The 57,671-nt window shown below is 67.9% G+C and carries 50 protein-coding genes and 2 pseudogenes (2 of these 52 running past the window's edge); 20 read left to right on the top strand and 32 right to left on the bottom strand.

Going from position 1 to position 57,671, the window contains the following annotated elements; translation table 11 throughout:
• The 5 genes in view from IU450_RS25820 to IU450_RS25800 are tightly spaced (at most 32 nt apart) and all read right to left on the bottom strand, a layout consistent with a single transcriptional unit that may run on beyond the window.
• A protein-coding gene (locus tag IU450_RS25820; RefSeq protein WP_195152334.1) for an aldehyde dehydrogenase family protein crosses the window boundary here: on the bottom strand, nt 1-593 show its 5' end (the start). Its footprint begins 883 nt before the window's first position; only the first 593 of its 1,476 coding nucleotides appear in the window; the start codon lies at nt 591-593; its stop codon lies off the left edge, out of view.
• A gap of 32 nt (nt 594-625) precedes the next feature.
• Nucleotides 626-1,642: a zinc-binding dehydrogenase gene (locus tag IU450_RS25815; RefSeq protein ID WP_195152333.1), complete on the bottom strand. Its 1,017-nt coding sequence runs from the start codon at nt 1,640-1,642 to the stop codon at nt 626-628.
• The gene (locus IU450_RS25810) at nt 1,642-3,615 is read right to left on the bottom strand and encodes a hydantoinase B/oxoprolinase family protein (RefSeq protein WP_195152332.1); all 1,974 of its coding nucleotides are present in this window, start codon (nt 3,613-3,615) and stop codon (nt 1,642-1,644) included. Before IU450_RS25810 ends, IU450_RS25815 begins: the two co-directional genes overlap by 1 nt.
• Nucleotide 3,616: 1 nt before the next feature.
• A complete protein-coding gene (locus IU450_RS25805; RefSeq protein ID WP_195152331.1) occupies nt 3,617-5,659 on the bottom strand; it encodes a hydantoinase/oxoprolinase family protein in 2,043 nt (680 codons plus the stop codon).
• Between the two features lie 25 nt (nt 5,660-5,684).
• Complete coding sequence (locus IU450_RS25800) at nt 5,685-5,894, bottom strand: hypothetical protein (RefSeq protein ID WP_195152330.1); 210 nt, start codon at nt 5,892-5,894, stop codon at nt 5,685-5,687.
• Nucleotides 5,895-6,107: 213 nt separating this feature from the next.
• Between IU450_RS25800 and IU450_RS25795 the strand changes: the two genes are divergently transcribed.
• The 8 genes from IU450_RS25795 (at nt 6,108) to IU450_RS25760 (ending at nt 15,804) form a co-directional block, all read left to right on the top strand.
• The gene (locus IU450_RS25795) at nt 6,108-7,073 is read left to right on the top strand and encodes an AraC family transcriptional regulator (protein ID WP_324197824.1); all 966 of its coding nucleotides are present in this window, start codon (nt 6,108-6,110) and stop codon (nt 7,071-7,073) included.
• A 100-nt stretch (nt 7,074-7,173) separates the two neighbouring features.
• Nucleotides 7,174-8,262 carry a helix-turn-helix transcriptional regulator gene (locus IU450_RS25790; protein ID WP_195152329.1) on the top strand — a complete coding sequence of 363 codons (1,089 nt, stop codon included), beginning with the start codon at nt 7,174-7,176 and terminating at the stop codon, nt 8,260-8,262.
• 130 nt (nt 8,263-8,392) lie between these two features.
• Nucleotides 8,393-10,459 (top strand): hydantoinase/oxoprolinase family protein, encoded by a 2,067-nt coding sequence (locus IU450_RS25785; protein ID WP_195152328.1) that lies wholly within the window; start codon nt 8,393-8,395, stop codon nt 10,457-10,459.
• Nucleotides 10,460-10,468: 9 nt separating this feature from the next.
• The gene (locus IU450_RS25780) at nt 10,469-12,385 is read left to right on the top strand and encodes a hydantoinase B/oxoprolinase family protein (protein ID WP_195152327.1); all 1,917 of its coding nucleotides are present in this window, start codon (nt 10,469-10,471) and stop codon (nt 12,383-12,385) included.
• Between the two features lie 17 nt (nt 12,386-12,402).
• Nucleotides 12,403-12,663, top strand: a complete 261-nt coding sequence (locus IU450_RS25775) for a hypothetical protein (RefSeq protein WP_195152326.1) — start codon at nt 12,403-12,405, stop codon at nt 12,661-12,663.
• A gap of 42 nt (nt 12,664-12,705) precedes the next feature.
• Entirely contained in the window at nt 12,706-13,464 is a 759-nt protein-coding gene (locus IU450_RS25770; RefSeq protein WP_195152325.1) for an SDR family NAD(P)-dependent oxidoreductase, read from the top strand.
• A 43-nt stretch (nt 13,465-13,507) separates the two neighbouring features.
• The gene (locus tag IU450_RS25765; RefSeq protein WP_195152324.1) at nt 13,508-14,971 is read left to right on the top strand and encodes an aldehyde dehydrogenase family protein; all 1,464 of its coding nucleotides are present in this window, start codon (nt 13,508-13,510) and stop codon (nt 14,969-14,971) included.
• Nucleotides 14,968-15,804, top strand: coding sequence for an SDR family NAD(P)-dependent oxidoreductase (locus tag IU450_RS25760; RefSeq protein ID WP_324197823.1), 837 nt, complete (start codon nt 14,968-14,970; stop codon nt 15,802-15,804). The genes IU450_RS25765 and IU450_RS25760 overlap by 4 nt, the downstream gene beginning before the upstream one ends.
• A gap of 70 nt (nt 15,805-15,874) precedes the next feature.
• On the opposite strand, the gene IU450_RS25755 is transcribed toward IU450_RS25760, so the two are convergent.
• From IU450_RS25755 to IU450_RS25715, 9 genes are all read right to left on the bottom strand, one after another.
• Nucleotides 15,875-17,260: an MFS transporter gene (locus tag IU450_RS25755; RefSeq protein ID WP_195152323.1), complete on the bottom strand. Its 1,386-nt coding sequence runs from the start codon at nt 17,258-17,260 to the stop codon at nt 15,875-15,877.
• Nucleotides 17,257-17,685, bottom strand: coding sequence for a MarR family winged helix-turn-helix transcriptional regulator (locus IU450_RS25750; protein WP_195152322.1), 429 nt, complete (start codon nt 17,683-17,685; stop codon nt 17,257-17,259). Before IU450_RS25750 ends, IU450_RS25755 begins: the two co-directional genes overlap by 4 nt.
• A 117-nt stretch (nt 17,686-17,802) precedes the next feature.
• Nucleotides 17,803-18,957, bottom strand: coding sequence for a lactonase family protein (locus IU450_RS25745; RefSeq protein WP_195152321.1), 1,155 nt, complete (start codon nt 18,955-18,957; stop codon nt 17,803-17,805).
• A gap of 121 nt (nt 18,958-19,078) precedes the next feature.
• Nucleotides 19,079-19,501 carry an ester cyclase gene (locus tag IU450_RS25740; RefSeq protein ID WP_195152320.1) on the bottom strand — a complete coding sequence of 141 codons (423 nt, stop codon included), beginning with the start codon at nt 19,499-19,501 and terminating at the stop codon, nt 19,079-19,081.
• Between the two features lie 100 nt (nt 19,502-19,601).
• Nucleotides 19,602-20,171, bottom strand: coding sequence for a GTP-binding protein (locus IU450_RS25735; protein ID WP_324197822.1), 570 nt, complete (start codon nt 20,169-20,171; stop codon nt 19,602-19,604).
• 19 nt (nt 20,172-20,190) lie between these two features.
• A complete protein-coding gene (locus tag IU450_RS25730; RefSeq protein ID WP_195152318.1) occupies nt 20,191-20,574 on the bottom strand; it encodes a DUF742 domain-containing protein in 384 nt (127 codons plus the stop codon).
• Entirely contained in the window at nt 20,571-21,002 is a 432-nt protein-coding gene (locus IU450_RS25725; protein ID WP_228835111.1) for a roadblock/LC7 domain-containing protein, read from the bottom strand. The genes IU450_RS25730 and IU450_RS25725 overlap by 4 nt, the downstream gene beginning before the upstream one ends.
• 12 nt (nt 21,003-21,014) lie before the next feature.
• Nucleotides 21,015-23,396, bottom strand: coding sequence for a nitrate- and nitrite sensing domain-containing protein (locus IU450_RS25720; RefSeq protein ID WP_195152317.1), 2,382 nt, complete (start codon nt 23,394-23,396; stop codon nt 21,015-21,017).
• A gap of 65 nt (nt 23,397-23,461) precedes the next feature.
• Nucleotides 23,462-24,595 carry a lactonase family protein gene (locus IU450_RS25715; RefSeq protein ID WP_195152316.1) on the bottom strand — a complete coding sequence of 378 codons (1,134 nt, stop codon included), beginning with the start codon at nt 24,593-24,595 and terminating at the stop codon, nt 23,462-23,464.
• Between the two features lie 301 nt (nt 24,596-24,896).
• Here IU450_RS25715 and IU450_RS25710 point away from each other — a divergent pair, with 301 nt between their 5' ends.
• Nucleotides 24,897-25,985 (top strand): lactonase family protein, encoded by a 1,089-nt coding sequence (locus tag IU450_RS25710; protein ID WP_195152315.1) that lies wholly within the window; start codon nt 24,897-24,899, stop codon nt 25,983-25,985.
• 77 nt (nt 25,986-26,062) lie between these two features.
• Here the strand turns inward: IU450_RS25710 and IU450_RS25705 are convergent, their stop codons facing one another.
• The gene (locus IU450_RS25705) at nt 26,063-26,434 is read right to left on the bottom strand and encodes a hypothetical protein (RefSeq protein ID WP_195152314.1); all 372 of its coding nucleotides are present in this window, start codon (nt 26,432-26,434) and stop codon (nt 26,063-26,065) included.
• Between the two features lie 103 nt (nt 26,435-26,537).
• Entirely contained in the window at nt 26,538-27,257 is a 720-nt protein-coding gene (locus IU450_RS25700; RefSeq protein WP_195152440.1) for a GntR family transcriptional regulator, read from the bottom strand.
• A gap of 241 nt (nt 27,258-27,498) precedes the next feature.
• Here IU450_RS25700 and IU450_RS25695 point away from each other — a divergent pair, with 241 nt between their 5' ends.
• From IU450_RS25695 to IU450_RS40035, 5 genes and pseudogenes are all read left to right on the top strand, one after another.
• Nucleotides 27,499-28,320 (top strand): acyl-CoA thioesterase domain-containing protein, encoded by an 822-nt coding sequence (locus IU450_RS25695; protein WP_195152313.1) that lies wholly within the window; start codon nt 27,499-27,501, stop codon nt 28,318-28,320.
• A 91-nt stretch (nt 28,321-28,411) separates the two neighbouring features.
• Entirely contained in the window at nt 28,412-29,530 is a 1,119-nt protein-coding gene (locus tag IU450_RS25690; protein WP_195152312.1) for an NDMA-dependent alcohol dehydrogenase, read from the top strand.
• Nucleotides 29,531-29,554: 24 nt separating this feature from the next.
• Nucleotides 29,555-29,764: a hypothetical protein gene (locus IU450_RS25685; protein WP_195152311.1), complete on the top strand. Its 210-nt coding sequence runs from the start codon at nt 29,555-29,557 to the stop codon at nt 29,762-29,764.
• Nucleotides 29,761-30,051, top strand: coding sequence for a WhiB family transcriptional regulator (locus tag IU450_RS25680; protein WP_195152310.1), 291 nt, complete (start codon nt 29,761-29,763; stop codon nt 30,049-30,051). The genes IU450_RS25685 and IU450_RS25680 overlap by 4 nt, the downstream gene beginning before the upstream one ends.
• A 91-nt stretch (nt 30,052-30,142) precedes the next feature.
• Nucleotides 30,143-30,371: pseudogene (locus tag IU450_RS40035) on the top strand (hypothetical protein); the annotation flags it as partial.
• Between the two features lie 595 nt (nt 30,372-30,966).
• On the opposite strand, the gene IU450_RS25675 reads toward IU450_RS40035, so the two are convergent.
• The 8 genes from IU450_RS25675 to IU450_RS25640 form a co-directional block, all read right to left on the bottom strand.
• Entirely contained in the window at nt 30,967-32,322 is a 1,356-nt protein-coding gene (locus tag IU450_RS25675; protein WP_195152309.1) for an MFS transporter, read from the bottom strand.
• Between the two features lie 173 nt (nt 32,323-32,495).
• Nucleotides 32,496-33,023 (bottom strand): cupin domain-containing protein, encoded by a 528-nt coding sequence (locus IU450_RS25670; protein ID WP_195152308.1) that lies wholly within the window; start codon nt 33,021-33,023, stop codon nt 32,496-32,498.
• Nucleotides 33,024-33,119: 96 nt separating this feature from the next.
• Nucleotides 33,120-34,076 carry an alpha/beta hydrolase gene (locus IU450_RS25665; RefSeq protein ID WP_228835109.1) on the bottom strand — a complete coding sequence of 319 codons (957 nt, stop codon included), beginning with the start codon at nt 34,074-34,076 and terminating at the stop codon, nt 33,120-33,122.
• A 51-nt stretch (nt 34,077-34,127) separates the two neighbouring features.
• Entirely contained in the window at nt 34,128-35,636 is a 1,509-nt protein-coding gene (locus tag IU450_RS25660; protein ID WP_324197821.1) for a sugar ABC transporter ATP-binding protein, read from the bottom strand.
• A gap of 5 nt (nt 35,637-35,641) precedes the next feature.
• The gene (locus IU450_RS25655; protein ID WP_195152306.1) at nt 35,642-36,724 is read right to left on the bottom strand and encodes a hypothetical protein; all 1,083 of its coding nucleotides are present in this window, start codon (nt 36,722-36,724) and stop codon (nt 35,642-35,644) included.
• Nucleotides 36,721-38,889: an ABC transporter permease gene (locus IU450_RS25650; protein WP_195152305.1), complete on the bottom strand. Its 2,169-nt coding sequence runs from the start codon at nt 38,887-38,889 to the stop codon at nt 36,721-36,723. Before IU450_RS25650 ends, IU450_RS25655 begins: the two co-directional genes overlap by 4 nt.
• Nucleotides 38,890-38,895: 6 nt before the next feature.
• Nucleotides 38,896-39,969 (bottom strand): sugar ABC transporter substrate-binding protein, encoded by a 1,074-nt coding sequence (locus tag IU450_RS25645; RefSeq protein WP_195152304.1) that lies wholly within the window; start codon nt 39,967-39,969, stop codon nt 38,896-38,898.
• 44 nt (nt 39,970-40,013) lie between these two features.
• Nucleotides 40,014-41,033 (bottom strand): ABC transporter permease, encoded by a 1,020-nt coding sequence (locus tag IU450_RS25640; RefSeq protein ID WP_195152303.1) that lies wholly within the window; start codon nt 41,031-41,033, stop codon nt 40,014-40,016.
• Between the two features lie 255 nt (nt 41,034-41,288).
• Here IU450_RS25640 and IU450_RS25635 point away from each other — a divergent pair, with 255 nt between their 5' ends.
• Together IU450_RS25635 and IU450_RS25630 are read left to right on the top strand one after the other, a co-directional pair.
• The gene (locus tag IU450_RS25635) at nt 41,289-42,332 is read left to right on the top strand and encodes a helix-turn-helix transcriptional regulator (protein WP_195152302.1); all 1,044 of its coding nucleotides are present in this window, start codon (nt 41,289-41,291) and stop codon (nt 42,330-42,332) included.
• A gap of 104 nt (nt 42,333-42,436) precedes the next feature.
• On the top strand, nt 42,437-43,870 hold the full coding sequence (locus tag IU450_RS25630; protein WP_195152301.1) for an MmgE/PrpD family protein: 1,434 nt from the start codon (nt 42,437-42,439) through the stop codon (nt 43,868-43,870).
• Nucleotides 43,871-44,027: 157 nt separating this feature from the next.
• On the opposite strand, the gene IU450_RS25625 is transcribed toward IU450_RS25630, so the two are convergent.
• Nucleotides 44,028-45,629 (bottom strand): sigma-54-dependent Fis family transcriptional regulator, encoded by a 1,602-nt coding sequence (locus tag IU450_RS25625; protein ID WP_195152300.1) that lies wholly within the window; start codon nt 45,627-45,629, stop codon nt 44,028-44,030.
• Nucleotides 45,630-45,825: 196 nt separating this feature from the next.
• Between IU450_RS25625 and IU450_RS25620 the strand changes: the two genes are divergently transcribed.
• Together IU450_RS25620 and IU450_RS25615 are read left to right on the top strand one after the other, a co-directional pair.
• Nucleotides 45,826-46,704: a helix-turn-helix transcriptional regulator gene (locus tag IU450_RS25620; protein ID WP_195152299.1), complete on the top strand. Its 879-nt coding sequence runs from the start codon at nt 45,826-45,828 to the stop codon at nt 46,702-46,704.
• Nucleotides 46,705-46,865: 161 nt separating this feature from the next.
• Nucleotides 46,866-48,080, top strand: a complete 1,215-nt coding sequence (locus tag IU450_RS25615; protein ID WP_195152298.1) for a CoA transferase — start codon at nt 46,866-46,868, stop codon at nt 48,078-48,080.
• Between the two features lie 155 nt (nt 48,081-48,235).
• Here the strand turns inward: IU450_RS25615 and IU450_RS40030 are convergent.
• Together IU450_RS40030 and IU450_RS25605 are read right to left on the bottom strand one after the other, a co-directional pair.
• A pseudogene (locus tag IU450_RS40030) lies at nt 48,236-48,493 on the bottom strand (nitroreductase family protein); the annotation flags it as partial.
• Between the two features lie 58 nt (nt 48,494-48,551).
• Nucleotides 48,552-49,724, bottom strand: coding sequence for a CaiB/BaiF CoA transferase family protein (locus tag IU450_RS25605; protein WP_195152297.1), 1,173 nt, complete (start codon nt 49,722-49,724; stop codon nt 48,552-48,554).
• Between the two features lie 276 nt (nt 49,725-50,000).
• Between IU450_RS25605 and IU450_RS25600 the strand changes: the two genes are divergently transcribed.
• Together IU450_RS25600 and IU450_RS25595 are read left to right on the top strand one after the other, a co-directional pair.
• Nucleotides 50,001-51,482 (top strand): aldehyde dehydrogenase, encoded by a 1,482-nt coding sequence (locus IU450_RS25600; RefSeq protein ID WP_195152296.1) that lies wholly within the window; start codon nt 50,001-50,003, stop codon nt 51,480-51,482.
• 23 nt (nt 51,483-51,505) lie between these two features.
• Nucleotides 51,506-52,903 carry an MmgE/PrpD family protein gene (locus IU450_RS25595; RefSeq protein ID WP_195152295.1) on the top strand — a complete coding sequence of 466 codons (1,398 nt, stop codon included), beginning with the start codon at nt 51,506-51,508 and terminating at the stop codon, nt 52,901-52,903.
• A 159-nt stretch (nt 52,904-53,062) separates the two neighbouring features.
• Here the strand turns inward: IU450_RS25595 and IU450_RS25590 are convergent, their stop codons facing one another.
• The 5 genes in view from IU450_RS25590 to IU450_RS25570 are tightly spaced (at most 36 nt apart) and all read right to left on the bottom strand, a layout consistent with a single transcriptional unit that may run on beyond the window.
• Nucleotides 53,063-54,280 (bottom strand): acetyl-CoA C-acetyltransferase, encoded by a 1,218-nt coding sequence (locus IU450_RS25590; RefSeq protein WP_228835108.1) that lies wholly within the window; start codon nt 54,278-54,280, stop codon nt 53,063-53,065.
• A 13-nt stretch (nt 54,281-54,293) separates the two neighbouring features.
• On the bottom strand, nt 54,294-55,442 hold the full coding sequence (locus tag IU450_RS25585) for an acyl-CoA dehydrogenase family protein (RefSeq protein ID WP_195152294.1): 1,149 nt from the start codon (nt 55,440-55,442) through the stop codon (nt 54,294-54,296).
• 36 nt (nt 55,443-55,478) lie between these two features.
• On the bottom strand, nt 55,479-56,135 hold the full coding sequence (locus IU450_RS25580; RefSeq protein ID WP_195152293.1) for a GntR family transcriptional regulator: 657 nt from the start codon (nt 56,133-56,135) through the stop codon (nt 55,479-55,481).
• Entirely contained in the window at nt 56,135-57,310 is a 1,176-nt protein-coding gene (locus IU450_RS25575) for a CaiB/BaiF CoA transferase family protein (protein WP_195152292.1), read from the bottom strand. The genes IU450_RS25580 and IU450_RS25575 overlap by 1 nt, the downstream gene beginning before the upstream one ends.
• Nucleotides 57,307-57,671, bottom strand: partial view of an enoyl-CoA hydratase/isomerase family protein gene (locus tag IU450_RS25570; RefSeq protein WP_195152437.1) — the final stretch only. 427 nt of this gene lie beyond the right edge of the window; the window shows 365 of its 792 coding nt (coding positions 428-792); its start codon lies beyond the right edge, outside the window — the gene reads right to left on this strand; it ends in the stop codon at nt 57,307-57,309. The genes IU450_RS25575 and IU450_RS25570 overlap by 4 nt, the downstream gene beginning before the upstream one ends.

The raw sequence follows: 57,671 nt of genomic DNA, 5'->3' as shown, positions 1-57,671 counted from the left end.
ACCCGCAGCACCGACAGCGACGCGTCCTCGGCGGGCTTGAGCACGGCCGTGCAGCCGGTCGCCAGTGCCGGACCGAAGATCCACCACAGGCCGATGAGCGGGCCGTTCCACGGGATGATCCCGCCGACCACGCCGACAGGCTCGCGATAGCGCAGGGTCAGGAAATCGCCGGGCAGCGAGTTCGGCGGAGTGCTGGCCGTGCCCGCGTCGACCTGCGAGGCGAAGAATTGCAGCACCTGCGAGGTCCACTCCCGCAGGCCTCGGGTCCGGGTCAGCGGGGCGCCCATGTCCAGGGTTTCGATGGTGGCGAGTTCCTCGAAGTTCTCGAGGACCAGGTCGTGGACGCGCAGGATCAGCGAGCGACGCTGGTGCGGGGTCCAGCGACTCCATTCGCCCTCGAAGGCGGCGCGCGCGGCCGCGACGGCGGCGTCCACGTCGGCGGCGCCGCTCGCGGCGATGGCGCCCATGGTGGCACCGGTGGCGGGATTGACTACGTCGATGGTCTCGCCCGAGGCGGCGGGCACCCAGCGCCCGCCGATCAGGTTGTGCTTGGCCGTGCCGACGAACGCCGGCTCTGAATGAGTGGTGGTCATAGTTCTCTCCGAGTCAGCGAAAGGCTTGGCGGTCAGTCGAACAGGAAGACGCCCTTGCCCGCGTCCTGCTTGTCGAACCACCGGTAGGCCTCCTCGGCCTGCTCGATGGTCCAGGTGTGCGAATAGAGGCTGTCGACCGGAAGCTTGTGCGCGACGACGTAATCGGCGCAGCGTGCCTGCTCGATCGTCGACATGGTCCAGGACGTCATCAGCGTCCACTGGTTCTTGTAGACGGCCTGGGTCGTGAACTCGACGTGACCGGGCAGGCCGATGAACACGGCCCGGCCGAAGGTGCCGAGCACGGCGAGGGCGTCGTCACCGGCCCGACCCGACGTTTCCAGCACGACATCGGCCATCCGGCCACCGGTGTGTTCGGCGACCACCTCGGCCACCGACCGCTCGCGGGAATTGACCACGAGATCGGCACCGAAGCGTTCGCTCTCGGCGAGCCTGCGATCGTCGACATCGACGGCGATGACCCGGGCGCCCATCGACGCGGCGAACATCGTCGCCGAAAGTCCCACCGGCCCTTGCCCGAACACGACCGTGGTCGTATCCGCGACGCCACCGACCCGCTTGATCGCGCCCCACGCCGTCCCGGTGCCGCAGCCGATGGCCGCGCCCGCCTGGAACGACAGCCCCTCGGGCATCGGCAGCAGCGCTGCCACCGGCACCAGGGCGAAGGACGTGTGACCGCCGTTGACGTGCACCGCCATGGTCTTGCCCGGCGCGGTCTCACACATCTGCGGCCAGCCCGCACGACAACGACGACAGGTGTTGCAGCCGAAGTAGTGGTGAATCATCACCCGGTCACCGACCGCGAACCGGGCCGGGTCGACGCCCGCGCCGACCGCGTACACCTCACCGCACGGTTCGTGACCCTGGATCACCGCGTGGTCGAAATCGAAAGCGCCGTGGTAGAAGTGCAGGTCCGAACCACACATCCCGGAGGCGCGGATCTTCACCACCACAGCGCCGTGGCCCGGCTCGGGTTCGGGGAAGTCCTTCAGCACCGTCGTCCCGTCTCCCGGGAACACGATCCCCTTCATCAGTTGTCTCCTGTCTTTACGGCAATCAGGCTCAGGGGGCGGGCACGCAGCCGCGCTGTCGCCTCGTGATCGATGCGCAGGCCCTCGGGGTCCCGGCGCGGGTCGCCCTCGACGACGACCCCGTAGTCGCGCGCGGCGCCCGCGATGCTCACGTACTCGTTGCGGACGTCGGCGAGCACCCGTTCGGGATCACGCTGCAACGGATCGCCCCATCCGCCGCCACCATTGGTGAGGCACCGCAGGATCGTGTTCGGTCCCGTCGCCCACACCTGTTCGGCGGCGAAGTAGTGGTAGCGGCCGTCGACCGGGTCCAGTGCCTTGGTGTCGGGGTCGAGCACCCCGGCGACGGGCACGCTGTCGGCGTAGACCTGCGGGTCGGTGCCGAGCAGGTTCGGGGTCGCGCCGGCGTCACTCGGGGGGAACAGCCACATCGCCCCGGTGGGCCCGGCCTGTCCGCCGTTGGCGCCCACGCCCGAGGGCTGTTTGGTGCGGAAGGGCGACAGGTAGTGTGCACCCGCGGTGAGCCACAGCGCGTCCTTGAGATTGGCCGCCCCGCCGCGGAAGGTGCCCGCGCCGCCGGTGTCGATGGCGTGTTCCTTACGCAACAGCACCACCGGCGAATCGCGTTCGATCGTCTCGGTCGCGGGGTCGAGGTTGTTGAGCGTGAACAGGACGGTGTAGCTGTCGCCGTCGCCGACGTGGGTGGCGCCCCAGGGTCCGTGCTCGCCGCCGCACTGGGTGGCCGAGGTCCACGGGGTGCCGTCGGCCCGCAGACCGGACGCGTTGTGGGTATTGGTCGACCCGTAGTCACCACCGACGCCGTGTCGACCGAGGATCGGATTGAGCGCGTCGAAGATCGCCGACGCGACGGCTCCCGAGGCCTCCCAGAACATCATGATGCCGCCGTCGGGCGGCAGCGAGGAGACGATGGTGCCCGGCGGAACCGCGATGTCGACGTTGCGCCAGGTGCCCGAGGTGAACGGCACCTTCGGGTCGAGGAGCATCGTGAGGGCAACGCCCACAGCGGTTTTGGCGTCGAGGACACCGCAGTTGATGCAGGTCCGGGCCTGAGGCGAGGTGCCTGACAGGTCGATCTCCATGTCCTCGCCACGCTTGCGCACGAGCACCCGCACGGTGTAGTCGACGGTGTAGTCGAGACCGTCGGCGTCGATCAGCGCCGAGCCCGCGTAGTCGCCGTCGGGTACCAGCGCGATCGCGTCGCGCATCCGCTCGGCGGAGGTGTCGCACGAGTAGTCCAACGTGCCGAGGTATGCCTCGAGCCCGTAGCGGTCGATGTTCTCCAGCACCAGTCGCTCCCCCAGCTTCAACTGCTGGAAGATGCTCTTGAAGTCGGGCAGCAACATGCCGCCCCAGCGGGTGTTGTCGAAGATCAGGCTGAAGGTGGAGCGCACCGGTTCGTCCTGCGACCACAGCAGCATGGGCGGGATCACCAGCCCGTTCTCGTAGACATTGCTCTTGGTCGCCGAGAAACCGCCGGGCACCGTGCCACCCATGTCGAGCTGATGCGCGCACATGGTGACGAACGAGACGATCTCCCCTTCGACGAACACCGGCCGGGTGAACGCCACGTCGTTCACGTGCCTGCCGCCGCGATACGGGTCGTTGCAGATCAGGACGTCACCGGGACGCAGGTTCTCGGGCCCGTACTCCTCCACGGCGTTGCGGACCGCGTCGCCCATGGTGCCGAGGAAAACCACCAGGCTGTTGCTGACCACGGCCATCGGATAGCCCTTGTTCGCGGGACCGCTGATGGTGCAGGCGAAGTCGTACCAGTCGCGGATGATCGGCGAGAACGCCTCACGCATGAAACCGGTGGACATGTGCTCGACCGCGTAGCGCAGCCGGTTGGTGATCACGGTGGCGCTGAACCGGTCGGCACCGTAGCGGTCGCGGAACTGGGCATCGGTGAGGTCCCGCAGCCGGGGGGCGGTGGGGATGGTCGGACTGGACATGTCACTTCCTCCGGATCACGATTTCGCCGTACTCACCGACGGTGGCCTGCTGGCCCGCGCCGACGTGAGTGGTCGACAGTTCTTCCTCGACCACGGCGGGGCCGTCGAGCACATCGCCGGCTCGCAGGCTCGTGCGGTCGTAGACCTGGGCCTGCTGGGCGCCGACACCGTCCGCGTCGAGGTCACCCAGGTACCGCAGCGTCACGGTGCGGATCGGGGTGAGCGGCCCGTCGGCCGCGGACCGAGCCGGGAGCGCGGCGTATTCGACCTTGGGGGTGTCGAGCACCGCGCGCACCCGGAACGTCACGCCTTCGACGGGCATGATCTCGAAGCGGTTGCCCGAGCGGGCCTCGTAGGTGTCGTGGAAGGCCGACACCATGGTGGCGACGGCGGCCTCGTCGATCGTGCCGCTCGGCACCGGCACGAACGGGGTCTCCCAGCTCTGCCCGGCCAGATGCGCGTCCATGCTGCGCAGCATCCGTACCGACCCGCCGCCCGTGCGCGCCCGCAGCTGTTCCTCCATCTCGGCGAACAAGGCGTCGATCGCGGGGGCGGCCTCGCCGGTGAGCATGAGGTACGCGCTGCGGTCCACCGTGAAAACCTGGTCGGTGGAGAGCAATCCGACCGCGGAGAACAGGCCGGGATTCGGTGGCACGATCACCTGTTTGCACTGCACGGTGTCGAGCACCGCGGGCAGCAGCATCGGGCCCGCGGCACCGAAGGCGACCAGACTGTAGTCGCGGGGATCGACACCGTTCTTGATGGCGACGTTGAACACGCCCTCGGCCATGTTGTTGACCGCCATCTCGTAGGCGTAGCGGACCCGATGCGCCAGGTCCAGCTCGGTGTCGAGGGACTCGAAGGCCCGCAGGGACGCGTCGGCGTCGAGCTGCAGTTCGCCGCCGGCGAAGTCGTCGGCGGCGAGGATCCCGATCAGCAGGCAGGTGTCGGTCGTCGTCGGTTGCGTGCCGCCGCGGCCGTAGCAGGCCGGTCCGGGCTGCGCCCTCGCGCTGTCGGGGCCGACCTGGATCTCGCCCGCGGAACCGATCGACACGATGCTGCCGCCGCCCGCGCCGATGCTGGAGATGTCGTTGGCGAGGGCGTTGACCACGAGGTCGTGCTCGAGTTCGAAGGTAGTGTTGACGAACGGTTCGCCGCCGCTGACCACGCTGATGTCACACGAGGTGCCGCCCACGTCGGCACACAGCAGGTCGTTCTCCTCGATCAGCGCGCCGAAGTGCGCGCAGGCGACAGTTCCGGCGGCAGGACCGGAGAACACGATCCGGAACGGCTGCTCCATCGCCTGAGCCGACGGGACCAGGGTCGCCGCGCAGTCGGCGAAGTTGAGCTGACCGGCGAAACCGAGTTCGCTCAGGCCCTTCTCCAGGCCCGCGGTGTAATCGGAGTAGATGATCTTCATCAGCGTGTCGATCACGGTGGTGGAGGCGCGGGCGTATTCCTTGGCCAGCGGCGACACCTCGCTCGAGATCGAGCACGGCACGTCGCCGAGCACCTCACGCACCAGCTCACGCAGCCGCACTTCGTGCACGGGGTCGACGTAGGCGTTGATCAGGCAGATCGCGACGCCGGCGACCTCGCACCGGCGCAGCGCCTCGAGTTCGGTCCTGGCCTGGTCCTCGTCGAGTGCGAACAACACTCCGCCGTCGGCGGTGATCCGCTCGTGGATGCCGCGCCGCAGGTAGCGCTGCACCAGCGGCCTGGAGGCGTCGCCGAAACTGCGCCGCCAATGCGGGTCGAGGATGGCCTCGGCTGGGCGCCACACGCGGCCCATGTCGAGGATGTCGCGGTGGCCCTCCGTGGTCAGGAAGCCGATCTTCGGCAGCTGGCGGGTGATGACGGCGTTGAGGCCGTGCGTGCTGGCGTGGTTGAACACCGCCGCATCGGCTACACCGAGCACCTCGGCGCCACGCAGTACCGGGCCTGCGACCTCGGCGTAGTCGGTGGAGATCTTGGCGGTGTGGATACGCCCGTCGCGCCAAGCGACGACGTCGGTGAACGTGCCGCCCACATCGACTGCGATCATGATGACTCCTGAAATGATTCGGTGCTCAGACGAGGTCGGCGAGCAGCTGGATGGGACCGAGCCGGTGCCACGGTTCCCGCGACACGGAGTGAAGGCACTGCTGACACTTGACGACCTGCACCCAGCCCTGTTCGGCGACGACGGGGTACGCGCGCAGCTCGGCGGCGCCGCATCGTGGGCAGGTGCCGTCGCGGGGTTCGCGGTTCACCTCGAGTGGTGTCGGTGCGTCAGCCATGGCTGGGTCCTCCTACGGCGATGAAGTGTGCGGCCGGGTGCCGTGAGGACGACGGTAGGATCGGGAGACCTGGGTCACAATCCGCCCGGCGAAGGCACACTGTCCGTCGAGCGAAGCATGATTCGAATTGCGGAAAGTATATTATATTCATTATGTGATACCCATCACGCCTGAAAGGAGGGTCTGCCGTTGTCGTCAGCACCCGTGGCGTGCGTGAGCACCTTTCGCACGGAAGATCCGGCCGCCGCCCACGATCACGTGGCCGCCACCTTCGCCCACCACGAGCTCGTCCTCGACGAGCGTCGCGGGATCGACTTCGCCCTGGAGACAGTGCGGTCGGAAAGTCTGACCGTCGGCCGGATGGCCTACGGCACCGACGCGCGCATCGACGGACCACCGATGCGGACGTGCTATCACGTGAATCTGTCCATCGCAGGGAAGAGCACGGTGGCACAACACGGCACCCGCCGATCCTTCGGCGCGGGTGAGGCCGGAGTGGCGTTCGTGCACGACGCGCCGGTGTTCATCCGCTGGAGCGCCGACGCCGCGCACTATCACATCAATCTGCGCCGCGTCCCGTTCGAACGCCACGCGGCTCGGCTGCTCGGCCGCCGGGACACCGAGCCGGTCCTGTTCGATCTCACCTTCCCCATCGACTCCCCCGCGGGTCGCGCTCTACTGGCCTCGACCCGGTTCGTCTACGACGAGTTGGCCCGCGAAGGTGGGGTGTCGACGATGCCGCTGGCCTGCCGCGAACTCGAGTCGACGCTGATGACACAGATTCTGCTCACCGCACCGAGCCAGCTGACACCGATACTGACCGGTTCCGCGCCGAGCATCGGACACGCGCGAGTGCGCGAGGCCGTCGCCTACATCCACGCTCATCCCGATGCCGACATCTCGACCGCCGAACTCGCCGCCCGCGCCGGGGTCACCGCCAGGGCGCTCCAATTGGCTTTCCGGGACGCGGTAGGCATGTCGCCCAGCGCTTATGTCCGATCCGTGCGACTCGACCGGGTGCGTGACGAATTGTCTTCCGGCCGCGTGGTTTCGGTGAGCCACGCGGCGATGAAGTGGGGCTTTTTCCATCTCGGCCGCTTCGCACAGCAGTACCGCGAAAGGTTCGGTGAACTGCCGTCGGAGACCGCGGGCCGCGGCGGCCTCGACTCCAGTCCCTGACCAGCCGCACCGGGCCACAGCCAGGAGGCGGCACGACCGCAGACCTCCATACCGAGGTCACTATATTTTATTTAATACTGGCGGATTACAGGAGCCGAGTATGCGCAGCGCATCGAATCAGTGCAGTGTCGCTGAGCTGAACGCCACCATTACCGAGATCGCCGAGCACGCGTACACCGTGCTCGACCGCGATCCCGCCGAGAATCGCCGACCCACCGGTGGTTGGAACCTCGGCGAACTCTGGGACGTGGTGACCACCCGCGCACTGCGCGAAACCGACGGCTCCTCTCCCGCGCGGCTGGCCGAATTGATCGGTCTTCTCGACCGGATCAGGGCGGCGGAATCGATGCAGGCACAGATGCGGCTCGCGAACCGGACCCGGCGGCTGAGCGAAGTGCACGCCGCGCTGTCGGAAGTGAGTTCGGCGACCACCGTGGATTCGCTGCTCACCCGTATCCCGGAAGCGACCTGCGGCCTCGGGTTCGACCGCGCGTTGGTCTCCACCGTGGACGGCGCGTGGCGACTGCACACGATGCACGTCGTCCGCGATCCCCAGTGGGCGGCCGATATTGTCGCGGTCGGGCGGGAGAACCCGCCGATCCTCGACCACGGGCTGGTCGAGAACGACACGGTGGTCGACGCCCGCACGGTACTCGTCCACGAGGTGCAAGACAATCCGCGAGTCAACCGCCCGCTGGCGGCGATCACCAAGTCCTCCTCGTACGGGATCGCACCGCTGCTGGTCGACGGTGAGGTGGTCGGCCTCGTGCACGGGGACTGCTATCACCAGCAGCGCGCGCTCGACGATGTCGATCAACTGCTGTTGTCGGCCTTCGCTCAGGGGGTGAGCCAGCAGTTGGCGCGCTTGTCGGTGCTGGAGGGGATGTCGGCGATTCGTGCCCAGCTCGACGGGCTGGGCCGGTGGTCGGCGCCACGGCACGCTATCGCGGAGTCGATCGCGCTGAGCCGTGACGACGACGCCGTGCTGACCCGCCGGGAAGTGCAGATCGTCCGGTTGCTCGCCGAGGGCGACTCCAACGCCCGCATCGCCCGCAAGCTCACCATCTCCGAGGGCACCGTCAAAACCCACATCACCCGCGTGCTGCGCAAGCTGGGTGCCGCCAATCGCGCGGAAGCGGTGTCGATCTGGTTGCGGAACTCGAACTCGTCCGGGTCGCTGCGCGCCTGATGACACCGAACCGGCCGAAGGTCGTACGAATCTCCCACCCGCGCCAGATGTCGTCGTGCCCGCCGAGCGGAAAAGTGACGTGTGACATAGAGCGGCAGCACTGCCGCCGCACACGGCACGGAGGCGCGGGATGACACAGAGCGAACGGGAAGCCGACTGGATCGTCGGCATCGACGTCGGTGGCACGTTCACCGACATCATCGGGCTGAACCAGGCCACCGGCGAGGTCCGCGACGGCAAAGTGCTGTCCACCACGGAACAGGAGGTCGGCGTCCTCGCGGCGCTGGCGGCGATCGACGTCGCCGTGCCCGAGGTCGCCGAGATCGTGCACGGGCACACGGTGGGGATCAACGCGCTGCTGAGCCGCACGGGCGCGCACACCGGCCTGATCGCCACCGGCGGCCACCGCGATCTGCTCGACATCGGGCGCATGCACCGCGAATTCGGTGACCGTTTCTACGATCCCACCTGGCTGCGCCCGCACCAGGAGCGCCCGATCGTGCGGCGCGAATCCCGCTTCGGTGTTCCGGGTCGGCTGCGCTACGACGGCACCGAACTCCTCGCGCTCGACGAGGACGCCGTGCGCCGCGCCGCCCGCGAACTCGGCGAACAGGGCGCCCGCTCGGTGGCCGTATGCCTGATGAACTCCTACATCAACACCGCGCACGAGCAGCGCACCGCCGAGATCGTCGCCGAGGAACTGCCCGGCGCCTATATCCAGACCTCGGCGCTGTATCCGGTGACGCGCGAACACGAACGCACCACCACCGTGGCGCTGGACGCCTACGTGGGACCGGCCGTCGTCGGCTATCTCGAACGCTTGATGGCCCGGCTGTCCGAGCAGGACTACCGGGGCACCTTGTGGATCATGATGATGAACGGCGGCGTGGCGACCTTCGCGGACGCGGGCCGGGCACCGGTGTTCCAGCTCGTCTCCGGCCCGGTCGGCGGGGTGAGCGGCAGCGTCAAGCTAGCCAACGAGAGCGGCGCCCCGAACCTGCTCACCATCGATGTCGGAGGCACCAGCACCGATGTGGCCGCGATTCGTGGCGGCAAGACCCCGCTCACCGACACCTGGACCCTCGAGACCGGGTTGACCCTGACCATGCCGCTGGTCGACGTCGAGAGCATCGGTTCCGGCGCGGGTAGCCTGATCCGGCCCAGCGCCCTCGGCACTGTCGCCGTCGGCCCGGCCTCGGCCGGATCGAATCCGGGCCCGGTCTGCTACCAGCGCGGCGGCGTGGAACCGACCCTCACCGACGCGTGTGCCGCACTCGGCATCCTGCAGCCGGACCTGTTCGCCAACGGCGCGATCCGACTCGATGTCGACGGCGCCGTCGAGGCCTTGCGCACCACTGGCAAGCAGTGGGGCATGTCGGCGCTCGAACTCGCTTCGGCCGCTTACGAAATCGCCTGCCAGGACATCGCCGCGAAGGTGCGCAGCATCTCGGTGTACCGCGGCCTCAACGTCCGCGAGTTCGCCCTGCAACCGTCCGGCTCGGCGGGGCCGATGCTCGCCGACCGGGTCGGTCAGATCCTCGGCCTGGACAAGGTGATCGTGCCGCGCAGCCCCGGCCAGTTCTCCGCGCTGGGTCTGCTGCGCAGCGATCTGATGGTCACACGCGCGCAATCCATCATGACTCCGCTCGCGCCCGACCACGCCGAGGCTGTGGAGGCCGCGTTCACGGCCCTGCAGGACAGCATCCGGACCGATCTGCGGGACCAGGGCATCGACGTGTCGCGCCTGCGCTTCGAACGCGCCGTGTTCGCGATGTACCGCGGTCAGACCTGGGACAACCGGCTGCCGATCGAGGCGGGCGCGATCACCGCCGAGCGGGTCGGCGAACTGATCCCCCGATTCCACGAGTTCTACCAGGACTCCTACGGTTTCGCGGCACCGGAGATCCCCGTGGTCGTGTCGACCGTCGAAGTGACTGCGGTGATCCCGCGCGAACTCGGCGCCGCCGACCACACCCCCGAGCAGGGCGAGTCCTTCCTACGCACCACCCGGCTGACCGTGCCCGGCGCCACCGAACCCGTCGAGGTACCGATCCACGTCCGCGAACGTCTCACGCCGCACCACCCGGTGCCGGGCCCCGCCCTGATCGCCGAGAAATTCGCGACCACCCTGGTGCTGCCCGGCCGGGTGGCCCACGTGGACGACGACCTCGATCTCATCATCGAGCCGCAGGCCTGAGGAGCAACCATGACCACCATCGAAACCCCCGGCCCCGCCGTCGACGTCGAACTCGACATCCTGCGCTATGGCCTCATCGAAGTCGCCCGCGAAATGCTGGATTCCCTGATGCGCAGTGCCTTCTCCCCGGTCTGCCGCGACATCCTCGACTGCACCAGCGCCATCCACATGCGCACCGACGACGGCTGGGAGACCGTCGCCCTGTGGGAGGGTTGCATGCAGCACGCCTTCACCGCACCGCACATCGCGAACTTCGTGATGGACGACTGGGACATCGACACGATGCAGCCCGGTGACGTCATCTTCGTCAACGACCCGTGGCGCGGCACCATCCACCAGTCCGACGTGAACCTGCTGCGTCCGGTGTTCGTGAACGGCCGCGTGGAGTTCCTGCTGCACTCCACCTCGCACCTGGTCGACCTCGGCGGCGCGATCCCCGGCGGCTTCTCCAACGGCACCCAGACCCATTTCGAGGAACAGCTCAAACTGCCGCCGACACTGTTGTACGCCAACGACGTTCCGGTGCGGCCGACCTTCAACTTCATCCTCGAGAACAACCGGGTACCGCAGCTCGTGCTCGGAGACCTGCGCGCACTGCACGGCTGCCTGGTCGTCGGCGAACGGCAGCTGCAGGAACTCATCGCCCGCAGCGGCCTGGACAAGATCCGTGCGGCGGGACGCTATGCCATCGAATCCACCGAGGCGAGCATGCGCCGCGGTATCGCGAGCATCCCCGACGGCGACTACACGGCCGAGGACTTCCTCGACGAGGACGGCGTGAGCGACGAAGCGATCCCCGTGCACGTGACCGTGAAGGTCCGCGGAGATTCGATGGAAATCGACTTCTCCGGCTCCGGCCGTCAGCCGCTGGGCAACTGCGGTACCGCCTGGTGCGAGGCCACCCGCTGCATCGAGGCGGTCAAGCTGATGGTCGACCCGTCCACCCCGGTCAACAGCGGCACCTTGCGGCCGGTCGAAACCATCCTGCCGCCCGGCAGCGTGGTCCAGGTACTGCCGCCGTCGAGCTGCTCCAACCACGCCGATATCGGCGCTCGCGGCATCAATGTGGTGACCCAGGCGCTGAGTCAGGCCAACGACGAAGCCTTCGCCTGCGACACCGGCACCGCGGTGGTCGTCAGCCTGGGCGGCATCGACACCCGCGCCGGGCACGAGGGCACGCCATGGGGTGCGTTCGCGCTCGCCGGCGGCGGCTGGGGCGGCACCTGGAAGGAAGACGGCGTCTCGTTCTGTGTGATCCCGATCGGCAACTGCCGCACCTCCGTCCAGGAACACCTCGAGATCGAGAGCCCGCTGGTCGTCGTCCAGCACGAGATGGTGATCGACACCGCCGGTGCCGGGCAGTATCGCGGCGGTGCCGGTTCGGTGTATTCGATCTACGCCGAGTGCGACACGATGGTCACCGTCACCGCCGACCGGATCCGCGTCGGCGCGCCCGGGTCCAACGGCGGCGGCGCGGGCGCTCCCGCATTCGGCTGGTACATCGAGAATTTCGATCTCGCCCGGCACGGCGATCCGCTCGATCTGCGCGGGGTCGAGCCGTTGTTCGGCATGTTCGACGCCGACGGCAGGCCCGACCCCAACCACGGCGAATTCGGCCGGGGCGCACGCTATCGGACGGGCAAGTTCTCCGGACTGATCCTGAAAGCCGGAGACGCCCTGCGGTTCGTCATCGGCGGTGGCGGCGGCTGGGGCGACCCACTCGAACGCGAAGCCGCTCGGGTCGCCGCCGACGTGCGGGCCGGACTGGTGAGCCCCGAATTCGCCGCTGCCGGTTACGGAGTCGTGCTCGCTGAGGGCGAGGTCGACGAAGCAGCCACTACCGCACAGCGTGCACACCTGGCGACCGAGCGTGCCGAGGGGCGCTGGCAGGTGCCGGTCGCCACTCCCCTCACCTGGACCCTCTGAAGACAAGGACCACTCTCATGTCAGTCGATCGACTCCTGTTCCCCCGCCCCGAAACCGACCGCGTATACGTCGAACGCGTGCCCGTCGACGGTGCGTGCCCGGCCTGCGGTGCGGCCGAGCTGGCCCGCTATCCCGTCGCCAACTTCCTCGGTCCGCGCATGGTCGTGAAGTGCCAGCGGTGCTTCCACCACGTGTCGGTGACCCGGCCCGAACCCGAGGACCACTGGCCCGCGTGGCGCTCCCCCGCCCGGGACTGGCCGGCTTCCCGCGTCGGATAAGTCCTCTCCCATCATCATTCGTCCCGGAAGGACAGATCGCTCATGATGCTCGACGGGAGAGTCGTCCTCATCACCGGCGCCGCAGGCGGGATCGGTACGGCTACAGCGCTGCTCGCCGCCGAGGAAGGCGCGCGGCTCGCGCTGACCGATGTCTCCGAAGACCGCCTGGAAGCCACCGCCGAGCAGGTGCGCGCCGCGGGCGGTGAAGTTCTCGCACTGCCCGCGGACCTCACCGACGGTGCCGCGGTGACCGCATTGATCGACGCGGTCGTCGCCGAATACGGCCGCCTCGACGGCGCGTTCAACAACGCCGGGGTCAGCGGCGGGCAGATCGGCCAGGGCGGCCGCCGCGTCGGCGAGTGGGACGAGGACGCCTTCGATCGCGCGATCGCGGTGAACCTCAAAGGCGTATGGCTCTGTCTGCGGGCGGAATTGGCGCAAATGGAAGCCCAGCGCGGCGGCGCGATCGTGAACACCGCGTCGCTGGCCGGGCGCACCGGCTTCAAAACCACCGCCGGATATTCGGCGGCCAAGCACGGCGTCATCGGGCTCACCAAGACCGCCGCCATCGAATACGCGCCGACCATCCGGATCAACGCGGTGTGCCCCGGCTACACCGACACCGACCTGATGAAGGACGCCAAGCGCCGCAGCGGTGACGCCATCATGGCGCGCATCCCCTCGGCCCGACTCGCCCAGCCGCGGGAGATCGCGGAGATGGCGTGCTGGCTGCTGTCCGACCGTGCTGCCTACGCCACCGGCGGCGAGTTCGTCGTCGACGGTGGCTATATGGCGGGATGACCGCCCCTTCTCGAATTGATCTCTACCCGAAAAGGATTCACGCATGACAACTTTGGTCGGCGCGGCCGCGAGTTACATCGACGGTCGCTGGAGCGGTGGTGACGGCGACGCCATCGCCACGATCAACCCCGCGACCGGACTCCAGGTGGCGCTCACCCCAGCCAGCGGCCCCGCCCAGGTGACCGCGGCCGTCTCCGCTGCCCGACGCGCCTTCGACGGTGGTGCGTGGAGCCGTCTCGGTCCGGCCGAGCGCGGCGCCCTGCTGCACCGCCTCGCCGAGCTGCTCGACGAGAACCGGGAAGAACTGGTCGGGCTAGCGGCCACCGAGATCGGCACCCCGATCAGCAGCGGACCCACCCTCCACGTCGACCTGCCCGCGAAGTTCTTCCGCTGGTTCGCCGACGCCGCCATCCGGGGCCCCCGCGATGGCTACGAACAGCCCATGCCGCTCGACCACGACCCGATCACCACCAGCAGCCTGCTGTTGCGCCAACCCGCGGGCGTGGTCGCCGCGATCGTCGCCTACAACGTGCCGATCATGATGAGCGCCTACAAACTCGGCGCCGCCCTCGCCGCAGGCTGTTCCACCGTGCTGGTCACCTCGCCCAAAGCAGTGCTGCTCACCGCCGCTTTCGTCAGGCTGGTCGAGGAAGCCGGATTCCCCCCTGGCGCGGTCAATTTCGTGTTCGGACCACCGCCGGTCACCGAACAGGTCGTCACCGCCGCCGAAGTCGACATGGTCACCTTCACCGGCTCCCCCACCGTCGGCAGCACGATCCTCACCCTGGCCGCACCGACGTTGAAGAAGGTGGTCCTCGAACTCGGCGGCAAGTCACCCAACATCGTGCTGCCAGGCACCGACCTGGAACGCGCGGTCCCCGCCTCGGCGCTGCGGTTCACCCGCAACAGCGGCCAAGCTTGCGGAGCGACCACACGAACCCTGGTGCCACAGGCGGATTTCGACGAATACGTCGAGCGTTCGGGCGCGTTCCTGCGCACCCTCACCGTCGGTGACCCGCTCGCACCCGACACCGTCCTCGGCCCACTCATCACCGGCGAACACCGCGCCGACGTCGAAGGATTCCTCGCCCGAGCACGTGACGCGGGCGCCGAGATCCCCGTCGGTGGCGGCCGACCGGCAGGCCTCGACGACGGATTCTTCCTCGAGCCGACCCTGGTGACCGGTGTGCCGAACGAAGCCGAAATCGCCCAGGAAGAACTGTTCGCCCCCGTCGGCGTCGTCATGCCCTACACCGACCTCGACGACGCCGTCCGCATGGCCAACGACGTCAAATACGCCCTCAACGCCAACGTCTGGGGACCGACGCCCGCCGCCATCGAGTTCGCCCGGCGGCTGCGCTCGGGCACCGTCACCATCAACGGTGGCGGCGGCATGCGCCCCGACGCCCCCTGGGGCGGCCCCGGCCACAGCGGCATCGGCAGAGAAGGCGGTGAAGAAGGATTCCGCGAGTTCTTCGAAGTCAAACACCTGCAGTGGCCGCTGTGAGCCTGTTACACGGCAAGGTCGCCGTCATCACCGGCGCGGCGAGCGGAATGGGCCTTGCCAGCGCGGAAGCCTTCGTCGAACACGGGGCGAAGGTGGTACTGGCCGACATCCAGGACGAACGTGGAGCGGCCGCCGCCGCACACCTCGGCGATTCGGCACTGTTCGTACGCACGGATGTCACCTCCGCGGCGCAGGTCGAGTCCGTCGTCAGCGTCGCGGTCGACACCTTCGGCCGACTCGATGTCATGTTCAGCAATGCCGGTGCCGCCGTGGATCTTTCGCCGATCGATGACCTCACTCCGGCAGGACTCGACCGCACGCTGGCGCTGAACCTGCAGGCCCACGTCGCCGCGCACAAGTACGCGGCCCGGCAGTTCCGTGCACAGGGCAGCCCGGGCTCGATCATCACCACCGCCAGTGTCGCCGCGTTGCAGGCCGGGTGGAACGGCGCCGCGTATTCGATGGCCAAGGCAGCCTGGCTCGCCCTGGTCCGTCAAACCGCCATGGAGAACCAGGGCACCGGCATCCGCTCGAACGCCATCCTGCCGGGCGCGGTCCTCACCTCGATCATCACCGACATGTTCGGGGTGGGCCGAGACCGCGAGGACGAGTTCCTGACCGGGATCGGCGACCGCATCGGTGGCGAGACGCTGATCGGGCGCGCGGGCCAGGCCCGCGATATCGCCAACGCCGCACTGTTCCTCGCCAGCGATCTGTCGGCGTGGATCACCGGCGTCGCGCTGCCGGTCGACGGCGGCGCGACCGCGGTCACCAAGGACGCCACGGTCTCGCTCATCACCGAGTTCGCCACGGAGTTCCACACCGGTTCGTGAGCAGGCCCATCCCCGGAATTTGCCGGTCCTGACAGACCTCGCCCCACACTCTCATCAGTGCGGTGACCTGTCAGTGCTGTCGCTCGCGCCGCGTCATCAGGTGGGCGACCAGGAGGACGGTGAGCACCGCAGTGCAGCCGACGGCGCCGACGGCCAGCGCGATGCCGATTCCGGTGCTGCTCGGGTAGCCGCCGGGGGCGAGGTGGGCGGCGAGGACCGCGCCGGACATGGCGCTACCGAACGAGCCGCCGACGGTACGCAGAACTTGGTTGAAGCTCACGGCGCTGCCGAGCTCGCGGTCGGCCACACTGCGCGCGATCAGTGCCGGCATCGCCGCATAGGTCGTGCCGATGCCCGCGCCGAAGCCGAACATTCCGAGGAGAATCTCCCAGAGCTCGTCGTGGGCCAGCCACAGCAGCAGGCTGGACGCGGTGACCAGGGCGGCGCCGGGAATCAGCAAGGCGCGCATGGGGATACGGGCCGAGACCAACCGGACAACCCGGTTCGCCGCGAAACTGCCGACCGACAGCGGCAGCATGACGAATCCGGCCCAGAACAACGGCATCGCGATGCCGTAGCCGGTGGTGGCGGGTGCCTGCGCGATCAGACTGGCGATCGACAGGCAGGCGTACATCGCGGCGCCGAGGCCGATCGCGGTGCCGTTGGCGACCAGCGCGTCACCGGCACGCAGCACACGCAGATCGACCAGCGCGTGCTCGGTGCGCAGTTCCACCAGCGCCCACACCGTCAGGATCGCCAGCGATACGACAAGCAGACCGATCGTCCACGGCGACCCCCACCCCCACCGCGAACCCTCACCGGCGACGAGCAGCAACGCCGCGAGACCTGCACCGAGCAGCAAGGCGCCGCGCAGGTCGAACGGAGTGCGAGGCGCCCGCTCGTCCGGGCCGTCCGGCACCACTTTCCAGACCACGAACACGGTCGTCAGCAGGAACAGCGCCGCCGCCCAGAAGGCGAAGCGATAGCTGAACACATCGGCGAGGATGCCGGTGAGCGGGTAGCCGAGCCCGAGCCCGGTGGTCACCGTGACCGACAGTGTCGAGATGCCGTTGCGCACTTCGTCGGCGGGCAGATAGCGGCGGGCGAGCGCGATGGTCACCGGCACGATCCCGTAACTGAGTCCTTGCAACGCACGCCCGATCAGGAACACCGCGAAATCGGTGGCCACGGCCGCCACGACCGACCCGATCAGGATGATCGTCAACGACCACAGCAGCAGCCGCTTCTTGTGCGGGCCGTCGCTGAGCCTGCCCATGACCGGGGTCGTCACCGCGCCGACCAGCAGGTTGACGGTGAGCATCCACTGCGCCGCGCTCACGTCGACATGCATGTCGCGCGAGATCGCCGGCACCAGCAACATGCCGAGCGAGCTGACGATGGCAGAGGTCAGTGCGGTGTAGATGAGGGCGGGGGTCAGCCGCCGCGCGGCGGTCATTCGATCGGCCCCGCGGCGGCCAATTTCCGCAGCGCGGGCAGCGCCTGGCCGAGGGCGTCATGTTCCTCGTCGGTGAGGCGCTCGTCGATGGCGCGCGCCAGCCAGCTCAACCCCACCGCCCGCTCCTCGACGAGCCGGGCGCGGCCTGCGTCGGTGAGTTCGACCCACACGCGACGGCGGTCCTCGCTGTCGGGCGTGCGCACGACCAGCCCGAGGGCTTCGAGTTCGCGCACAGCGGTGGCGATGGCCTGGGGGCTGACGGTCTGGACGGTCGCCAGCGTGGTCGCGGTGGCTCGCCCGTGCGTAGACAGATAGCCGAGGACGCCGAGCTTGCCCGCCGAGATCGTCCGGCCGGCGAGCAGCCGCCGGGCGATCGGATGCAGGACTTCACCCAGCTCTCGGGCGGTGGACGGTACGGAAGTCATTAGCCAACCATACAACTAAATTAATCAACTTAGTTGCATAACTGCGGTGATGCTGCGCATAGCGCCGACACGCGAAAGGCCCCTCCGGCCGATGCCGGAGGGGCCTTGTGTGTCAGATCAGCGTCGGGGAACCAGCGACAACGTCCGACCGTCGGCAACATACGTGCCGGTGTAGATCGCGACCGATTCATCCAGGTCGAGGACACCGTCGGAGCCGACTGTGAACCGCCTCAGGATCTCTTCGCCGCCGCGCAACGGGTCGGTACCCAGCGCCCACAGCACCTCACCGCTCGGTGACATCACCGACGATTCGGCGAAAGTGCCGGGCTTCTCCGGCGCGAAAGCGACATCGGGCAGCGGCGTGAGCACACCGTTCGGCTCCACCGCGAAGGAGCTGATGTGACCCGACCCCATGTTCGGCACATACAGGAAGCGACCGTCGGGCGTGATACTCGTGACGTGCGGCAGCATGCCGGTCGGGAACGGCGACCCCCCGACCTCGGTGAGCGTACCGTCCGCGGCCCGCGTGAAGCCGGACACCGAACCGCTGATCTCGTTGATGACATACACGTGCCTGCCATCCGGGGTGACCCGCGGATAGATCGGATTCAACCCGGTCGACACCCGCTGCTTGACCGGGGAAACCGACCCATCGGCATTGATGTCGAACACCAGCAGCTGACGGGGCAAAAGGCTGGCCACGTACAACTGCTTGCCGTCCGGCGAGACGGTGCCCGAGGCGACGCCGTCGAGCGACTCCCCGAAAGGCATGGGCGAACCGTTGCGGACGGGGGTTCCGTCGGCGCCGATGCGCACCGGCACCACCTGCGCATTCTGCAGACCGACGACGACGAAGGCGTCGCGGTTGTTCGGCGCGAAGATGATGTCCACCGGGACATCGGGCATCGCGAGCCGCGTCCCCGCGGTGAGTTCGCCGTCGGTGCCGATGACGTAGGGGATCAGCTGGGGGTTCGTTCCCGGGGCGACGAACAGGAACCGGCCGTCCAGGGTGGGCGCCTGCGGCCAGTTCAGCGCACCGGGCATCGGCTTGCCCAGGATCGGCGTCGGCTGGTCTGTGTCGGAAGCGTTGTAGCCGGCGATGCCGTTGCCGAGGAACCCGTGGGCGTAGATGTGGTAGCCGCCCGGGTCGGCCGCCGCGGGTTGCGCTGTCGCCGTGAAGCCGGGCAGAACGGTCGCCGCGAGGGCGATCACCCAGCCCGCTCGCGCGCGCCGCGTCCCCGAACCACCTGTCGACATTGAATCAGAGGTCATGCCTGGGAGGTTATGGCCCGAACCGCCGGCGAAATGTCCAGAAAACTGCACACCGACCACCGGCACAGACAGCGAGACCCCTCCAGCCGAAGCCGAAGGGGTCTCGCGTCGAAAGGGCCGCTCAGCCCTGGGCGGGCATCAGGCCGAGCTGGGTCAAGAAGCTCACATTGTCCCAATAGACGCGGTGCTCACCGACCTTGCCGTCGCGCAGGGTGAAGGTGTCGATGAGCGGGAACGTCACCGCGCGACCGGACGGTGGAACCTCACCGTCGGCGGTCGCCAGCGGCCCGGTCTGCACGCCGGTGAAGACGATCTCGGCGATCGCGGTGTCACCGTCGACCCAGGTGTTGCGACGCTCGATCTTCATCCCGGGGAACGCGGTGATGAAGGCGCCGATCATCCCGCGCAGCGCCTCGATCCCGGTGAGCGGGCCGGACGGGAACTGCGCCGCCACATCCTCGGTGAAGGGGCTCGCGGCCAGTTCCAGATCGCCGCCTTCGAGGCCGGCGTAGTGCACGTTGACGAGGTCGAGCAGATCGCTCATTGGTTGACCTTTCGATGAGGTTCGCATCCGGATCCCCGGACACCAGATAATATATTGTGCTTTCTTAGTTCGCGCCAGAGTTTCTGTGCGCCTACAGAATTCACCTCAGGTGCCGCCGCACGGCGGTGGTGCTCGCCATGATGTATTCGAACAGGGAGACCAGTACCTCCTTGCACGACGCGCGATCACGCGCATCACACAGCATGATCGGCACATGGGTGGGCACCCCCAACGCGGCGCCGATCTCCTCGGGCGCATACCGATCCGCGCCGTCGAAGCAGTTCACCGCGACCACGAACGGAATCCGCCGGGACTCGAAGTAATCCACCGCGGCGAAACTGTCGGCCAGCCGGCGCGTGTCGACCAGCACCACCGCGCCGAGCGCGCCACGCGACAGTTCCGGCCACAGGAACCAGAACCGGTCCTGCCCGGGAGTACCGAACAGGTACAAGATCACCCGCGGATTGATCGTGATCCGGCCGAAATCCAATGCCACCGTGGTGGTCTGCTTGCCTTCGATACCGCGCAGATCGTCCACGGAACTACTCAGTTCGGTGAGCTGTTCCTCGGTGCGCAGTGGGGTGATCTCGCTGATCGCACCAACCATTGTCGTCTTTCCGACCCCGAATCCCCCGGCCACCAGGATCTTCACCGCCAGTTCGGTGGACATGACCGCCGAACCGCGTCCGTCAGAGGTTGCGTATGCCATCCAATACCGCCTGCAGTAGTTCGGGGTCGGGGCCTGCCTCGGCCCTCGGTGGAGATCGGAAGATCACATAGCCGGCCGCGATGAGGTCGCTGACCAGCACCTTCACGGTGACCAGCAGCAATTTCAGGTGGGCGGCGATTTCGACGATCGACAACGGCCGATGGCGGCACAGCTGGAAGATCTGGGCGTACTCGCGCTCGAGCTTGCTCACGTCGGAGTCGTAGCCGACCGAGATCACCAGGGTCAGGATGTCCAGCTCCGGCAGATCCCTGCCCGCTCTGCCGCGGGTCAGCGCGAACGGCCGAACCAGGGGCCCCGGGTCGTCGTCCTCGTAGCCCCACACCTCATCCGGCCCCTCACTCACGGCACTCGCGTCGACATCGAGGTTCTCGGCGCCGCCGACAGATGCTCACGCACCTGGCCGACGATCACGTTCATCTCGTAGGCGATCAGGCCGAGATCCGCGTCGGCGTCGGTCAGCAAGGCCAGACACGCGCCGTGCCCGGCCTCGGTGACCAGCAGATAACCGTGCTCGAGCTCGACAACGGTCTGATGCAGCGGCCCCTTGGCGAAACGTGTGCCCACACCACGAGCCAGGCTGTGCAGGGCCGACGACATGGCGGCCAGATGCTCGAGATCCTCCCGCTCGAAACCGTCGGACCCGGCCAGCGCCAGACCGTCCGCGGACAGCACCACGGCGTGTTCGGCGCCCGATGTCGTTGTCACCAGATTGGTGAGCAGCCAGTCGAGCGTGCCGACCGGTGCCTGACGAACCATCATGTCCTCGTTCATGTTCTGACCGTTCTACGGATGGGAATGGGGTGGTCGGATGCGGGCCCGGCGCGTGCCGTTCTGCAACGAACTCATCGCCGTGCGCACCGTCTCGGGTGCTCGGACGCGCGCAGTCGACCCAGGCGGCACCGTGTGTGAATCCGCATCTCCCACATCGGTGCCGAGTTGGGGCGACAGGTGCGTGAGCCGTTCACGTACGGGGAGGGCGGGCCTGCGGTCCACCTCGGCGACCGGATGCCCGTTGAGCCTGGCCGGAGGCTCCTGGCTCGCCGCGTGGTACCCGTTGTGACCCACCAGGTCGGCCCGGCCGACCCGGTCCGGTAAGGCCGACGCCGGAACCTGGTCGGGCCGCGGCGCGCCGGGCAGCGCGGTGGCGCCGGGAACCCGGTGCACGGCGTCGCGGCTGCGCACGGGTTCGATTGCAGCCGTCGGGTTGTCGTCTCCGGCCTCGAGCACGGCCCACGGCACCAGCACGATCGCGCGCACACCGCCGTACGGCGATTCCTGCAGGGTCACCGAAATGCCATGGCGCGCTGACAGTCTGCTCACCACGAACAGCCCGAGATGACGATGTCCCGCCAAGGCCATCTCGTGGAATTGCGGCGGCTCGGCCAGCATCGCGTTCAGGCGTTCCCGTTCCTCGAAGGAGATACCGAGCCCCTGGTCGTCGACCTCGACCACCACTCCCCTGCCGACCGAGTTGCCGTGCACCGCCACCAGCGCGTCCGGCGGAGAGAACGCCGTCGCGTTGTCGATCAGCTCGGCCAGCAGGTGGATGAGGTCGGCGACCGCCGCACCCAGCACGCTCAGCGCCGGCAACCGGATCGCGCTCACCCGTGCGTACCCCTCGGTCTCGGACACCGCGCTGCGCACGATCTCCTCCAGCGCCACCGGGTTTCGCCAGCGCCGTCCCGGTGCGCGACCGCCGAGGATGAGCAGGTTCTCGGAGTTGCGGCGCGCGCGAGTCGCCAGGTGGTCGAGCTGGAACAACAGCTCCAGGTCCTCCGGGTCGTCCTGGCGGGCCTCGGCCACATCGAGCACGTCGAGCTGCCTACGCACCAGGGCCTGACTGCGGAACGCGATGTCGAGGAACACCTTGTTGAAACCGTTGCGGGTGCTCGCCTCGCCCACCGCGGTCTCGATCGCGGTGCGCTGAGCGATGGCGAATGCCGCGGCCACCTGACCGATCTCGTCACGACCACTGTCGACCGGGGCCGTTTCGGCTTCCGCGTCGACCTGTTCGCCGTTGTGGATGCGGCGGATGAGGTCGGGGAGCCGGTCGTTGGCGAGCTCGAGGCTGGCCGAGCGCAGGGTGCGCAGGCGACGCAGCAGCCGGTTCGCCAACACCAGCGAGCCCGACACCGCGAGGATCGTGACGAAGAGCATGATGGCAGAGACGATCAGCAGCTGGTTGATCAAGCGGTCGGCCGCCGCGCTGGTCGCGTCGACCGTCACCCGGAACTGATCGCGGATCACCGCGATCAGGCGGGTGTCGACCGCGCGTTCGGCGGCCAGCCATTGCTGCACCGGCATCATCAGCTCGCCCCGCTCGGCCATCTCGTCCTCGCCGGCGGTGCCGACACGCCAGTCGGCGCCACCGGTCAGCGAGCGAACGCTGGTGCGCACGTCCGTCGACAAGCGGGTGTCGACCAGGTCGAATTGTTTACGGTAGACACCGATATGCTGCGCGAGAACGCGCCGCTCACGCGGCGACAGGCCGTCGGCCGCCGCTGTGCCCGCGGCAACGAGACTCACCACCCGCGAGTGGCTCTCGGCTGCGCGCAGCAGGTCGATCGCGGTCATCTCGGCGTCCATTGTCGTGGTGTCGGACGACTTCAACCGTGCGGAGTCCTGACCCGCACCGAGCATGGCGGCGATGAGGTCGCTGAAATATTGGTCGACGTCGCCCGTGGTCGCCTTCCTGCTGTCGACCGATTCCCGGATCACCTGCATTCGTCCGACAAGATCCGAGAGCGCCTGGATGGACTCGGCACCGGTGTCCTGATCCATATCCTGTGCCGCCGAGGCGATCCGGGCGGTCTCGGCGATCGCGCGGTCGGTGTCGTCGCGGCTGGTGCGCAGTTCCGCGTCCGCGCCGGGCGAGTGATCCTGCGCGGTGACGCTGGCGAGTCGTTCCGCCTGGATCGACGTCACGAACCGCAGCAGCGGGTCGATCACGGTGCCCCGGTAGTCGGACCACTCCTTGACCGACTGCGCCCGGAGCCCGACCAGCGTGACCGCGACCGCGCCCGTCGCCAGCAGCACCAGGCTCGGGATCAGGGCGATCGCCAGCACGCGAGTCCGCACGCTCGTACCGAAACGGGCACGCAACGGGCGACGTGAGCTGCCGGAACGGGTGTCCTCGACGCTCGGCTCTGCTTCGGCCGACGGCACAGCGGTTCTCCTCGGGGTGGACAGGCGTGGACGTCGCGGTGGACCGGGCGGTCCACCGCGATGGGTCATCGTGCGGGGGTCAGGTGGGCGGACGGGCCGTCGTGGAAGATCACTCCGGTGTCGACGGCGGGCAGACCCGACGGGGCGACGCTGCCGTCGGCGGCGACGTTGTAGGTGTGCACCCTGGCCGTGCCGTTCACGGTGAGGGAGTCGATGACCCAGAGCTCGTCCTCGTCGGGACTGAGCACCACGCGGCCGGGGACCGTACCGCCCGGTGCTGGGTAGGGCGAACCGGGCAGAGGCGAGAGCGCCCCGCCGGCGCCGATGTGGAAACCGTCGACCTGGCCGCCGCTCGAGGCGGGCACATACATACGCTTGCCGTCCGCGGTGATCGCCGAACCATGCGGGGTGTCACCGGTGGGGTACGGCGAGCCCGGCGCGTTCGACAGGCTTCCGTCCGGTGCGATCACGTAACCGGACAGGGTGGCACTGCCTTCGTTGCTGATGTAGAGGTAGCGACCGTTCGGCGTGATGGCGGGCAACGCGGGGCGCTCGCCTGTCGCCATGGTTGGACCGACCTGGGTGAGCGAAGCGTCGGCATTGATCGCATAGCTGGTCACGGTGGCGCCGATGAACGTGCTCACGATCAGGTTGCGCCCGTCGGGAGTCACCTGCGGCAGGCTCAAACCACTCATTCCGGGTACCGGGGTGGCGGACGCGCCGGTCGGGACGAGAACGCCGGAGGCGGTGATGTCGAAGGAACGGACCTCGGTGGTCAGCGACCCGACGGTCGCGAACAAACGGGAACCGTCCGGGGTGATCGTCACGCCGATCACGGGGGCGCCGAAATCCATTCGGCTGCCCGCGATCTCGTGCAGTGAACCGTCGGCGCCGAGGTCGTAACCGATGATCGAGCCCGAGACCACGTGCCCGGTGTAGACCCGGCGGCCGTCCGGGGTGATCTCGAGAGTCAGCGAGCCGGTGTCGCCGGCGAACGGCGCGCCGGGCACCTGAGTGAGCGCGCCGTTGTCATCGACACGCAGGACGCTGATGTTCGAAGAACCGGTGCCGGTGACCAGCAGATAGCGTGGCGCGTCGCCGGCGGGGGCCGAATGCGCGAGGGCCGGGGACAGCGACAGCGCGAGCGCGGCGGCCACGCCTGCGGCGACACGTCGCGGTGTGAATGCGTTCCTGAGCATCAGGATGCGGTACCTCCGTGTATCGGGCAGGCCACGTCGCCTGCCCGGAATTATGCACAATATAGTGTGCGATATCACTTCGGAAGTTGATTTGAAATAACGCAACGACATGTCCGCCCGGTTGTCACGGCACACAACGAAGGTTGCCAGATCATATACAAAATGTGATCGTTCCGTGTTGTCGCGCGATCCGCCTCCTGCCGATCGCGGACTCCGAATCTCATCGAGGAGATCACCGATGACTTCCTTCTCCGTACCCTGCCGATCCCGCGCCCGAAGTCGACTACTCCGTTGCGCCGCAGTGGCTTTCATCTCCATGCTGCTCAGCGTCGTCGGCTGGAGCACAGCACCCGCCCCGGCTTCGGCGGCGAATGCCCGGTTCCTGGTGGTCGCGGGCACCGCGTCGATGGGCATCAGCGTCCTGCGCGTGGCCGAGGACGGGACATTGTCGAGCGTCCCGAACAGCCCGTTCCCGACCGGATTCGGCGTCCTCTCGCTGGTACTCGCCCCAGACGGCCGCACCGTCTACGTTCCGCACGCCGGCGACTTCGGCGTCTCCGGGTACCGCCTGGACGACAACGGGACGCCGCATCCGGTCCCCGGCGCGGACATCACCGTCGGCGGCCCGCCGACCGCCGCCACGCTCAGCCCGGACGGCACCCAGCTGTTCGTAGTCGTCGGTGGAGCGCCGGGCCACGTCGAGTCGTTCACGGTGACGCCCTCGGGCGCGCTCATCCCCACGGGAGCGCCGACGGTTCCGGTGGACGGGTTCAGCGCCGTCGGTATGGCGGCTGTCGACCCGAGCGGGCGGTTCCTCCGGGTGGTCACCTACCTCGGAAACACCATGTCCAATTACGCCATTGCACCGGATGGCACGATGACTCCGCTCGGCGCCACCACGGTGAAACTCGGTCCGGTGGCGCCGGGGTTCAGCCCGGACGGGCGATACCTCTACGTGAGCAACGAGTTCGGCTTCGATCTGTCCGGGTTCGCGATCGGCGAGAACGGGCAACTGACGCCCACACCCGGCTCGCCCTACCCGACCCACGGAGTTCCGCACGGCGCGGTGGTAACCGCCGACGGCACCCGCCTGTACGTCCCCAATGCCATGGGCCAGTCGATCGCCGGCTTCGACCTGCACGCGGACGGGGGGCTGGTCGAACTGCCCGGGTCACCGTACGCGGCGCCCGCGGCCACGCTGCCGGGTCAGGTCGCCCTGCATCCCGGCGGCAAGACGCTGTACTTGATCGATGTCCTCACCGCCGAGGTGACGACACGGGTGCACACCTACACGATCGGCGCCGACGGTAGCCTCGCGCGCTCCGGCCGGCCTGCGGTCGACACCGGCGTGGTCATGTCCGACGGTCCCGTCGTGGCCATCACCCCCTAGTCGGCCGAAAGGGCCCGGTGCCGTGACCATCTCGGTCACGGCACCGGGCCCCTACCGCGGAGAACCCTGGTTCGGGATCAGGGCTGGACGCCCATCTCCGGGCCGATGTACTCACGGACCCGTGCCGCCTTGCCGTCGCGGACCTCGACGATTTGCACCAGGTGCAGCTTCGTCTGCTGACCGGCGATCTCGATCTCGGTGGTCGCCTCGTTGAAAAAGCCCTTCTCGGTGAAGGTCACCCCGACCGGAACGAAGGTGGGAATCGGGCCGTCACCGGAACGCTCGTACACGGCGGCGACCGCGTCGGCGACCGTCACCCATTTGTCGTCGGCACTGTGCCACACGAGGCAGTCCTCGGTGCTGATCTCGTTGAAGAGATCGATGTTCGTGAGGGCCTTGACCCAGTTGTCCGCGAGGTCTTTGGTGGCCTGATCTGGGGTGCTGCTCATCGTTGAACGGTGCCTTCCTGTCCGGTTCGCTGCAGTGTGTCCTGCGCCACCCATGCTGCGCGCGAACCGGTTGACCGAGTGTCCAACTTTTGGACACTGTGGCCTAGGCGGTGGACTTCTCCTGCGTCGACCACATGCCCTGTTTCTCCAGCATGGCGATCAGTTCGTCGGCCCCGGACATGATGTGATCGCGCATCAGACTGCTCGCCGTCTTCGCGCGACGTTTCCGCAGTGCCTCGAGAATGGCCGGATGGAAGTCGAGGGACTCGTTGGCATGGCCCTCGATATTGCCGTAGAACCGGTTGGGCAACTGTTTGACGATCGAGCGCAACAGCAGCGCGAGACGGCGGGAATCCGCGGCCAGGTTCACGGTGCGATGGAATTCGTGCCCCAGCGCAACGATGCGGTCGAGATCGGCCCCCTCGGCGACCGCCTGTTCGTGCTGGGCGACCACGTCGGCCAAGTGGGCGAGCTGGCGCGGCGAAATGGATTTCGCTGCGCGCGAAGCCAATTCACCGGCCAGCGTGGCCTGTGCCCAGAACAGATCGCGCACATCCTGCCTGCTGAACGCCGAGACCATGAACCCGCGCCGCGGGACCAGTTCGACGAAGCCTTCACCGCTGAGCAGCAAAAGGCCTTCACGCACCGGCGTGTTACTCACTCCCACCGCTTCGGCGATCGGTTCGGTGCGCAGGAACTCACCGGAGCGCACCCGGCCCGAGATGATCAGTTCCCGCACGTAGCTCGCGACGTCTTCGGACAACTGCTGACGCTGCGAATTCACCCGGCGGGGTAACTCCCGCGGCGAGGAATCGGCGTCCAGTGGGTCTTTGTCGTTCGGCACTTACGCATTATGCGGCCCCGAAGCACAATCGCGCAGCACCGCCCCATGGAAACGACGTCGGTCACCGGAGGGTTGTGGCACATGGATGTGACATGCGCGTCGGTGACCGACGCCGTGGCCCGAGGCCCCGCGGGGATCAGAAGGGTCTCGGGAGGTCTACTGTTCAGATTCGACAGTATCCTATATTTAATATTATTGCCTTACCTTCGGAGGCACACTGATGACCGCAGCATTCTTCCGGGCACAGAGCGGCCCGCAAGGGATGGAGTTGATCCCCCAGGCCGAAGCCGCGAGCGGGTGGGGCGAGGAGCACATGCGTGGCCTCGCGGTGAGTTCGGCACTGGCACGCGTCACCGAGCAGCAGATCCACACCATCGGACGCACCGACCTGGTGCCGGTGCGGTGGACCGTCGACCTGTTCCGGCCCGCCCGGCTGCGCCCGTGCACCACCTCGGCGGCCGTCGTCCGGGAAGGCACGCGGTTGTGCTTGATCGACAGCGTGCTCGAACAGGACGGCCGGCCCGTCGCCCGAGCATCGGCACTGTGGCTGGCGCCGAGCCAGAGCCCGCCGGGTGCGGTCTGGTCGGGGGGTACGCGGCCGCAGCCGCCGCCGCTCGGCGCCGCGCTGGTCGAAGCCCAGCACCGGCTCTACTTCACCGAGAAGACCGGCTGGGGCGATGCGGCACAGTCCACCAACGACGCTCGCAAAAGGATCTGGCACGAGCAGATCCCCGTAGTCGAGGGCGAGCAGGCGACACCGTTCCAATTGGCCGCGGGCATCGCCGACGTGGTGAATGTGGCGGTCAATCTCGGCAGTAACGGGCTTGAATTCATCAATGCCGACGTCTCGTTGGCACTGGGCCGCCTGCCGGTAGGGCTGGCGGTGGGTTTCGCCACCACCGACCGGATCGAGCAAGCGGGCATCTCGGTCGGCACCGCGGTCGCCTTCGACCGCATCGGCGTCTTCGGTACCGCGACCCTGTGCGCGCTCGGCGACGCGCACCGCGCCGTCGATGTGCAGAACTTTCGGCCGATCGCGTGACGAGGGTCTCAGAATATATTATGCTGAATAAAAGGATGGGAAGGAGTGCAGCGATGACCCGCTGGGCGGAGACCGACGACAAGGCCACCTCGTGCTGACCCGCGGCGCGGTGCTGCGACAGACACCCGGCGCCTACGAGATCGTCGAACTCGACATCGAAGACCCGCGCCCCGGTGAGATCCGGGTCAAGATGGCCGCGGCAGGGTTGTGTCACTCCGATGACCATTTCGCTGTCGGCACGCAGACGCCTGGCATCCTGCCCCTCGCGGGCGGACACGAGGGCGCCGGTGTCGTCGAAGCGGTCGGCCCGGGCACCAAGGGCTTCGTCGAAGGCGACCACGTCGTGTTCTCCTTCCTTCCGGTGTGCGGCCGCTGCCGGTGGTGCGCGCACGGCCACCAGAACCTGTGTGACCTCGGCGCGTTCCTGGCCACGGGTGCGCGTTTCGACGACCCCACCTCCTATCGGCTCTCGCTCGACGGCGCACCGGTCGGTCAGCTCGCCGGGCTCGGCACCTTCTGCGAATACACCACTGTCTCCGCGGTCTCGGCGATCAAGATCGATCCGTCGATCCCGCTCGACATCGCCTGCCTCACCGGCTGCGGTGTCGGCACCGGGTGGGGTGCGGCGGTGAACTCGGCCGAGGTGAAACCCGGGCACGTCGTGATCGTCATGGGCATCGGTGGTATCGGGATCAACGCGGTCCAAGGTGCCGCACACGCGGGCGCCGCCGCGGTGATCGCCGTCGACCCCGTGCCCTTCAAGCGGGACTCCGCGCTGAAGCTGGGCGCCACCCATGCCGTCGCCGACATCGAGGAGGCGGCCGAACTCGCCCGCTCGATGACCAACGGCCAAGGCGCCGACTCCTCGATCGTGACCGTCGGCATCACCACCGGTCGCCACGTCGGCCAGGCGCTGAGCGCTGTGCGTAAGGCGGGCACCTGTGTCGCCGTCGGGCTCGGCGACGCCACCGTGGGCGCGGGCGACATCAACCTGCACGAGCTCACGCTCTACCAGAAGCGCCTGCAGGGTTCCTTGTTCGGCGCGAGCTCCCCCACCGCCGACATCCCGGCGCAGCTGGCGATGTATCAGCAGGGCTCGCTGAAACTCGACGAACTCGTCACCACCCGCTACTCCCTCGATGACATCACGCAGGGCTTCGCCGACATGAATGCCGGCCGGAACCTGCGGGGCGTCGTCGTCTACGACTGATCCCGGCAAGTCGAAGGACCGATCATGAACGTGCTGATCGAAATGACCGCATTGTGTCCGACCCGCCCCGCCCCCGGGGCGGACGCGCAAGCGCTCGCCGCCTGGTACGCGGCGAAGGCCCGGTTGCACGACCATCTGGCCGGTCTCGGCGGACCCGACAGCGAGCGCGAACGTGAGCTGGCCGCGGCGGCTCACCGGCGCGCGCTCAGCGTCACCGCTGGTGAACCGGTATGAGGCCGGCCCGAGAGAAGCCATTGCAGCTGCCCGCGCCGCGCGCGGAGGCCTGGGCCTGGCAGATGCATGCCACCTGCCGCGCCTACGACGTCAACGACTTTTACGACACGGCTCAGGAATCACGAAAGATGCTGGCCGCCAAGAAGGTCTGCGCGGGCTGCCCAGTGCTGACCCACTGCCGGGATCACGCTGTCGCCGCCAACGAGCCGTACGGCATCTGGGGCGGGATGACACCGCGCGAGCGAGCCAGGTACCGCTGGGTGCACTACCGGCCGAAACGCCTGTGACGCTGGTCGAACACCGGCTTCGACGGAGTTATCCTCGGTAGAGGTGAGCGCACCCGCGCACCGCTACGGAGCAGTACCGAATCGAGCCGGGATGGCCGACATCCAGTCGACACAGCGCAGTTCCGCTTCGGGAATCCCGGCGGAGCCGGCCGCGGCAAGGCTTCGAAGACGCCGAGGAGATCGGGCGCGGCGGTTTCGGCCTCGTGTACCGGTGCGCCCAGCCGGATCTGGATCGGGTGGTCGCCGTGAAGGTACTCACCGCTGAGCTGGATCCCGACGGATTGCAGCGTTTCGTGCGTGACCGGCCCGTTCCTGCCCGTGTACGGTCGCTGCTTCGCCGGGCTCGCGGCCCGCGGAAAACTCGACATCGCGGGCGCGGAGAAGCTGTTCACCGTCGCGCTCGACACCGCCCGGACCACGGTGGGGCCCGGCGGCGCACGCCACCCGTCCGGCGGGGCGCTGCTCGGCGAACTACGCTATGAGACAGTCGATCTCGACGCAGCCTTAGACCTGCTCACGAAGAGCAGGGAGCTATCGTCCGAAGGCGGCGGCGGTGTGGACTTCCTGCTGGCCACGTACGCGACGGGTGCGGTTGCTGCGCGGCGATCGCGACGGCGCGCGCGGACTCCTCGCGGAAGGCTTGATCGACGAATTCGACGAGGACTCCGCCATCCGGTTGTGGCTGAGGGCCGGCGAGTACGAGCGCGCGGTAGCACGGGCCGAACTCCTCGTCGCGAGCGCCGCAGTGGACCCTGGACCGCTGGCCAGGCCGCGCGCCGGGTTGTTGCTCGGTGCCGCGCTGCGGCGGGCCGGCCGCCGGGACGAGGCCGAACGCACTCTCGCACCGTTGATGCGGCAATGCACCCGTCCCGACCTGACCCGCCTGCCCGCCGACGCCGTGACGACCTGGAACGATCAACGAGCCGGCTCGACGATACCGCCCGGATCAGGGTCGGGGGCGCGTACTTCGGCGACCTCGTCGTCGACCGTCGAGGCGGGCATCAGGATCACGATGGCGGCGGCGATCACCGCCGGAATCGCGAAGGCGTAGAAGTTCCAGTGGCTGCCCAGCGAGGAGCCGACGACCCAGCCACCGATGGACGGCCCGAGGATCGAACCGACGCGGCCGAGTCCCATGCTGGCGCCGACGGCCGATCCCCGGCACGAGGCGGGATACTTGGCGGCGACGTAGCCGTAGGCGAGCGAGTTGCTGCCGATGGACCCGAGCCCGGCACCGGCTACCGCGACCATCAGCACCGCGGTATCGAGTTTGCGGCTCAGAGCCAGCAGCGATACCGCGCCGATGAGGAAGAACAGGACCAGGATCCGCCGGGACCCGTACCGGTCGGCGAGCATCGACCCGCCGATCATGCCGATGATGGCGCCGACCTGCAGGACCAGCAGGAATCGCAGCGAGGAGCCCAGTGGGTAACCCGCCTCGCGCATCAGTACCGGCAACCAGGTGTTCAGGCCATAGGTGATCATCTGGGCGCAGACACAGACCAGAACGAACAGTAGCAACGACGGCAGGTAACGGCGGGTGAGGAGCATGCGCAGCCCGGTCTTGCTGTCGGCGCTCGCGGAAGCGTCGACCTGGATCCGCTGCTCGGCACGCACCGCGTCGATGTCGAGGCCGTACGCAAGGGCGAGTTCGGCGGCCTCGGCGTCCTTGCCGCGGGCCACCAGCGAGTTCACCGATTCCGGCAACCAGAAGTACATGACCGGGACCACGAGCACACACAGCGCGCCGACCGCGTAGAGCACCCGCCAGCTGTGGTCGGGCAGCAGGGCGATGGCGACCAGCGCGGCGACGATGCCACCGAAGGAGTACCCGGTGAGCATCATGCCGTTGTAGATCTGCCTGCGGTTCCGCGGCGCGAATTCCATGGTGAGGGCGACCGCTGACGGGACGACGCCGCCGAGGCCGATGCCGGTGAAGAACCTTGCGGCACCGAGGAATTCGGGCGACGTGGCGACGGCACAGATCGCGCATCCGACGGAGAACCAGACGACGCCCGCCATCATCACCTTGCGGCGTCCGATGCGGTCGGCAAGCGGACCCGCGAGCAGGAACCCGACCATCAGGCCGACCAGTGTCCAGCTGCCGATCAAGCCCGCGGTGCTCGCCGACATCTCCCATCCCGGCTCGTCCAGGAGACTGGGCACGGTAGCTCCGTAGACGATGAGGTCATAGCCATCAGCCACGATCGTCAGAAAACAGAGCACGACCACGACGAGGCCACTTCGTTTGCGCGGGGCCGGACCATCCATCTCGTACTCCTTCGACGTTCCACCACGGCAACAGTGCCGAGCGACGTAAATCACGATATAGCACAATATATGATCCTGAATACATTTCGCTCCGGCAAACTCGAGCGCAACCACAACAAAGGCCTGGGAACCGTCGACGGTTCCCAGGCCTTGCGTACCGGAATGTTCAGCCTTCAGCGTTTACCGGGCAGCATGACCGCGACCATGGTCACCGGCTTGTCGGTGCGGTTGCTCCAGGCGTGCTTGATCCCGCGGTTGACCACAGTGTCGCCCGCACGCAGCAGGGTCTCCCCCGTCTCGTAGATCGCGTAGATCTCGCCGTCGATGATGGTGGCGATGTCGACGGTCTCGGTGGCGTGCAGGCCGACGATCGCGTCGTCCTCGGACTTGGCGTCCTCACCGTGCAGATTGCCGATCGATTCCGCGTACACAGCCGGATCGATCTCGCTGTCGGGTGGGAAGGTCGCCAGGCGCACCACCACGCCCGCGGCGGGCGGATCCAGCTCCACCTCGGAGCCGAGCGTGTCGCCGTCGGCCATGGCGGCGGGCAACCCGTCGACTCGCCACACGTCGTTCACCGTGAACGCGGGCAGGGCGATGCGCGTGGCGGTGTTCTCATCGACGGCTATGGTCGACTTGCCGTCGGCGTCGAGGCCCGCGATCACACGTCGGGCGGTTCTGACTAGATGCTCGCTGGTCATGGATGTCACCCTTCGGGTCGGACGGACGAGATGCCCGTCACATTGGTCGATAATATATTGAATATCACATCTTCGAAGGGTGGCACTACCCAGGAATCAGAGATTGGCCGTGAAGAAGGGGGTCAGGGCGGCCATGGCTCGGTCGACGTACTCGGGGCGGTCGTAGGGACCCACGTGGCCCGCTCCTTCGACCAGCACCAGGTCGGTGTTCTCCGGCAGCCGCTTGTGCAGGGCCTCCGCCTGCCACAACGAACCGGCGGCCGACCCGGCGACCAGAAGCACCGGCTGAGTCAGGAACTCGGCGCCGGCGAAGGCGTCGTAGTCGAAGATCCGGGTGACGCTGGCGGTGAACAGCATCCGGTTGTCGGAATTCGGATGCTGCGCGCGGGGGGTGCGGTAGTACTCGTGCGCTTCGACCATGTCGGCGTGGGTGGTGTCGTCGAGGATCTCGGGCACGTAGGTGATCTCGGCGATCTCCCCGCCCGCGGCTTCGATCGCGCGCTGACCCGCGACGGCGTCGAGCGTGGCGATCTGCGCGTCGAGCGGCAGCGAGCCGTCCCAGCCGCGACGGAAGGTGGCGCCGATGTCGACCGGGCTCACGGTGCCGACGGCCTTGATCCGGCGGTCGGTCTTGGTGGCGTCGATCGCGTAACCGCCGCCGGCGCACACACCGAACGCACCGATCCGGTCGGCATCGACGAAGTCGAGGGTCGACACATAGTCGACTGCGGCGCGGACGTCCTCGACCCGGGCGAAGGGGTCTTCCAGACGGCGCGGAATGCCTCCGCTCTCGCCCTGGTGGGAGGCGTCGAAGGCGAGGGTGACAAAGCCCTCGGCGGCCAGCTTCTCCGCATACAGACCCGCGGTCTGCTCCTTCACGCCGCCGCCGGGATGAACACACACGATCGCCGGGTAGTACCGGTCGGCGGAGAAGTTCTCGGGCAGGTACAGATCGCCCGCCATGGTGACTGTGGCGTTCGGGAAGTCGATGTGCTGCACGATGATGTCCTCGGCTCGTCGGGGTTCTTTCCGGATGACATCAGTCTTCGACATCCGGAAAGCCCCTGGCAGGACGACTCTGTTCCTGGGAAGGATCCTTCCCCCTCAGTGCACCGCCGCGAACATCAGTCGTGCGTCGTCAGCCTCGGCCGGATCGAACTCGGCCACGATGCTGCCCTGCTTGGCGACCAGGATCCGGTCCGAGAGCGCCCGGATCTCCGGCAGGTAGGACGAGATCACGATTACCGCGACACCGTCGTCGGCCAGGGCGCGGATCATCGCGTGGATTTCGGTGATCGTGCCGAGGTCCACACCGCGGGTCGGCTCATCGATGATCGCGACCAGAGGCTGGCGGGTCAGCCCTTTGGCCAGCACCACCTTCTGCTGGTTGCCGCCGCTGAGCTCTTCGAGTTCGGCCCGGTCGGGTCGCAGCGTGCGCACATGGAAACGCTCGACGAAGCGTTGAGCCACGGTCTTGCGCTCCCCCGGCCGCACCAGCAACGGCAGGCGTGGCGCGCTGCACAGGTGCCCGAAATAGATGTTGTCGGCGATCGAGAAGTGGCCGAAGAAGCCCGAGGCCTTGCGGTCCTCGGTGATGTAGACCAGGCCCGCGCGGCGGGCGTGGCGCGGTGTCCGGAAACGCACCTTGCGGCCGTCGAGTCGGACGGTGCCGCCACGCAGACGCCGGCGCTTGGTCACCCCGGCGACGATCATCGCGGTCTCACTGCGCCCGGCACCGACAAGGCCGTAGATGCCGACGATCTCCCCCGCGTGCGCGGAGAACGACATGTTGCGCACGGCCGGAAGCAGGGTGATGTCCTCGACCTCGAGCACCGGCGCCGGGTCGGGCTCCCGATTCGGCGGTACCCGTTGATATTCCACGCTGCGACCCACCATCATTCGCACCACCTCGGCACGATCGAAAGCCGGTTTGTCCAGCGTGCCCTGCACCTCGCCGTCGCGCAGCACGGTGATGCGGTCGGCCTCTTCCAGCGCCTCGTCGAGCATGTGGGTGATGAAAACGACCCCGATGCCCTGCCTTTTGAGCCTGCGCATCGACAGGAACAGTTGCAGCCGTTCCTCCGGTGTCACCGAGGCGGTCGGTTCGTCGAGGATGACGACCTTGGCGTCGCGGTGCACGGCGCGGGCGATCTCCACCATCTGCTTCTGGGCGATGCCGAGCGCACCCGCGGGCACCTCGGGCCGGATGTGGAAGTTGTGTGACTCCAGCAGTTCTCGCGCCACCACGTTGAGCTGGGAGAGATTGTTGAAGGCCTTCTCGTCACCGAGGAACAGGTTCTGCGCCACGGTCATCGACTCGACGAGCGATCCTTCCTGGTACACCATCGCGACCCCGGCCTCGGCCGATTCCTTGGGGGTACTGAAGTTGCGCATGCGGCCGGTGACGAGCAGGGTGCCCGCGTCGTGTTCGATCGCCCCCGAGATCACCTTCACGAGGGTGGATTTTCCAGCGCCGTTCTCGCCGAGCAGGGCGTGGATCTCGCCCGGGGCGACCTCGAAGTCGACATCGCGCAGCGCGTATGTTCCGTTGTAGTGCTTGCTGATCCGGCTGAGCCGGATCACCGGCTCGGCGGCGACGGCGGTGTCGCTCACGGTGCTCACCTTTCGTTGTCTGTCTGCGGCTCGAGCAGGTTACGGAAACCGCGCGCGGCCACCACGATTCGGCCGTCACGTGACGCCACACCGGTGACCCCGTGGCGGTCGCCGTCCGCGCGCGAATGCACACTTTCGGCGATGCGTCCCCGCTGATCGATCCGGAAAGCCAGGCCGTACGACCGCGCGGGCGCCCACGGTTTGATCACGCCGTGTACACGCAGCTGCCCCAGTTGCAGCGTGTCGGTGTAGGGATCCGGGCACCGCAGGCGTGGGACGAACCACTGGTCCTGACGAATCGTCGCGGTCATTTCGCGCAGCAATTCGGGTTCGTCGAGCAGCAATTCGGTGAAGCGGTTGCGCGCGTACGGCGCGGCGACCCACCAGCCGTCCGTGGTGGCGGCGATCCGGCCGGGATACACCGGCAGGTTCGCCCCCACCGCGGTCCCGGGCTTACCCGGGGCGGCCACGCCGCGCCGTTCGATGCGATGGTCGAAACCCAGCGACACCAGAACCTCACCGTCGCCGGCGTTTTCGATGCCGCCCGGCCAGCCGAGACCTTCGGCGACCACCTCGGCGCGCGACCCGTCGACGCGCACGATGCGCCCGCTCCGATCATCGGCGACCAGCGCGGCGGACCAGTCCGGTACCTCATGGGAGCCGATGGTTGCCAGCACGACACCGTCGGGCAGCAGGGCCAGATCGGTGACGCACGCGGCCAGCTCGGCATCGGTGCACAGGTCGGCGGCCACTCCGCTCGCGTCGACCGTGACGAGGCCGACGCCCTCGACGGCGGCGACAAGCCGGTCCTCGGCGACCAACAGACTCCCGACCTGCCCGCCGAGCGTCACCACGCGCGTGACGACGCCATCGGTCAGCGTGAAAATGCTGTCACCGCTGGAGAAGACGACCTCACCGTGGTCGCGGATGAGCACGTCGTCGGGTTCGAACTCGGCATCGGGCAGCAGGGTCATGCCCTCATCGAGCCGGCGATTGGGCCGCAGCCCCGCCTCGAACGGCGGCACCGTGCGGTGCCGGGCCCAGTCGGGGTTCAGCCATTCCTTCAGGGCGCTGATCGTGCGGTTCATCGCTGCACCTCCACCATCGATCGACTGGGCACGATCACCCCGGGAACCGCGGCCGGGTCGATCGTTCCGACCTCGCTCGGGTCGAGCGTGAGTCGACCGATGCGGTTGTTGCTGACACCGCACAGATAGAGCTGACCGGCCCGTTCCTTCACCGCGGTCACCATCGGGTAGTTCGCCAGCGACGAATCCCACAGCACCTGAAGGACTTCGCCGCGATCGTTGAACTTCATCACGCACGAGACGTTGAGTTGCGGCACCACCCAGCTGTCCAGCGGCACCTCCTTGGTCATCCGCCTGCGCACCGCCGGGTAGCGGTTGAGCAGGTCCGACATCGGCGTGCGCATCGACACGAACGGCAGCCAGTAGTTGCCGTCGGAGGAGCGGTTGAGGTTGTCGGGGTTACCGGGCAGGTTCTCCAGCACCGGTTCCAGCTGCCCCTGCTTGGGTCCGGCGATCCAGAGGCGATCCACCCGGCAGAGGCCGGTGCTGGCGATGAGGATCGACTGGCCGTCGTGCGAGGTACAGATGCCGTTGGGGAACACGCTGTTGGAGACGACCACCTCGGTGCCGCCGTCGGGATCGATGCGGACCACCCGCCCGTTGGCCCGCGATTCCACCAGCTCCACCAGGTATTCGGCGGCGTTGGTTCGCGTCGAGAAGTCCGACACGTAGATCGAACCGTCCGGTGCGACGTCGAGGTCGTCGACGGCACGCAGGCCGGAATCGTCGAGCAGGGAGAAACGACTGCGCCTGACCTTCGTCGCGATCGGCTCGGATTCACCGTCCGGGGAGATCCGGTAGATGCCCATGCCGCCGACGGCGACGAGCAGCTGTCCGTCCCGATCCCACCCGTGGCCGAGCGGAAAACCGCCTGTGCGAGCGAAGATCTCACCCTCGTCCGGGTTGTCGGCACGGAAGCGCCACACCCAGCCGCGACGGTCGCCGCAGTAGACGTTGCCCTCGGGGTCGACCGCGCAGTCCTCGGCGCCCTCGATCTTGCCGAGGCCGATCGGGGGCGCGTCGGTCGTTCTGTTGTTGATCGTCCACACCGTGCCCGGCTCGGTGACATCGAGGAGCGGGCCGAGAATGATCCGGCCCGGATCGATCTTGAGCTTGTCGGCGGTACGCTGCCGATACTTGCCCCATTGCAGGTCGAGCACCGCGAACACGAGCAGTGCGGTGGCGAGAATGACCGTGTAGTACGAACCTTCGAGTCGCAGCGCCACGGTAGCCTGCTGGATCACCTGCACGACGATGATGCCGACGGTGGCCCGCAGCACCGATCCCCGGCCGCCCTCGAGGCTGACACCACCGAGCACGACGGCGGTAAGGACGATGATCTCCCAGCCCTGGCCCACGTCCGGGTCGGTACGCCCGACCCTGGCCGAGGTGAGCAGGGCGGCCAACCCGGCCAGCGCACCCGAGAGCACGTAGACGAAGAAGGTGACCCGGTCGACGGGAATGCCGTTGCGCCGCGCCGAACGCCGATCGCTGCCGACTGCCGCGACCCACCAGCCCCACCGCGACCGGGTGAGGCCGACATGCACGGCTATCAGCACGCACCCGAAGAAGAACCAGCCCGTCGGGATCAGCGCGATGCTGCCCTCGCCGAGAAAGTCCCAGACGATATCGGGCTTGGGCATACTCAGCTCGAAACTGAACGCCGACTGCAACGCGGCGGCCGCACCACCGAAAGCGACCAGGGTGACCAATGTGGTGATGAACGGCCGCATCTTGCGGTAGGCGATGAAGTAGCCGTTCACACTGCCGAGCAGCGCACCGAAGATCACGGCGCCCGGTGCGACGATCGCCATCGGCCAGTCCCAGGCGCGGGAGGCGACCATCGCGCCGATCGCTGTCAGGCCGACCATCGAACCGATCGACAGGTCGATGCCACCACAGACCAGCACCACGGTCAGCCCGATGGCCAGCAGCCCCTTCTCCGACACCTCGTCCAGGATGATCGGGGTGTCGGCCGGTCCGACCGGGGTGAAGGAGACGAACAACAGGCTGAGCAACAGGGCGAGGGCGAGTGGTACCGCGCCCTCCATCCAGCGTTTCTCGAACAGGTCCGACAGGGTCCTGGCCGGCGCGAGCCGGTCACGCCACTTCCCGCCGGTCAGGGGGAAGGCGTCGATTCCCCGCGAGCGTGACTGCAGTTTCATCGCCGCTCACTGCCCCTTATAGCAGGCGATGGTGGTGTTGTCGACGTTCGCGCGGTCCACGATGGTGTGCGGCACGAACGCGACGGTGTGGCTGCTACCCGCTGGTGCGCCGGTCTGGACGAGCTGCTGGGTGGTGACCACCGCGGCGGTGCCGACGCCTTGGACATCGTAGGAGGCCGAGGCGGTCACCTTGCCCGCGCGCAGCGCGTCGCACCACACGGTGTCGGCAGCCATCGTGTAGGTGCCGAGGGAATCGGCGGGGATCACACCGCGCGAGACCGCGCTTTGCACGGCGTCACCGACGGCGACGGAGTTGAGGTCGTAGGTGACCAGGAACCCGCAGAAGTTGTTCTTCTGCTGCTGGATGATCGACTCGGCGGCCTGCTGCGCGAGCGAGTTCTGCCACTGGGTGTGTGCGGTGGTCACCACCTCGAAACCGGCGGGGTCGAGCACGTTGTGCACCCCTTTGGACCACAGCAGTGAGGCCGCGTCATTGCCCGGACCGTCGATAATCGCCAATCGCTTGGGAGCGCCACGCTTTTCGCAGTCCTGCACCGCCCGCTGGGCGATGTCCTCGGCGGCGGCGAGGTTGTCGACACCGATGTAGGCGTCGCCGAGACGGCTCGAGATCATGTTGACCACCACCGTGTAGATCCCCGCGCGCTGAGCGTCCTCGATCTGCTTGGACAGCACACCGACGTCGGGGTTGTGCAGGATCAGCACGTCGGCGGCCTTGCGGGCGATCAGGTCGCTGATGATCCTGGTCATCTTGTCGGTGTCGAAGTTGGGGTCGTAGACCTGGAAGTCGGCGCCGAGGTTGCCGAAGGCGCGCTCCATCGACGCGCCCCAGTTCATCGTCAGGTTGTAGCCCTTGTAGAGAATCGGCACGAAGGCGACCTTCTTGCCCTGCATCGACTCGTGCACCTTCTGCGTCGCGTCGAACAGCTGCACGTTCTCACCGAACGTCTGACCCTCACCTCCCGCGGGTCCGGTGGCCGAGGTGCGACCACCGGTGGAACAACCTGCGAGCACGACGGCCGAGACCGAGGCGAGAGCGAGGGCGATCAACTTCTTCTTCATCGTTGAAGACTCCTTGTGAGCGAGGGTGTTTCGAGGCGAGGGCATTACAGTTCGCCGCTCTTGGCGGTTTCCTCGTCGCGCGGATGCAGCCATGAGTCCAGCGCGATGGCCGCGATGAGCACACCGCCACGGATCAGGTCCTGCACCGCGGACGTGAGGCCGTGCAGCACGAGCAGGTTGTTGAGCACACCGATGAACAGCGAACCGGCGAGCACCCCGAGGATCGAGCCGCGGCCACCGGCCAGCGAGATGCCACCGATGACAGTCGCGGTGAGCGCGGTGAACAGCAGCGGGTCGAACGAGGTGGCGGTGGTCTGCACGCTGCCCTGGATCGACACCGTCAGGTACCCGGCGAGCAGGGCGAGCAGAGCGGAGATCACATAGGTGAGCACCTGCAACGGCCGGACGGGGGCACCGGTGGCGCGGGCGGTGGCGAAGTTGTCGCCCATCGCCCGGATCAAACGGCCTGCCGAGGTGTAGGTGACGAAGAGCCAGGCCAGTACGAAGACGGCGGCGGCGATGATGATCGGTCGCGGCACACCGAGGACCGAACCATTGCTGAGCTCCGCGATCCATGACCCGCCGGGCAGGGCGTAGTAGTTGCTGTCGAGCAGCAGCATGTCCACCCCACCGATGACGAGCAGACCGGTGGCCAGGGTGACGAACAGCGACGGCACTTCGACATAGGCCACGAGCACGCCGTTGACGAGCCCGACGATCAGTGCGACCGCCGCGGCGATCGCGATCGCCTGCCACTCGGGCATGCCACTCGACATCAGGGCGAGCGTGGCCTGCGCGCAGCCGAGCGCGACACCGGCGATCGACAGATCGATGCCTTTGCCCAGAATGACCAGGGCGACGCCGACGGCCAGAATCCCGAAGGCCGCCGACAACCGCAACAGGCTGGCGAAGTTCCCGGCGGTGAGGAATCCCGGCGTCGTCGCGGCACCGACGACGCACAGCACGGCGGTGATGCCGAGAACGAAATAGGCCTGCTCTGAGCGACCGAGCTGGTGGCGCAGGCTGGGGCGGGGCGTGGTGGCCGCCGCGGTGGACGTCGTCATGATGCTCCCCGCATGGGTTTCTCCTCTGAGACTCAGGTCACTCTCGCAAACTGAGCGAAATATTAAATATGTGGTGTTGTGCTCACTAGAAGATCGACCCGTGATCAGCCGAAGGGTCTACAGGGCTGCGACCAGTGGCTGATGCGACATCAGAGTTTCGGACACGATTCGGATGCACCCCGTGCGAACGCGCGATATATTGCATATTCTGTTTGGAAGTGGTATGAGGACTGGAGTTGACACGTGCCGATCGACATGAGGACACCCAGCGGCGACGTCGCGGTCGAGGCCGAGCTCATCGCCGTCGCCACCGAAGCGTCGGAGATCCTCGGGCGCCGGATCCAGCCGCCCGGCACCCACTCCCCCGAGTCGGCCAAGCGCCTGCTCGCGCAGCTGTGGGACGAGGCCATCGCGGTACTGTCCGACATCACAGATCACGCGGACATCCAGCGAACGACCGCGCTACTGGCCCGCATTCGCGCCGCCGAGGCCGGCCTGGCCGCGGCCGACGCCGCGAGTTCGGCCACCCACCTGCGGATGGCCGCGCAGGCGATCGCGCGATTACACGGCGCGCGCGGTGTCGACGACTTGCTGAGCCGGGCCGCGGAAGCGATGGGCGCGATGGGCTTCGACCGCGCGCTCGTGTCGACCACCGAAGGACAGCGGTGGCACCTGCACACCATGTTCGTCGTCGACGACAAGCCCTGGGCCGACGCGATTCTGGCGGCCGGACGCGAGTCCTCACCGACCCTCGACGGCCATCTGGTCGAGAGCGACATCGTGCAGCGGGCCCGGCCGGGGCTCGTCTTCGATGTTCAGCACAATCCTCGCGTCGTCCGGCCGCTGGTGGAGATGACGCACTGCAGTTCCTACGCCGTCGCGCCGCTCACCCTGAACGGCGCGGTCGTCGGACTGGTGCACGGTGACTACTACTTCCAGCGGCGCGAAGCCGATGCGACGGCGCGGGCGATGCTCGCGGTATTCGCCGCGGGCCTGGGCCACGCACTGGCGGGCGCGAGCCTGCTCGACGGCGTGACCGCGCTGCGCAGTGGACTGGATCGACTGACGGGCTCCGCGCCCGCCGACGCCTGCCACCCGGAGGGCCCCGCGCTCTCGTCGCGCGAACTCGAGGTCGTCGAATTGCTGGCGGCGGGCCGAGCGAACCGCCAGATCGCCCGCGACCTGGCGATCTCCGAGGCCACGGTCAAGACCCACATCACCCATATCCTGCGCAAACTCGGCGCGGCGAACCGTGCGGAAGCTGTCGCGTACTGGCTACGCGGCAGCGTCACACGGTGAGATCCGGGGTTGCCGGAAATCGTTCACAGTACTTACATAATATATAGTGCAATGAGTGGTGCGGGCAGGTGCGCTGTCCTCGCACCCATGTGAGAGGACAGTCCATGGCCGACACCATCATCGAGCAACTGGCCCGGTTCACCACCGGCGCGAACTACGACACCCTTCCTCCCGAGGCCGTCGACGAAGCCAAGCGCTTGCTGCTCGACGCGATGGGCTGCGCGCTCGGCGCCGTCGAGGAACCCAAGGGCAAGATCGGTATCCAGTACGGCAAGCTCACCGGCGGCACCGATGGCGACGCCACGATCATCGGCACCGACGACCGGGTGTCGATCTTCGGCGCCTCCTTCGCCAACGGTGAACTGATCAACGCCCTGGACTTCGACGCCGTGCTGCCACCGGGCCACGTCTCGCCCTACGTCCTGCCGACCACGATGGCCATGGCCGAGAGCCGGGGCCGATCCGGTCGCGAGGTGCTCGCCGCCGTCGCGCTCTCGCACGAGATGTCCTACCGCTTCTACAAGTCGATGGACTACCTGCGCGACGTCCAGAACGATTCGATGGACCTGTCCCCCGTGATCGGCTACAGCGTCACCGTTTTCGGTGGCACCGCGGCCGCGGGCAAGCTCGCGGGTCAATCCACCGAGACCCTGGCCAACGCGCTGGGCATCGCCGCCGCCACCGCCCCGGTGAACGCGATGCGGCCGTGGATCGAGCACGCCCCGAGTTCCACCCTCAAGTATCTGCTCGCGGGCACACTGACCCAGGCCAGCCTGACCGCGGTCTTCATGGCCGAACTCGGCCACACCGGTGACCTGCAGATCCTCGACGACGCCGAGGTCGGCTTCCGCAAGTACATCGGCACCCGCCGGTGGGAACCGCAGAACCTCACCGACGCGCTCGGCACCGAATGGCGCTTCCTGGCCGAACAGTCCTACAAGCCCTACCCGCACTGCCGCATCCTGCACGCGCCCCTGCACGCCCTCACCGAGATCCTCGAGACCAACGACATCCGCCCCGCGGAGATCGACGCCATCCGCTGCTGGGGCGAGGCCGCGGTGATGCACCCGCTGTGGCAGAGCCGGGTCATCGAGAAGACCCACGACGCGCAGTTCGACATCGCCCACGGCCTGTCGGTCGGCGCACACCGGGTGACCCCGAGCAGGGCGTGGCACGCACCGGAACTCGTGTTCAGCGACTCGGTACTCGGCCTGATGGACAAGGTCACCTTCGCACCGCACCCGAACTACTTCAAGGCGCTGACGGCACATCCCTCCGCGCGCCCGACCAAGGTCGAGGTCGACGCCCGGGGGACCACCTTCGTCGCGGAGCGCACCTACCCCAAGGGCAGCCCTTCCCCCGACCCGACCACGAGGATGACCACCGACGAACTGGTCGCCAAGTTCCGAATCAACGCGCGGGAAGTACTGTCCGAGAACAGGATCGATCAGGTCGTCGAGACCGTGCTCGGGGTGGACAAGGTCGACGATTTCGGCACCGTGATGCGTCTACTCGCGCCGAACAGCACGCAGGCCTGAGGATTCCACCCGCCCTACGAAAAGCCCCGCTCGTCCCCTACGCGCGCGGGGCTTTCGCATCCCGGTCCGGTCGGCCGCGACCGGTGACATCGACGGTAGACAGAGCACCGGGCGTGGCATGTCCAACTATCTGGACATGCCACGCCCGGTACAGCTTTCACGCGATACGCAATGCCCTTATGCGGTTGTAGAGGGTGGAGCGGCTGACGCCGAGCGCACGCGCGGCCTGCAGCTTGTTGCCACCGGCGGCTTCGAGGGCCGCCATGATGACCTCCCGCTCGGCCTCGCGGATCGGTGAGCCGGGCACCTGACCACCGCGGTGCGAGGCAGGCAGATCGGTGGGGATGATGTCGCCGGCCGATCTGGCACTCGCCACCACTTCCACGACCCGGCGCAGCTCAGCCAGGTTGCCCCGCCACGGTTGAGACGCGAGTACTCGCATCGTCTCGGCGGTGAACCGGGTGCCGGTGTGGCCCGTGACCTCGGTCAGCATCTGCTGCGCCAGCCCCGGGACCTCGTGCCTGCGCCTACGCAGGGGGACCAATTCCCTGCGGTCGTTACACAGCGCAGGCAGCGGAGCGTGTACGGCATCGAGGTGTTCGCCAGGCGTGGATGTGAGCACGATTTCGCGGGTGGTTTCCCGCAATCGCTGCGCGAGCAGCGCGGTGAGCTGCTCGGAGAGCAGCTGGATGTTCTCGATGATCACCGGGGGCCCGTCGCCCGCGAGCGTCTCGCCGAGCTGGGCGGCCCACGCGCTGTCACCGATGAGCACGATGTCGGTCGCGTCGAGTGTGCGGGCCGCGGGGCCGACCGAGCCAAGCGCCTCGGCGGTTCGGCCGGTCCCCGCCTCGCCGACCACGAGCAGCGGCCACAGCGGCATCCGGTCCGAGGCCACCCTGGCACGTCGAACACCGGACTCCTGGGTGATGTCGACGAGCACCCCGTCGGCTCCGTCGATCGACCGGCAGACCAAACGCACCGCACGGCCGGAGGTCAGGACGAGTTCCTGGCTGTCCTGACCGCCGACGGGCACGGCTTCGGCGCAGGCGCGCAACGCGGCATGGTCGGCCGGTTCGAGCAGGTCGACCGCGGCGGGGGTGGCGAGGACCAGTCCGTCGCCGATGACGACAACGGCCCGGCCCCGGCGGCTCGAGGCAGCCTGGAAGGCGCTCATCAACCTGCTCTGCGCACGGGGGGAATCACGCTGGAGCCGTTCTTCGATGTCGCGGACCATGCGGCGGGCCAGCAGCGCCGACAACCGGTGGTCCGCGCTGGTTTTGGCGCCGATCCCCAGCACACCTTCGAGGCGGCGGGTCACCGGATGAAAGATCGGATGCCCGTAGCAGGTGAATCCGCGAAACAGTGCCAGGTAGTGCTCGTCGGCGCGCACGAGCAGGCTGCGCCGGGTTTCCAGCGGGGTGCCGAGCGCGTTGGTGCCGATGCGGTCTTCACCGAGTTCGACACCCGGCACGATGCCGATATCGGACACCGCTCGGCGGATCGATCGGGCGGCGCCGTGGATGTCGACCACCCGGCCGGCCTGATCGGCGAGCACCAGCGCCACCGGCGTGCCTTCGAGCTCACTCGCGACCCGGCGCAGGACCGGGCTCGCCGCTCGCGCGAGGAAGCTGTCGGCGTTTCTGCTCGCGAGGTCGAACGGCGGCATCGCGTCTTCACGGATGCCGTTGAGCCGCGATCGGGCCCACGCCGACTCGATGTCCGGTCGAGTCGAATCCCGGTAAGCCTGCAATACAGTCATGGATACTCAACACCACCTTGTCCCGGCCGCCTGAACATGCGGTCGACGCCCGGTCCTCTGTGACCGAGCACACTCATATTTTATACACAATATCTGCTTGGCTCCTCGGCCTTTGCTGCGATGCCGACGATTTTCCGGTCGGCGTGGGAAGAATTTGTCCCAGGCACGGCCACACCGACGGGCATACCGTGGAGATATGACCGAGAGAGCGCCCCACCTTCGCGAGCTGGGCGGATTCCTGAAAGCACGGCGTGCCGAGCTCAGTCCCGAGGACGTGGGCTTGAGCGTGCACAGCGCCGTCGCGCGCCGGGTGGCAGGTCTGCGCCGCGAGGAGGTGGCGGACCTGGCCGCGATCAGCCACGACTACTACACCAGGATCGAGCAGGGCCGTCTCGCACCGTCGGAGCCGGTTCTGGACGCCCTGGTACGGGTCCTACGCCTGGACGACGCCCAGCGCGACTACGCCGAGAACCTGGTCCGGCGCTCCGATCGCCGCCCGGCCAAGCGAGGCCAGAAATCCGTGCGCCCCCAGCTGCAGCGTCTGCTCGACCAGCTCACCGAGACACCGGCCCTGGTGTTCGGGCGCTATCTCGACATCCTCGCCTGGAACCACCTCGCGGCAGCCTTGATCACCGACTTCGGTCAGATGACACCCCGGCAGCGCAACTATGTGCGGATGGTCTTCACCGATCCGGCGATGCGCACGCTGTACGACGACTGGGAAAGCGTCGCGCGCACGTGCGTCGCCATCCTTCGTATGAACGCCGCGGCCAATCCGACCGACCCCCAGCTCACCGCGCTCGTCGGAGAACTGTCCATCGCCGACGAACAGTTCTGCCAGTGGTGGGCGGCACGGAACGTGGCCCGGCAGGAGTTCGGCTCCAAGACGCTCCATCACCCGGATGTCGGCGAGATGACGCTGAATTGGGACACTTTCAGCTCGTCGGGCGATTCGGAACAGCAGCTGGTCCTCTGGTCGGCTGAGCCGGGCACGACCTCCCACGAGAAGCTGCGCATTCTCACCTCGTGGTCGGCACCGGTCCCCGAACGGGACGCGGCGGACCACCCGAACTGATCCCCACGGCCCCACTCGAGCCAATAGTGGTGCAGGCACTCCGACCTTGCCCAATTGACATATATTATATTTCCAGTAGTACGAGGAGCGGTCCGCCGCGGACGAAGGAGTAGTGCGATGCCGATTCCAGGCCTGGTCGACGTTTCCCCGGTGGGGCACGGGTGAGCGGGCAGCCGCTGGCGGGCCTGCGCGTCGTCGAGTTCGCCAGTTTCGTGGCGGGACCGTCGGCGGGTATGACCCTCGCCCAGCTCGGCGCGCAGGTCATCCGGGTCGACCCGCTCGGCGGCGGGCCCGACTATCGCCGGTGGCCGGTCGCTCAGCGCAACGGCGAAAGCCTGTACTGGAATTCGCTCAACCGGGGCAAGCAGTCGATCGCGGTGGACGTGCGTAGCGAGCAGGGCCGGGAACTGGTGCTGGCGCTGGCGACCGCGCCCGGCAAGGACGCGGGGATCGTCGTCGACAACGCGGTCGGGCGGCCGTGGTTCTCCTACGAGGCGCTCGCGGACCGCCGCGCCGATGTGATCAAGGTGCACATCGGTGGTCGGGCCGGCGGCGGTCCCGCGGTGGACTACACCGTCAACACCGAGGTCGGCGTCACCGATCTCACCGGGCCCGCCGATTCGCGTACCCCGGTGAATCATGTGCTGCCCGCGTGGGATCTGGTCGCGGGTATGACCGCGACCACCGCGCTGCTCGCGGCCCTGCACCGTCGGGAACGGTCCGGCGAGGGCGCGCATCTGCAGATCGCGCTGGCCGATGTCGCCTTGGCCGGTGTCGCGAATCTGGGGTGGCTCAGCGAGGTTCGGGAACGCGGTGACCGCCCGCGCCACGGCAACTACATGTACGGCTCGTTCGGGGCCGACTTCGTCACCGCCGACGAGGGGCGCGTCATGGTGGTCGCGCTCACGCCGCGTCAGTGGCAGGCGTTGTGCACGGCGACCGGCACGGCGAAGGTGATCGCCTCGCTCGAACAGACCCTCGGTGTGGACTTCGCCGACGAGGCGCACCGGTACATCCATCGCGAGACCATCGCCGCGGTGATGCGTCCCTGGTTCGCCGGCCGGTCCCTCGACGCGGTGGGCGCGGCGCTCACCGAGGCGGGCGTGCTGTGGAGCCGCTACCGCCGGATGAGTGAGGTGGTGGCCGATTTCGAGGCGGGCGTGGGCAGCCGTGTGCTGACCGAACTCGACCAGCCCGGTATCGGACCGGTCATCTCGGCGCACAGCCCGATCCGCGAGGACAGCGAGTACGGACCGGTGCGCCCGGCCGCCGCCCTAGGCGCCGATACCGAACAGGTCTTCGCCGAAGTCCTCGGTCTCAGCGACAGCGAACTCGGGGAGTTGCGTTCCGCAGGCGTCCTCGGGACCGCCGAATAGCGTTGCTGCCCTGACATTTACGTACAACAGTCGGGCCGGTGCGCGAAGACGACAGTGTCTTCGCGCACCGGCCCGAGTCGTGTGGACCAGCGACGCCGACCGGAACCGACCCCTGCGTTCGCGCCACCCCTCACTGATCGGCGCGAAGCGGAGAACTATTCGCTACGCCAGGTCACGACCTCGTCCACCGGCGCGCGCGTGGTGCGATAACTGTTGGCGGGATGATCGACGTCCGGGTAGCCGAACGAGATGCCCGCCAAAATCTTTCGGTCCTCGGGGAGGTCGAAGCACTCCCGGACGAAGGCCGAGCGGCCAGCCGGCGCGGCCTGCGGAATCGTGGCGATACCCAGGCTCGTCGCGGCGAGCAGAAAGGTGCCGAGGTAGAGGCCGCAGTCCACGGCCCGTACACACCCTGGTCGGCAGCCGTGTCTTCTTCCACAGCGTGTTCCGTTGCGCGCAGCCCGGCCGCAGTCAGCCGTCCACCGAGAGCACGCCCGCGGCCACGAGTTCGTCGACCTTCTCGGCCGGGTACACCTCACCGGCGACAGCGCGGGTGTCCGCACCCACTCGCGGAGCGACACCGGGGCGCTCGGGCCGCTCGCCGGCGAAGCGCCACGGCGGACGCAGCAGCGCGAGCCCGTCGTCCTGGGGCTCGATCATGCGCAGCCATCCGACCTGTTCGTGCTCGACGTAACCGGTCATCGACAGCACCGGCGCGAAGGGCACGTCCTCGGCAGTGAGCCGCTTCTCCCACTCCGCGAACGAGCGCTGTTCGAATTCGGCCTCGACGATCTCGACGAGCTCGAAATAGTTCGCCTCACGGGGCCGGTATTCCGCGAAGCGCGGGTCGACAGCGAGGTCGCCGCGGTCCATCGCCCGGCACAGCGCCTGCCAGAACTTCTGCGATGAAGACAAGTGCACGGCGATGTACTCCCCCGAGGCGGTCGGTGCACAGAAGTTCTGCGCCTGCGGATGCCTGCTACGCCGAGTCGGGTCGGCACCGAGTTCGAAGGCCTGGGTGATCCCGTCGGTGACAAGCACGCTGACCGCTTCCATGATGGAGGTCTCCACGTGCTGGGGTTCACCGGTGCGGTACCGGCCGACCAGCGCGGCGAGCACGCCCGCAGCGGTGCTCAGCCCGGTGACCAGGTCGGCGCTCAGGCCGCCGGTGAGCTGGGGATGGCCCTCGTCGCCGAGCAGGGAGTACAGGCCACCGAACGCTTGCCCGATGGTGTCGTAGGCCGGCCGGCCGGCCAGCGGGCCGCCCGCGCCGAAGCCGGTGACCGAGCCGTAGACGATGTCGGGGCGCAGTTCGCGGCAGACCTCCGGGCCCAGGCCCATCGCGGCCACCTTGCCGGGGCGCATGTTCTCGAGCACCACGTCGAAGCGCGGGATCAGCGCCTTCACCAGGGCGATGCCCTCGGGCTGCTTGAGGTCGACGGCCAGGCTGCGCTTGCCGGTGTTGTACTGACGGAAGTACGGGCTGGCGTCGTTCTGGTGACGGCGGAAGTCCTCGCCCACGATGGGGCGCTCCACCTTCACGACTTCGGCACCGAGGGCGCACAACATCGAGGTGGCGAACGGGAGCGAGATGTAGCCCCCGATCTCCAAGATCCGAATTCCGTCGAGCGGCCTGTGCTGCATAGCCTGTCTCCCTCTGATCACGTGCTCATATTATATATTATCTCCGCATCGCGGTGCCATGGGTCACATCCGGCGAAGGTCGATCGGCGCACGACAGCAACCGACAGAATAGGCGCAGTGGCGGCGAGCACAGCAGCCCTGGCCTGTGCGCTAAGTTATATCATATACTTTACATGAGCCGGGTCACATGGCCGCGAAAGGCGCTGCGCGTGAAACTACCGCTGACCAGGAATTCCCACCCGGACACAATCGCCGACGAGGACGATAGGTCTACCCATGAGTGTTCAGACAGAGTTGTGGCAGGGACAGTTCGACAAGCTGTTCATCGGCGGCGGGTGGGTGAATCCGGCAACGCAGCGCACGTTCGAGGTCGTCTCCCCCGCCACCGAACAACCCCTCGCCCGCGTCGCCGAGGGCAGTGAGGCCGATATCGACGCCGCTGTCGCCGCCGCTCGCGCCGCCTTCGACCGTGGCCCGTGGCCCCGGATGGAGCTCGCGGAACGGATCGCGGCGCTCACCCGCGTGAGCGAGATCCTCGCGGACCGGCAGGACGAGGTCGCGCGGCTGATCAGCGCCGAGATGGGGTGTCCGATCACGCTGTCGACACGGATGCAGTCGATGGGCACCCGCATGTTGCTCGACGCCTTCCTCGAACTCGCCCCGCAATACCAGTGGTCCGATATCCGCCGCTCGGTCACCGGCAACGCACTCGTCACCCGTGAGCCAGTCGGGGTCGTGGCCGCAGTGGTGCCGTGGAACGCGCCGCTGCAAATCGCCATCATCAAACTGGCGCCCGCACTGCTGGCCGGGTGCACCGCTGTGCTCAAGCCCTCGCCGGAGACCGCGATGTCGGCGTATCTGCTCGCCGAGATCTTCGAGCAGGCCGGTCTGCCCGACGGCGTGGTGAACATCGTCGTCGCGGGGCGCGAGGTCAGTGAACACCTGGTGCGCCATCCCGGCGTCGACAAGGTCTCGTTCACCGGCTCGACGGCCGCGGGCCGCCGGATCGCCGCCATCTGCGGGCAGGACCTGCGCCGGGTCACCCTCGAACTCGGCGGGAAGTCGGCCGCGGTGCTGCTCGACGACGCCGACCTCGATGCCGTGGTGCCGGTGATCCGGGCGCTGTCGCTGCGCAACACCGGTCAGGTGTGCAGCAACAAGACCCGCATCGTGGTGGCCCGTTCGCTGCGCGACGAGCTCTACGACCGGTTGCGCGACATGGTGGGATCGATGCCGGTCGGTGACCCGTTCGATCCGGCGACCGAGGTCGGTCCGCTGGTGACCAGCGCGCAGCGGGAACGAGTGGAGGGCTACATCGCGCAGGCCCGGTCCGAGGGCACCCAGGTGCTCGTCGGCGGTGGCAGGCCCGAGGGCCTGGACCGCGGCTGGTACGTCGAGCCGACGATCTTCGCCGACGTCGACCCCGACGCGCGGATCGCGCAGGAGGAGGTGTTCGGTCCGGTACTGACCGTGCACACCTTCGACACCGAAGCCGAGGCGATCGATATCGCCAACAACTCCGACTACGGCCTCAACGGTTCGGTCTTCGCCGCCGATCCCGCGCACGCACTGGCGGTAGCTCGCCACATCCGCACCGGCACCGTCGAACTCAACGGCACCCCCGCCGGTTTCTTCGCTCCGCTCGGTGGCTTCAAGAACAGTGGCATCGGCCGCGAAGCCGGGCTCGAGGGTTTCGACGCCTACATCGAATGCAAGTCCTACGGCCTGCCGCAGCCCCTGCTCGACACGTTGGCCTGACCCCCACTTCCGAAAGGTTCTCCATGCCTTCCCTTCCCCCCTTGGAAGCCGCCGTCGCACGGCTGGTCACCGACCTCGAGTACGACACGATCCCGGCCGAGGCGCTGGCCGGCGCCCGTCGGTTGATGCAAGACCAGCTGGCCGTGCAGATCGGCTGCGCGTCGCTGCCGTGGAGCCGGGCGGTGCTCGAGCTGACCCAGGCCTCGCACGCCCCCGGTTCCGCCCACGTCACCGCGTCAGGTGACGAAATGAGCGCCGCCGACGCCGCTTTCGTCAATGCGACCTACGGGCACGGTTTCGAGTACGACGACGCCCACCGCTCCAGCTCCAGCCACCCCGGCAGCGCGGTGGTCTCGGCGGCCGTCGCCGTCGGCGAGGAACTCGGTGCCTCGATGGCGCAGGTCATCACTGGCATCGTCGCGGGGTACGAGGTCTACACCAGGATCGGCATCCTGGCCGCGCCGCAGTTGCTCGAGCGCGGTTTCCATCCGCATGGTGTGTTGTCGGCGTTCGGCGCCGCAGCCGTGGTCGCGAAGATGCGCGGGTTCGACGCCGAGCGCACCGTGCACGCGCTGTCGATCGCGATGAGCCACAGCTCGGGCACCACCGAGTACACATCCACGGGCGGCTCGGTGAAACGGCTGCATTCGGGGATCGGTACCCGCAACGGTATTCGCGCCGCGGAGATGGCGGCGGCCGGCATCACCGGCCCGACCACGTTCCTCAGCGGCGGCAAGGGCTTCTACCGCACCTTCGTCGGCCGCCCGGTCGCCGAGGAGGACGCCGCCGAATTGTTCTCCCCGACAGACTCTTTCGAGATCACCCGCGTGTGGATCAAGCCGTACTGCTGCTGCGGTATCAACCACGCCTATATCGACGGCGCCCAGCAGCTGACCGCGCGGGCGGCCGAGGTCGAGTCCATTCGGCTCGGTATCCAGTCCGGCGGTGACGTGATCATCGGCAATCAGAACGCCAACGCCTACGCACCGCAGACCATCGAGCACCTGCAGTACAGCCTGCCGTTCCAGTTCGCGTTGGCGATCCTCGGCCGCGGCAACGGTTTCCGCGCCCACCACGACCACATGGCCGGGCGCCTGGACCTCAGCGAGGGCAGCGAGGTCGCCGAGATGGCGCGGCGGGTGAAGATCGAGGTCGACACCGAGCTCGACGCCGAATACCCGGGGCGCTGGATCGCCGACATCACCGTCACCTACCGCGACGGCTCCACCGAGCACGTCTTCGTCGACAACCCACGTGGCACCGCGGAGAACCAGATGACGCAGGCGGACCTGGATGCCAAGTTCCGTGACCTCACCGTCGCCGATCTGGGCGCCGAACGCAGCGAGGCACTGCTGACGGCGATCAACGACGGCGACCCCGCCACCCCGGTCACGGAGTTCGCCGCGCTCCTGCGCGTCTGATCGGATCGAAAGCCTGGTCGGGCCTGGTATTCACAAGGTACGACCAGGCTTTTCGATGTTCAGCAGCAGGTAGAGACGTTCGTTCTCATCGCTCCGGAATGACTGCGCCCCGGCGGGCCTGTTCGGTTCGCCGGGGCACAATCGGTGCCTGAACGATGATCAGGCGGTCTCGAAGGTGGCAGCCATACCTTGACCGCCACCGATGCACATCGTGGCAAGGCCTCGGCCGCCGCCACGGCGGCGCAGTTCGTGCAACAAGGTGGTGACCATGCGCACGCCCGTGGCGCCGATGGGGTGGCCGAGCGAGATGCCGGACCCGTTGACATTGAGCCGGTCGTGATCGCGCCAGCCCCAGCCTTCCAGGACCGCCAGGACCTGGACCGCGAACGCCTCGTTGACCTCGACGAGATCCATCGAATCGAGCAGCGAGACGGTATCGGTGCCCTGGCGCGCGGCGAGTTTCGCGACTGCGGGAACCGGGCCGATACCCATCCGGGAGGGTTCGCAGCCCGCGGCCGCCCAGCCGGTCAGGTAGCCGATCGGTTCGAGGCCGAGCGCGCCGAGTTGGTCCTCGGCGACGATGAGCAGCCCCGCGGCGGCGTCGTTCTGCTGGCTCGAGTTGCCCGCGGTGACGGTGCCGTCGGGCATGATCGTGCGCAGCTTCGACAGGGTCTGAGGCGTGGATTCCGGGCGGATCCCCTCGTCGGCGGCGAAGACCACCGGATCGCCCTTGCGCTGCGGCACGGTCACCGGAACCACCTCGTCGGCGAAGCGCCCTTCCGCCCAGGCGGCGGCCGCCTTCTGGTGACTGCGCGCGGCGAAGGAGTCGGCCTCCTCCCGCATCAGACCGTAGTCCCGCGCAAGGTTTTCGGCGGTCTCGATCATCCCGGAGATCTTGCCGAACCTGGCCACCGGCTGGGAGCGTTCGCGGCCGCGATCGAGCCGGTCGAACAGCTGCACAGTGCCCGCGCGGGCACCCCAGCGAGTACTGGTCGAGTAGTACTCGATGCGGCTCATCGACTCGACCCCGCCGGCCAGCACCACATCGGCGGCACCGGTCTGCACCATCATCGCCGAGGTGGCCAGGGCCTGCAGACCACCGCCGCAGCGCCGGTCGAGCTGCATGCCGGGCACGGAGATCGGCAGTCCGGCGTGCAGCGCCAGCCAGCGACCGACGCACGGCACCTCGGAGTTGGCGTAGGACTGGGCGAACACGACATCATCGATGCGTTCGGGGTCGACCCCGGAGCGCTCGATCACCGCGTTCACCACGGTGGCGCCCAGGTCCTCGACCGGCACGTCACGCAGGGAACCGCCGAAGGTGCCGACGGGGGTGCGGGTGGGTGCGACGATCGCCGCCCGGCGCAGTGTTGACATTCGCTGACTCCGATCAGATCGCGTTGCGCGCGATGAGCTGTGCGGCAATGACATTGCGCTGGATCTCGTTGGTGCCCTCACCGACGATCATCAGCGGCGCGTCACGGAAGTAACGCTCCACGTCGTATTCCTTGGAGTAGCCGTAGCCACCGTGCACGCGGATCGCGTCGAGCGCGATCTGCATCGCGGTCTCGGAGGCGAACAGCTTGGCCATGCCCGCCTCCATGTCGGCACGCTCCCCCGCGTCCAGCTTCTGGGCGGCGTCGAGGGTCAGCAGGCGGGCGGCGCGCTGCTTGGTCGCCATGTCGGCCAGCAGGTTACCGACGGATTGGTGCTTCCAGATCGGCTTGCCGAAGGACTCGCGTTCCTGCGCGTAGCGCACGGCGGCGTCGAGTGCGGCCTGGCCGACACCGAGCGCACGCGAGGCGACCTGGATGCGCCCGACCTCGAGGCCGCGCATCATGTGGCTCCACCCCAGATTCGGCACGCCGCCCAGGATGGCGTCGTCGCCGACCTTGCGGCCGTCGAAGACCAGCTCGCAGGCCTCCACACCTCGGTAGCCGAGCTTGGGCAGCTTCTTGGAGATGACCATCCCGTCACCGGGTTCGACCAGGATCACGCTCATGCCCTTGTGGGCGGGCTTGGCGTCACGGTCGGTGAGACACAACAGACCGATCAGGCCCGAGTGCGCGGCGTTGGAGATCCAGGTCTTGGAACCGCTGATGGACCACTGGTCGCCGTCGCGCACGGCGACGGTGCGCATGGCCTGCAGGTCGCTGCCGCCGGCGGGCTCGGTGAGTGCCATCGTGGCCCGGATCGCGCCCTCGGCCATCTTCGGCAGATACTTCGACTTCTGCTCGGGCGTGCCGAAGGTCTTGATCAGGTAGGTGATCACCGAGTGGCCGCCGATGGCGCCCGCCAAGCTCATCCAGCCGCGCGCGAGTTGTTCGGTGACCCCGGCGAAACAGGCGGTACTCACGTCGACCCCACCGAATTCGGCGGGCGCGAGCAGACCGAAGAAGCCGAGCTTCTTCATCTCCTCGATGAACTCCTCGGGGTAGATGTCGTCTTCCTCGAACTCGCGCACGCGGTTCTTGACCCGCTGATCGACGAAGTCGGCGACCAGATCGACCATCTGCTGCTCATCCGCTGTGAGGCTCATGCCTACCCTTCCCTAGTTCACGCATAAAATATTATATCATTGCCAGAAGCCGCGGGATTCCAGCATGTGCACCGCCCGGGCACCACCGTGCAGGAAGTGCTCCTCGGTGACGGCGCGAGCCGTGGCCACATCCCGGGCCAGCAGGGCCGTCAGGATCTCGCGGTGATCGCGGTCGGCGGTCTCGGACCAGTCGTCGTGAGTCTCGTAGAAACCGTGCGGGCCCGCGCTGCCGAGCACTTTGAGTTCGGTGAGCAGACGCCGGGACCCGCTCGCGCGGTTGATCATTCGATGGAACTCGAAGTTCAGCGTTTCACGGTCACGGCTCGACGCCGTGGTCATCCGGTCCAGGATCCGGCCGAGCGCGTCGAGCGAGGACGCGGGGATCCGGGTGGCCGCGCGGGCGGCGGCCAGCCCCGAGACCACGCCGAGCAACCAGTAGTGATCGCGCACGTCGTCGCGCGTCATCGGGGCGACGAACGCCCCACGCCGGGGCGGCATGTCGACGATGCTCTCCAGTTCGAGGGCGATCAGCGCCTCGCGCACCGGCAGCTTGCTGATTCCCAGCGAATCCGCGATCTCGTCCTGGTCGATCTTGTCGCCGGGACGCAGCTCACCCGCGAAGATCCGCCGCCGGATCTCTTGCACGGCGGTGGTTTTCAGGCTGGTCGGCGGGGTGACGCGCGGCAGGTCCATCAGGTCTCGCTCGGCTGGGCGCCCCGTGGCGCGAATTCGGCCCGGATCGCGTCGGTATGGGCGCCGAGCGCGGGCACCGAACCGTTGGTCACCGGCCAGTCCCGTGCCGTACCCGGCGGCAGCAAGGCCGGTACGGGTCCGGCCGGAGTCCCGATCTCGCGCCACCGGCCGCGTTCCCGCAGCTGGGGATGCTCGGCGAGCTCGCGCACGCCGTTGAGCCGCGCGTTGCCGATACCCGCCTTGTCGGCGGCGTCCTGGATCTCCACGAGAGTTCTTGTGGCGCACCACTGTCCGACAATCGCGTCGACCTCACCGCGGCGCGCGACCCGGTCGTCGTTGTGCAGGTAACGCGGATCCTCGGCCAGTTCGGGGCAGCCCATGAGCGCGGCCATCCGCCGCCACTCCCGGTCGCTGGTAGTGCCGAGGACCGCCGTCTGCCCGTCGGAGGTCGGATACGCGCCGTACGGCGCGATCATCGGCGAACCCATACCGACCGGCACCGGCTCCGTGCCCGCGTGCAGCACCTGGTTGAGCGCGAAGCCCATCATCTCCGACACCACATCGAGCATCGCGACCGGCACGACCGCGCCGCGTCCCGTGCGCTCACGGTCGTAGAGCGCGGCCAGCACCGCCGAGTACGAGTACAGCGCGGTGCCGATGTCGGCCACCGGGACACCGGGCTTGGCCGGATGTCCGGGAATACCGGTGATCGCGCACGAACCCGCCTCGGCCTGGATCAGCAGGTCGTAGGCGCGTTTGTGGTCGAGCGGACCGCCACGGCCGTAGCCGGAGATGTCGACGATGATCAGCCGGGGAAACCGGCGCGTCAACTCGTCGACACCCAGACCGAGCCGGTCCAGCGCGCCAGGGCCGAGATTGCTGACCAGCACATCGGCCTCGGTCAGCATCCCTTCGAGGACCGCCAGGTCATCGGCGGCGCGCAGGTCGAGCGCCGCCGATTCCTTGCCGTGGTTGAGCCAGGTGAAATGCGCCGACAGGCCACCGACCACCGTGTCGTAATGCCTGGTGGAGTCGCCGTATCCGGGCTGCTCGACCTTGATCACCCGCGCGCCGAGGTCGGCGAGGTGGCGGGTGCACAGCGGGGCGGCGATGGCCTGTTCGAGGCCGATCACGGTCACCCCGGCCAGCGGAGCACGCTTGGGTTCGGTGCTCATGAGAACTCGGGCTCCCGCTTCTCGCGGTGTGAGCCGACGCCCTCGACGACATCGGGGCCACCGAAGTGATAGAACTCGAGGCCCAGTGAGGCGTCGAAGATCGGCATGGCCTGCCGGTACCAGCCGTTGAGCGCCATCTTGGTGCCCTGGATGCCGGCCCGCGAGCCGGCGGCCAGCTTCTGCGCGATCTCCATGGCACGGTCCTGGACCTGGTCGTCGTCGACGCACAGCGACACCATGCCGATGCGTTCGGCCTCCTCGCCGGTGAGCACCTCGTTGGTCAGCAGGTGGTACTTGGCCTTGGCCATCGAGGTGAGCAGCGGCCAGCAGATCGCGGCGTGATCGCCCGCCGCCACGCCGA

The sequence above is a fragment of the Nocardia abscessus genome, assembly GCF_015477775.1.
In the GTDB taxonomy this organism is placed as follows: domain Bacteria; phylum Actinomycetota; class Actinomycetes; order Mycobacteriales; family Mycobacteriaceae; genus Nocardia; species Nocardia abscessus_A.
The sequence above is the reverse complement of the archived record's forward strand: the minus strand, read 5'-3'. Positions and strand labels throughout refer to the sequence as shown.

Coding starts and splice junctions, on each gene's coding strand:
- IU450_RS25815 (WP_195152333.1), bottom strand. CDS start 1,642: ATGAAGGGGATCGTGTTCCCGGGAGACGGGACGACGGTGCTGAAGGAC.
- IU450_RS25810 (WP_195152332.1), bottom strand. CDS start 3,615: ATGTCCAGTCCGACCATCCCCACCGCCCCCCGGCTGCGGGACCTCACC.
- IU450_RS25805 (WP_195152331.1), bottom strand. CDS start 5,659: ATGATCGCAGTCGATGTGGGCGGCACGTTCACCGACGTCGTCGCTTGG.
- IU450_RS25800 (WP_195152330.1), bottom strand. CDS start 5,894: ATGGCTGACGCACCGACACCACTCGAGGTGAACCGCGAACCCCGCGAC.
- IU450_RS25790 (WP_195152329.1), top strand. CDS start 7,174: ATGCGCAGCGCATCGAATCAGTGCAGTGTCGCTGAGCTGAACGCCACC.
- IU450_RS25785 (WP_195152328.1), top strand. CDS start 8,393: ATGACACAGAGCGAACGGGAAGCCGACTGGATCGTCGGCATCGACGTC.
- IU450_RS25780 (WP_195152327.1), top strand. CDS start 10,469: ATGACCACCATCGAAACCCCCGGCCCCGCCGTCGACGTCGAACTCGAC.
- IU450_RS25775 (WP_195152326.1), top strand. CDS start 12,403: ATGTCAGTCGATCGACTCCTGTTCCCCCGCCCCGAAACCGACCGCGTA.
- IU450_RS25770 (WP_195152325.1), top strand. CDS start 12,706: ATGATGCTCGACGGGAGAGTCGTCCTCATCACCGGCGCCGCAGGCGGG.
- IU450_RS25765 (WP_195152324.1), top strand. CDS start 13,508: ATGACAACTTTGGTCGGCGCGGCCGCGAGTTACATCGACGGTCGCTGG.
- IU450_RS25755 (WP_195152323.1), bottom strand. CDS start 17,260: ATGACCGCCGCGCGGCGGCTGACCCCCGCCCTCATCTACACCGCACTG.
- IU450_RS25750 (WP_195152322.1), bottom strand. CDS start 17,685: ATGACTTCCGTACCGTCCACCGCCCGAGAGCTGGGTGAAGTCCTGCAT.
- IU450_RS25745 (WP_195152321.1), bottom strand. CDS start 18,957: ATGACCTCTGATTCAATGTCGACAGGTGGTTCGGGGACGCGGCGCGCG.
- IU450_RS25740 (WP_195152320.1), bottom strand. CDS start 19,501: ATGAGCGATCTGCTCGACCTCGTCAACGTGCACTACGCCGGCCTCGAA.
- IU450_RS25735 (WP_324197822.1), bottom strand. CDS start 20,171: ATGTCCACCGAACTGGCGGTGAAGATCCTGGTGGCCGGGGGATTCGGG.
- IU450_RS25725 (WP_228835111.1), bottom strand. CDS start 21,002: ATGAACGAGGACATGATGGTTCGTCAGGCACCGGTCGGCACGCTCGAC.
- IU450_RS25715 (WP_195152316.1), bottom strand. CDS start 24,595: ATGCTCAGGAACGCATTCACACCGCGACGTGTCGCCGCAGGCGTGGCC.
- IU450_RS25705 (WP_195152314.1), bottom strand. CDS start 26,434: ATGAGCAGCACCCCAGATCAGGCCACCAAAGACCTCGCGGACAACTGG.
- IU450_RS25695 (WP_195152313.1), top strand. CDS start 27,499: ATGACCGCAGCATTCTTCCGGGCACAGAGCGGCCCGCAAGGGATGGAG.
- IU450_RS25685 (WP_195152311.1), top strand. CDS start 29,555: ATGAACGTGCTGATCGAAATGACCGCATTGTGTCCGACCCGCCCCGCC.
- IU450_RS25680 (WP_195152310.1), top strand. CDS start 29,761: ATGAGGCCGGCCCGAGAGAAGCCATTGCAGCTGCCCGCGCCGCGCGCG.
- IU450_RS25675 (WP_195152309.1), bottom strand. CDS start 32,322: ATGGATGGTCCGGCCCCGCGCAAACGAAGTGGCCTCGTCGTGGTCGTG.
- IU450_RS25670 (WP_195152308.1), bottom strand. CDS start 33,023: ATGACCAGCGAGCATCTAGTCAGAACCGCCCGACGTGTGATCGCGGGC.
- IU450_RS25665 (WP_228835109.1), bottom strand. CDS start 34,076: ATGTCGAAGACTGATGTCATCCGGAAAGAACCCCGACGAGCCGAGGAC.
- IU450_RS25655 (WP_195152306.1), bottom strand. CDS start 36,724: ATGAACCGCACGATCAGCGCCCTGAAGGAATGGCTGAACCCCGACTGG.
- IU450_RS25650 (WP_195152305.1), bottom strand. CDS start 38,889: ATGAAACTGCAGTCACGCTCGCGGGGAATCGACGCCTTCCCCCTGACC.
- IU450_RS25645 (WP_195152304.1), bottom strand. CDS start 39,969: ATGAAGAAGAAGTTGATCGCCCTCGCTCTCGCCTCGGTCTCGGCCGTC.
- IU450_RS25640 (WP_195152303.1), bottom strand. CDS start 41,033: ATGACGACGTCCACCGCGGCGGCCACCACGCCCCGCCCCAGCCTGCGC.
- IU450_RS25635 (WP_195152302.1), top strand. CDS start 41,289: ATGAGGACACCCAGCGGCGACGTCGCGGTCGAGGCCGAGCTCATCGCC.
- IU450_RS25630 (WP_195152301.1), top strand. CDS start 42,437: ATGGCCGACACCATCATCGAGCAACTGGCCCGGTTCACCACCGGCGCG.
- IU450_RS25625 (WP_195152300.1), bottom strand. CDS start 45,629: ATGACTGTATTGCAGGCTTACCGGGATTCGACTCGACCGGACATCGAG.
- IU450_RS25620 (WP_195152299.1), top strand. CDS start 45,826: ATGACCGAGAGAGCGCCCCACCTTCGCGAGCTGGGCGGATTCCTGAAA.
- IU450_RS25605 (WP_195152297.1), bottom strand. CDS start 49,724: ATGCAGCACAGGCCGCTCGACGGAATTCGGATCTTGGAGATCGGGGGC.
- IU450_RS25600 (WP_195152296.1), top strand. CDS start 50,001: ATGAGTGTTCAGACAGAGTTGTGGCAGGGACAGTTCGACAAGCTGTTC.
- IU450_RS25595 (WP_195152295.1), top strand. CDS start 51,506: ATGCCTTCCCTTCCCCCCTTGGAAGCCGCCGTCGCACGGCTGGTCACC.
- IU450_RS25590 (WP_228835108.1), bottom strand. CDS start 54,280: ATGTCAACACTGCGCCGGGCGGCGATCGTCGCACCCACCCGCACCCCC.
- IU450_RS25585 (WP_195152294.1), bottom strand. CDS start 55,442: ATGAGCCTCACAGCGGATGAGCAGCAGATGGTCGATCTGGTCGCCGAC.
- IU450_RS25580 (WP_195152293.1), bottom strand. CDS start 56,135: ATGGACCTGCCGCGCGTCACCCCGCCGACCAGCCTGAAAACCACCGCC.
- IU450_RS25575 (WP_195152292.1), bottom strand. CDS start 57,310: ATGAGCACCGAACCCAAGCGTGCTCCGCTGGCCGGGGTGACCGTGATC.